Source organism: Collinsella sp. TM10-22, from assembly GCF_003466125.1.
Lineage (GTDB): Bacteria > Actinomycetota > Coriobacteriia > Coriobacteriales > Coriobacteriaceae > Collinsella.
This window is the reverse complement of record NZ_QSOC01000009.1, coordinates 1-51,454: the sequence shown is the minus strand read 5'-3', so window position 1 is coordinate 51,454 and position 51,454 is coordinate 1. Positions and strand designations below refer to the sequence as shown.

Annotated in this window: 41 protein-coding genes and 1 tRNA gene; 29 read left to right on the top strand and 13 right to left on the bottom strand. The window is 57.6% G+C overall.

From position 1 onward, the window contains the following. The first annotated feature begins 148 nt into the window (after positions 1-148). The 9 genes from acpS to DXD94_RS08925 all read left to right on the top strand — a co-directional run bounded on the left by acpS (position 149) and on the right by DXD94_RS08925 (position 12,580). On the top strand, positions 149-688 hold the full coding sequence (acpS, locus tag DXD94_RS08965; protein WP_055252164.1) for a holo-ACP synthase: 540 nt from the start codon (positions 149-151) through the stop codon (positions 686-688). After that, entirely contained in the window at positions 689-2,305 is a 1,617-nt protein-coding gene (locus DXD94_RS08960) for an NAD(P)H-hydrate dehydratase (protein ID WP_117763845.1), read from the top strand. Positions 2,306-2,307: 2 nt separating this feature from the next. Beyond that, the gene (gene alr, locus DXD94_RS08955; RefSeq protein WP_117763844.1) at positions 2,308-3,453 is read left to right on the top strand and encodes an alanine racemase; all 1,146 of its coding nucleotides are present in this window, start codon (positions 2,308-2,310) and stop codon (positions 3,451-3,453) included. Between the two features lie 8 nt (positions 3,454-3,461). Beyond that, the gene (locus DXD94_RS08950; RefSeq protein ID WP_117763843.1) at positions 3,462-4,082 is read left to right on the top strand and encodes a uracil-DNA glycosylase; all 621 of its coding nucleotides are present in this window, start codon (positions 3,462-3,464) and stop codon (positions 4,080-4,082) included. Between the two features lie 12 nt (positions 4,083-4,094). Continuing rightward, positions 4,095-4,601, top strand: a complete 507-nt coding sequence (gene tsaE / locus DXD94_RS08945; protein WP_089573670.1) for a tRNA (adenosine(37)-N6)-threonylcarbamoyltransferase complex ATPase subunit type 1 TsaE — start codon at positions 4,095-4,097, stop codon at positions 4,599-4,601. Further along, entirely contained in the window at positions 4,588-6,972 is a 2,385-nt protein-coding gene (gene tsaD / locus DXD94_RS08940; RefSeq protein WP_117763842.1) for a tRNA (adenosine(37)-N6)-threonylcarbamoyltransferase complex transferase subunit TsaD, read from the top strand. The genes tsaE and tsaD overlap by 14 nt, the downstream gene beginning before the upstream one ends. 607 nt (positions 6,973-7,579) lie before the next feature. Beyond that, the gene (locus DXD94_RS08935; RefSeq protein WP_117763841.1) at positions 7,580-9,469 is read left to right on the top strand and encodes a carbon starvation protein A; all 1,890 of its coding nucleotides are present in this window, start codon (positions 7,580-7,582) and stop codon (positions 9,467-9,469) included. 228 nt (positions 9,470-9,697) lie between these two features. Then, positions 9,698-10,156: an IS200/IS605 family transposase gene (gene tnpA, locus DXD94_RS08930; protein WP_117763840.1), complete on the top strand. Its 459-nt coding sequence runs from the start codon at positions 9,698-9,700 to the stop codon at positions 10,154-10,156. A 243-nt stretch (positions 10,157-10,399) separates the two neighbouring features. Further along, entirely contained in the window at positions 10,400-12,580 is a 2,181-nt protein-coding gene (locus DXD94_RS08925; RefSeq protein ID WP_117763839.1) for a hypothetical protein, read from the top strand. A gap of 579 nt (positions 12,581-13,159) precedes the next feature. Here the strand turns inward: DXD94_RS08925 and DXD94_RS08920 are convergent. From DXD94_RS08920 to DXD94_RS08905, 4 genes are all read right to left on the bottom strand, one after another. Further along, positions 13,160-13,234: transfer RNA gene (locus DXD94_RS08920), tRNA-Gln, on the bottom strand. Between the two features lie 38 nt (positions 13,235-13,272). Further along, positions 13,273-14,178 carry a peptidoglycan-binding protein gene (locus tag DXD94_RS08915; protein WP_187361857.1) on the bottom strand — a complete coding sequence of 302 codons (906 nt, stop codon included), beginning with the start codon at positions 14,176-14,178 and terminating at the stop codon, positions 13,273-13,275. Between the two features lie 139 nt (positions 14,179-14,317). After that, entirely contained in the window at positions 14,318-15,331 is a 1,014-nt protein-coding gene (locus DXD94_RS08910; protein WP_089573618.1) for a polyprenyl synthetase family protein, read from the bottom strand. Between the two features lie 127 nt (positions 15,332-15,458). Then, complete coding sequence (locus DXD94_RS08905) at positions 15,459-17,909, bottom strand: PTS transporter subunit EIIC (RefSeq protein WP_117763838.1); 2,451 nt, start codon at positions 17,907-17,909, stop codon at positions 15,459-15,461. A gap of 224 nt (positions 17,910-18,133) precedes the next feature. Here DXD94_RS08905 and DXD94_RS08900 point away from each other — a divergent pair, with 224 nt between their 5' ends. From DXD94_RS08900 to DXD94_RS08880, 5 genes are all read left to right on the top strand, one after another. Next, the gene (locus tag DXD94_RS08900; protein ID WP_055252172.1) at positions 18,134-18,853 is read left to right on the top strand and encodes a GntR family transcriptional regulator; all 720 of its coding nucleotides are present in this window, start codon (positions 18,134-18,136) and stop codon (positions 18,851-18,853) included. 306 nt (positions 18,854-19,159) lie between these two features. Next, positions 19,160-20,476: an ABC transporter substrate-binding protein gene (locus DXD94_RS08895; protein ID WP_055252173.1), complete on the top strand. Its 1,317-nt coding sequence runs from the start codon at positions 19,160-19,162 to the stop codon at positions 20,474-20,476. Positions 20,477-20,563: 87 nt separating this feature from the next. Beyond that, positions 20,564-21,418, top strand: a complete 855-nt coding sequence (locus DXD94_RS08890) for a carbohydrate ABC transporter permease (RefSeq protein WP_055252174.1) — start codon at positions 20,564-20,566, stop codon at positions 21,416-21,418. Continuing rightward, a complete protein-coding gene (locus DXD94_RS08885; protein WP_055252175.1) occupies positions 21,418-22,257 on the top strand; it encodes a carbohydrate ABC transporter permease in 840 nt (279 codons plus the stop codon). Before DXD94_RS08890 ends, DXD94_RS08885 begins: the two co-directional genes overlap by 1 nt. A gap of 68 nt (positions 22,258-22,325) precedes the next feature. After that, the gene (locus DXD94_RS08880) at positions 22,326-23,525 is read left to right on the top strand and encodes an ABC transporter ATP-binding protein (RefSeq protein WP_055252176.1); all 1,200 of its coding nucleotides are present in this window, start codon (positions 22,326-22,328) and stop codon (positions 23,523-23,525) included. A gap of 536 nt (positions 23,526-24,061) precedes the next feature. On the opposite strand, the gene glgP is transcribed toward DXD94_RS08880, so the two are convergent. Beyond that, on the bottom strand, positions 24,062-26,329 hold the full coding sequence (gene glgP / locus DXD94_RS08875) for a glycogen/starch/alpha-glucan family phosphorylase (RefSeq protein ID WP_233503101.1): 2,268 nt from the start codon (positions 26,327-26,329) through the stop codon (positions 24,062-24,064). A 128-nt stretch (positions 26,330-26,457) separates the two neighbouring features. Further along, positions 26,458-28,035, bottom strand: coding sequence for a 4-alpha-glucanotransferase (gene malQ / locus DXD94_RS08870; RefSeq protein WP_255415026.1), 1,578 nt, complete (start codon positions 28,033-28,035; stop codon positions 26,458-26,460). Between the two features lie 769 nt (positions 28,036-28,804). Here malQ and DXD94_RS08860 point away from each other — a divergent pair. Next, complete coding sequence (locus DXD94_RS08860; RefSeq protein WP_117564843.1) at positions 28,805-29,035, top strand: hypothetical protein; 231 nt, start codon at positions 28,805-28,807, stop codon at positions 29,033-29,035. A 319-nt stretch (positions 29,036-29,354) separates the two neighbouring features. Here DXD94_RS08860 and DXD94_RS08855 read toward each other — a convergent pair whose 3' ends face one another. The 3 genes from DXD94_RS08855 to DXD94_RS09595 are packed head-to-tail and all read right to left on the bottom strand — an operon-like array spanning position 29,355 to position 30,805. Beyond that, entirely contained in the window at positions 29,355-29,537 is a 183-nt protein-coding gene (locus DXD94_RS08855; protein ID WP_117564844.1) for a hypothetical protein, read from the bottom strand. Positions 29,538-29,549: 12 nt separating this feature from the next. Continuing rightward, positions 29,550-30,596, bottom strand: coding sequence for a radical SAM/SPASM domain-containing protein (locus tag DXD94_RS08850; RefSeq protein ID WP_117743778.1), 1,047 nt, complete (start codon positions 30,594-30,596; stop codon positions 29,550-29,552). Then, positions 30,596-30,805, bottom strand: coding sequence for a hypothetical protein (locus DXD94_RS09595; protein WP_147324162.1), 210 nt, complete (start codon positions 30,803-30,805; stop codon positions 30,596-30,598). The genes DXD94_RS08850 and DXD94_RS09595 overlap by 1 nt, the downstream gene beginning before the upstream one ends. Positions 30,806-30,888: 83 nt before the next feature. On the opposite strand from DXD94_RS09595, the gene DXD94_RS09985 reads away from it, so the two are divergent. The 10 genes from DXD94_RS09985 to DXD94_RS08800 all read left to right on the top strand — a co-directional run bounded on the left by DXD94_RS09985 (position 30,889) and on the right by DXD94_RS08800 (position 40,150). Next, the gene (locus DXD94_RS09985; protein ID WP_117564846.1) at positions 30,889-31,248 is read left to right on the top strand and encodes a DUF3784 domain-containing protein; all 360 of its coding nucleotides are present in this window, start codon (positions 30,889-30,891) and stop codon (positions 31,246-31,248) included. A gap of 94 nt (positions 31,249-31,342) precedes the next feature. Continuing rightward, positions 31,343-32,452, top strand: coding sequence for an ABC transporter ATP-binding protein (locus DXD94_RS08840; protein ID WP_158553182.1), 1,110 nt, complete (start codon positions 31,343-31,345; stop codon positions 32,450-32,452). 2 nt (positions 32,453-32,454) lie between these two features. Beyond that, positions 32,455-32,946: an ATP-binding cassette domain-containing protein gene (locus DXD94_RS09750; protein WP_233505134.1), complete on the top strand. Its 492-nt coding sequence runs from the start codon at positions 32,455-32,457 to the stop codon at positions 32,944-32,946. A 120-nt stretch (positions 32,947-33,066) separates the two neighbouring features. After that, entirely contained in the window at positions 33,067-33,603 is a 537-nt protein-coding gene (locus tag DXD94_RS08830) for a hypothetical protein (RefSeq protein ID WP_147347143.1), read from the top strand. An 8-nt stretch (positions 33,604-33,611) separates the two neighbouring features. Beyond that, positions 33,612-33,941, top strand: coding sequence for a helix-turn-helix transcriptional regulator (locus tag DXD94_RS08825; RefSeq protein ID WP_158548972.1), 330 nt, complete (start codon positions 33,612-33,614; stop codon positions 33,939-33,941). Between the two features lie 702 nt (positions 33,942-34,643). Then, positions 34,644-35,564: an ABC transporter ATP-binding protein gene (locus tag DXD94_RS08820; RefSeq protein ID WP_035137759.1), complete on the top strand. Its 921-nt coding sequence runs from the start codon at positions 34,644-34,646 to the stop codon at positions 35,562-35,564. Further along, positions 35,564-36,382, top strand: a complete 819-nt coding sequence (locus DXD94_RS08815; protein WP_117564851.1) for a hypothetical protein — start codon at positions 35,564-35,566, stop codon at positions 36,380-36,382. Before DXD94_RS08820 ends, DXD94_RS08815 begins: the two co-directional genes overlap by 1 nt. Continuing rightward, positions 36,379-37,167: a hypothetical protein gene (locus DXD94_RS08810; protein WP_035137757.1), complete on the top strand. Its 789-nt coding sequence runs from the start codon at positions 36,379-36,381 to the stop codon at positions 37,165-37,167. Before DXD94_RS08815 ends, DXD94_RS08810 begins: the two co-directional genes overlap by 4 nt. A gap of 66 nt (positions 37,168-37,233) precedes the next feature. Continuing rightward, entirely contained in the window at positions 37,234-38,532 is a 1,299-nt protein-coding gene (locus DXD94_RS08805) for a radical SAM/SPASM domain-containing protein (protein ID WP_117638255.1), read from the top strand. Then, complete coding sequence (locus DXD94_RS08800) at positions 38,516-40,150, top strand: ABC transporter ATP-binding protein (RefSeq protein ID WP_084591801.1); 1,635 nt, start codon at positions 38,516-38,518, stop codon at positions 40,148-40,150. Before DXD94_RS08805 ends, DXD94_RS08800 begins: the two co-directional genes overlap by 17 nt. A gap of 900 nt (positions 40,151-41,050) precedes the next feature. Here the strand turns inward: DXD94_RS08800 and DXD94_RS08785 are convergent. Together DXD94_RS08785 and DXD94_RS08780 are read right to left on the bottom strand one after the other, a co-directional pair. Further along, positions 41,051-41,569 (bottom strand): hypothetical protein, encoded by a 519-nt coding sequence (locus DXD94_RS08785; RefSeq protein ID WP_124786586.1) that lies wholly within the window; start codon positions 41,567-41,569, stop codon positions 41,051-41,053. Between the two features lie 142 nt (positions 41,570-41,711). Further along, positions 41,712-43,010, bottom strand: a complete 1,299-nt coding sequence (locus DXD94_RS08780; RefSeq protein WP_035137751.1) for an ATP-binding protein — start codon at positions 43,008-43,010, stop codon at positions 41,712-41,714. Positions 43,011-43,304: 294 nt separating this feature from the next. Between DXD94_RS08780 and DXD94_RS08770 the strand changes: the two genes are divergently transcribed. Next, positions 43,305-43,616, top strand: a complete 312-nt coding sequence (locus tag DXD94_RS08770; protein ID WP_117564855.1) for a hypothetical protein — start codon at positions 43,305-43,307, stop codon at positions 43,614-43,616. A gap of 88 nt (positions 43,617-43,704) precedes the next feature. On the opposite strand, the gene galE is transcribed toward DXD94_RS08770, so the two are convergent. Continuing rightward, the gene (galE, locus tag DXD94_RS08765; protein ID WP_117564856.1) at positions 43,705-44,766 is read right to left on the bottom strand and encodes a UDP-glucose 4-epimerase GalE; all 1,062 of its coding nucleotides are present in this window, start codon (positions 44,764-44,766) and stop codon (positions 43,705-43,707) included. A gap of 266 nt (positions 44,767-45,032) precedes the next feature. On the opposite strand from galE, the gene DXD94_RS08760 reads away from it, so the two are divergent. Next, positions 45,033-46,238, top strand: coding sequence for a hypothetical protein (locus tag DXD94_RS08760; RefSeq protein WP_117763834.1), 1,206 nt, complete (start codon positions 45,033-45,035; stop codon positions 46,236-46,238). Positions 46,239-46,460: 222 nt separating this feature from the next. Here DXD94_RS08760 and murB read toward each other — a convergent pair whose 3' ends face one another. Continuing rightward, complete coding sequence (gene murB / locus DXD94_RS08755) at positions 46,461-47,423, bottom strand: UDP-N-acetylmuramate dehydrogenase (protein WP_117763833.1); 963 nt, start codon at positions 47,421-47,423, stop codon at positions 46,461-46,463. A gap of 183 nt (positions 47,424-47,606) precedes the next feature. Here murB and DXD94_RS08750 point away from each other — a divergent pair, with 183 nt between their 5' ends. Together DXD94_RS08750 and DXD94_RS08745 are read left to right on the top strand one after the other, a co-directional pair. Continuing rightward, positions 47,607-48,635, top strand: coding sequence for a LacI family DNA-binding transcriptional regulator (locus tag DXD94_RS08750; protein ID WP_055252182.1), 1,029 nt, complete (start codon positions 47,607-47,609; stop codon positions 48,633-48,635). Positions 48,636-48,839: 204 nt separating this feature from the next. Further along, positions 48,840-51,368: a phosphoketolase gene (locus tag DXD94_RS08745; RefSeq protein ID WP_117735687.1), complete on the top strand. Its 2,529-nt coding sequence runs from the start codon at positions 48,840-48,842 to the stop codon at positions 51,366-51,368. Positions 51,369-51,454 lie beyond the last annotated feature (86 nt).

Below are 51,454 nucleotides of genomic sequence, written 5' to 3'. Positions count from 1 at the left end.
GATGAAGAAGGGGGAGGCCTCGCGGCCTCCCCCTTTTTTGCGTTTACGGGCTTTTGTCTCACATAGTAGCTATGTTTTATAACCCTCGTTTGTCGCATCTTCTGTGAACGGGCTACAATAACTTAGTCTGTGCGATATGGAGGTGAACATGGCTGAAGCTGGTATCGGCGTTGATATCGTCGAGATTTCCCGCATGAAATCAATTCTTGAAAAGACGCCGTCGTTTGCTCGGCGTGTGTTTACCGAAGAAGAGCGTGCGTATTGCGATGCATCATCGCGTCCCGCTGCTCACTATGCCAGCCGCTTTGCTTCGCGCGAAGCGGTACTTAAAGCTCTTGGCACGGGTTTTAGTCAAGGCGTGGGTCGCAAGGATGTTTCGGTAACGCGTGATAAACTCGGCAAACCGAAGGCTCTGCTTTCTGGTCGTGCTCTCGAAATCGCCCAGGATTTGGGTGTTGTCGAGGTCGCCCTTTCTATTACCCTTACGGGTGACTTGGCTGTCGCTAATGCCATTGCAATCACCGAGGATGCTCGACCTAAGCCTAAGGAAGAAAAGGTGAGCAACAAGAAACGCGTTGCGCAGACATTTAAAGAGGCTCGCTCTGTATTAGATGAGCTCGAGCAGCTGCAGAATTCAGCATTGACGGAGCACCTGGGCGATGCTTCGCAAGATACGCTAGGAGCATAGATGAAACCGGTTTTGAGTACCGAAGAAGTCGTTCGTCTCGAGGACATCATCGAACGCGAAGGGACTTCGAAGGCCGAGCTTATGGAGCTAGCGGGTGAGTTTGCCGCCAACGAGGTCTTGAAGCTCAATCCCGATCGGGTTCTCGTTCTGGTCGGTTTTGGTAATAATGGCGGCGACGGTTGGGTTGCCGCCGATATCCTGAGCCACAAGGGTGTGGACGTGGATATCGTTTCTCCGGTTGAGCCGGATGAGATTCCTGCTGCTCTGGCACGTCATGTTGCTCGTCGAACTGCCTGCCGCGATGTGCACGTTTGCGTCGGTCCCTCGCGTGACGAACTCGAGGTTTTGATCGATAAGGCCGATGTTGTTGTCGATGCCATTTTTGGTACCGGTTTCCACGGGAATCTGCGTGCGCCGTTCTCCATTTGGATTCCTACGGTCAATGAATGCGCCGATTGTGTCGTATCCATTGATGTCCCCTCGGGCCTGAATGCCGAGACGGGCGTTGTTGATGACGACTGCATTCGTGCCGAGCGCACGGTGACGATGATTGCGCCCAAGATTGGTCTGTATAGCGCTGATGGCCCTGAGTATGCTGGCGATTTGATCTGCGGCAATCTTTACGACCGTCTTGACGAGGTCATCGATGATGTCGACCACGCCGCCGAGATTGTCGAGCCCGGTGACTTAGTTGATTACTTTGCTCCGCTACCATCGAATATCGATAAGTATTCCCGTGGCTCTGTGCTTATTGTCGCCGGATCTGCGCAATATCCTGGTGCTGCCATTATGGCGGCCAAGTCTGCAGCTCGCGCGGGTGCTGGTTACGTGGCAGTCGCGGCTCCTGACGCCTGTGCCAATCTTATTCGCATGGCACTTCCTTCGATTCCCGTCTTTGCTATTCCGTCTGATTCCCGCGGCTCCTTTGGCGCCGCTGCGCGCATGACGGTGTGCGAGATCGCAAAGAAGTACTGCTGCGTGCTGTGCGGTCCCGGTATGACGACATCTGCCGGCGCTATGCAGGTGGTTTCGGGCTTGCTCGAGCTTGATGTACCGCTAATTTTGGACGCCGATGCACTCAACTGCCTTGCTAAGATTGCCATTGACGGTATTGATAGTAACCCCGAGATGTATCGCCGTGAGCAGCCGTTGGTTATGACACCGCACTATCGTGAGCTTTCGCGTCTGGTTGCCGGTGACGAGGTGAACGACCTTGGTACCGCGATTGCGGCCGCGCAGAAGGTTGTTTGGGCTGCAGGCTCCGACAATCTGGTGGTCATTGCCAAGGGGCCGACGACGGCTATCTGTGGTGTTGAGCGCGTGCTGCTGCCACTTTCGGGTCCGGCTTCTCTGGCAACTGCCGGTTCGGGTGATGTTCTGGCGGGTATTTTGGCCGGCACGCTTGCCACCATGCGCGACGAGATGGATCGTTGGGAGTTGCTGTATTCGTACGCCGTCGCACTTCACAGCTACGCCGGTTTTGCCGCGGCGACGGAGTATGGTGAGAAGAGCGTTATCGCAACCGATCTTATCGACTTGATCGGTCCTGCCATGGAGCTGGCGGCAAAGGACGCGCTCGAAGATCTGGGAATCATGGACGAAGGGTCGGATGACTAATCATGAATAAAGCCGATTTGACGCGCTGGTCCTGGGTCGAGATCGACCGCGGGGCGCTCCGTCGCAACACGAGGGCCTATAAGAACTTGTTGAATCCGCGTCAGCGCCTGTGCTGCGTGGTCAAGGCCGATGCTTATGGTCATGGAGCTGTTGAGTGCGCCAAGATCATGTATTCGGCCGGTGCCGACATGTTTGCCGTGGCGACGGTTAACGAGGGCGTTGAGCTCCGACAGGGCGGGATTGCGAAACCCATCCTCATCCTAAGCGAGCCTCCTATCGAGGCCATTCCGACGTTGCTCGAGTTCGATATCATGCCCTCGGTCTATACGTCCGACTTTGCTCTTGCGTATGGCGAATACGCCGTCGCGGCGGGCAAGGTGGGCAAGTACCATCTTGCCATCGAGACGGGCATGAATCGTATCGGCGTTCACTACACACAGGTGCTCGACTTTGTACGCGGTATCAGTTTCCATCGCGGTATTCAGTGCGACGGCGTATTTACGCACTTCGCCACGGCCGATGAACCTTCGGGCTGGGACTACAAACTGCAGTGTCAGCGCTTTACCGAGGCCGTTCAGGCCATTAAGGATGCGGGCTTTGAGTGCGGTATCGTGCACTGCGCCAACACGCCGTCCTCGATGCTCGACCCCTCGATGCATTTTGATATGATTCGCGCCGGCGTCGGCTTGTATGGCATGCAGCCGTGCGAGCTGAGTGGCCGCGTGATGCAGCTCGATCCCGTCATGAGCGTCCACGCGCGCGTGACGCGCGTGGCGCATCCCGCGATGGGCGAGGGCGTGGGCTACGGCTTTACCTACCGCGTCCCGCGCACGCGCGTTCAGATCTGCACCCTTCCGATCGGTTATGCCGATGGCCTTTCGCGTACGCTTTCCAATCGTATGGACGTGCTGTATCGCGGCGAGCGCGTGCATCAGGTTGGCAATATCTGCATGGACCAGTTTATGGTCGCCATTCAGTCCAACCCGGCACACGAGATTCCCGAGGCCGAGTATGGTGACGAGATGATCATTGTCGGCCGCGATGGAGATGCCGAGATTACCATGGACGAGATGGCCCGACTGCGCGGAACGATTAACTACGAGGTCGCGTGCGGCTTTGGCATGCGTCTCGACAAGGTCTACGTGTAGGAGCCGCTATGGGCGTCATGCACATCCCCGGCCATACCCATCAGACACCACGTGAGGTCGCACTCGAGGAAATTGAGGCCGTTCTGGGCGATTGTCACCTCTGCCAGCTCTACCAGTCGCGTCACAATATCGTGTTTGGCGTTGGAAACCCCCGCGCTCGCGTGATGTTTATTGGCGAGGCGCCGGGCCGCAATGAGGATTTGCAGGGCGAGCCCTTTGTGGGGGCGGCAGGCGAGGACCTCAACGGCATTTTGTCGCTGGCGGGGCTCAAACGCGAAGACGTCTACATTGCCAACGTGCTTAAGTGCCGCCCGCCGGGAAACCGCAATCCGCGCCCCGAGGAAGTGCTGGCTTGCTCGCCATTTTTGCGTGAGCAGATTCGAAGCATCTGGCCCGATATTATTGTGACGCTCGGCAACCCCGCGACGCACTTTGTGCTAAAGACCGAGATTGGCATTACTAAGCTGCGCGGCAGGTTCCACCAGATGGGGCATTTTGTGGTAATGCCCACGTTCCATCCGGCAGCAGCGCTGCGCAATCCGGCGTGGCAGGAGCTGCTGGAGGAAGACTTTAAGATGCTGGGCGACTATCTGGAGCGACATTCCGCGCCAGAGGACGCCTCGGAATAATAAGGAGCATATATGTCCCTGGAGCGCCTGGGGGTAGGTACTTACAAAACGACTTGCGCTGCCGATACGGAGTACTTTGGCGAGCTAATTGCACCGTGCCTTGAGGACGGCGATGTGCTCATCCTGACCGGTGGCCTGGGAGTGGGCAAAACTCACTTTACCAAGGGCGTCTCGCGCGGGCTGGGCGATGGGCATATGGTTACGAGCCCTACGTTCGCCCTCATGGCCGTTCACGATCAAGGTCGTATTCCGCTGTTTCACTTTGATCTATACCGCCTGGAGCATGCCTACGAGCTCGAGGATACGGGCATTTTCGATGTGCTGGGCTATGAGGGTGCTTGCCTGCTGGAATGGGGCGAACAATTCCAGGACGAGCTGACGGATGAGTATCTTTCGGTGACGCTCAGGCGTGATGAGGGCGACAGCGACGTGCGAACGATAACGCTTGAGGCGCACGGTGACCGCGCAATGGAGCTTTCCCATTTGATTGATAAGGCTGTACAAGATGAGCTTGCATAACGACAACGCGCTGGTGGTGGCGCTCGATACCTCGACTGACATGCTTGCCTGCGCGGCAAGCTGGATTGATGGGCAGACGGGTGAGACGAAGCTCGTGAGTGGCGACCACATGTGTCGCCGTCACGCCAACGTTGAGCTCGTGAATACCGTTGATGGCGTGCTGGCTCAAGCCGGTCTGGATCGCAGCGATGTTGGTTGCTATGTGGTCGGCCGCGGCCCGGGGTCCTTTACGGGTGTGCGCATCGGCATCTCCACTGCCAAGGGCCTCGCGCGTGGTGCCAATGTTCCGCTGCTGGGCGTGTCGACGCTCGACGCTTGCGCTTGGACGGCGTGGAAGGCTGGCGTGCGCGGCAAGCTTGGTATCTTGGCCGATGCTATGCGCGGTGAGGTATATCCGGCGCTGTATATGCTGGTCGATGAGGGTCCCGAGCGTCAATTTGAGCGCGAACACGTGGTCAAGGCCGCCGTGGCGCTCGATGAGTGGCGCCAAGCAGCGGACTGGGGCCAGGTTCAGCTGACCGGTGACGGTCTAGTGCGCTATGGCAAGCTGCTGGGTGAGGACGAGGCCGCCCGCTGCGTGGAGCGCGACCTGTGGTGGCCTTCGGGCGAGGGCTTGCTGCTCGCGCACGCTGCGGGTGACGGCGATCCGGCCCGCGTCCTGCCGATTTACACGCGCCTTTCGGATGCCGAGGAAAACGAGCGCAAGCGTCTTGGTCTTGCCGAGAGTGCGCAGAGCGAAATTACGGGTGTTGCCGATGAGCTCGCCGGTCGTCATCTGCAGTTCCGTCCCATGGGCGCGGCGGATGCCGAGGGCGCAAGCGCGCTGGAGGCTGCCTGCTTTGAAGGTGCCGGACACGAGGCATGGACGCCGGGCATGTTCCTGTCCGAACTGGGCGAGGACGTCGCTGCGCCGCGTAGTTGGTGGGTGGCACACGACGACGGCAAGCTGCTGGGCCTTGCCGGCGGTATGGTCGTGGACGGTGATGTGCAGATTCTGGATGTCGCCGTCGACCCGGCACATCGCCGTGAGGGCATTGCCCGCAAGCTGCTGTCGCATGTGAGCTATGATGCCCAGATGCTCGGCTGCACTACGGCTTCGCTCGAGGTCGAGGACGGTAACGAGGGAGCGACCGCGCTTTATAACGCTCTGGGCTTTACCGAGGCTGGCCGTCGCCGCGGCTACTATGGTGCCGGCAAGGACGCCATCGTCATGACGGCTCCGCTGCCCCTGGTGCTTCCGGTCGATAATGCTTCGCCCGAGCCGACGGCGGCAGAGCAGCGCGTATGGCCGCTGCCTGCGCCTGGGCGCTCCGAGGGGGAGCGTGCCGAAATTGAGCGCCGCCGCCTAGTGCTCGCTATCGAGAGCTCCTGCGACGAGACGGCCGTGGCGATTATCGATGCGGATGGCAATATGCTGGCCAACCAGGTGTCGACACAGATTGATTTTCACGCCCGCTTTGGCGGCGTGGTGCCCGAGATCGCCTCGCGCAAACACGTTGAGGTGATTGTGAGTGTCGTGGATGCGGCGCTCGAGGATGCCGCAGCATCGCTTGGTCTTGAGGGTGGAGCCATCGCGCCGAGCGAACTCGCCGCTGTTGGCGTGACGCAGGGTCCGGGCCTGGTGGGTGCTCTGGTAGTGGGCGTCGCCTTCGCCAAGGGCTTTGCCTATGCCGCCGGCAAGCCGCTCGTGTGCGTCAACCATCTGGAGGGCCATCTGTTCGCCAACCTGCTGGCGCAGCCCGATCTCAGGCCGCCGTTTATCTTCACGCTCGTCTCGGGCGGTCATACCATGCTCGTGCACGTGAAGGCATGGGGCGACTATGAAGTGCTTGGCGAGACGCTCGACGACGCCGTGGGCGAAGCCTTCGACAAGGTGGCAAAGGCACTGGGTCTTGGCTATCCCGGAGGCCCTATCATCTCCAAGCTTGCCGAGACGGGCAACCCCAAGGCGATCGATTTCCCCCGTGCGCTTAACAGCAGGGGGGACTATCGCTTCTCGCTTTCGGGCCTCAAGACGGCGGTGACGCTCTACATCGAGCAGGAGACCAAGGCCGGGCGCACGATTCACCTGCCCGATCTGGCGGCTTCGTTTGAGGCAGCCGTCTTTGACGTTCAGTACAAGAAGGCCAAAAACGCCCTGCATGCCACCGGATGCAAGGAATACTGCATCGGCGGCGGCGTCTCGGCTAATCCGCATCTGCGCGAGATGATGATCAAGAAGCTTGGACGTCAGGGGATTCGCGTAACGGTGCCGCCTCTCTCGGCATGCACCGATAACGCCGCCATGATCGCGGAGGTCGCTCGCCGTAAATTCGACCGAGGAGAAATCTCGCCGTTCGACGTCGACGCCGATCCGAACATGACGCTGTAGTCGTGCTCGTGCGGTCCCCGGCGCTGCCCGGGCGCCAGCGGCCACATATGAACTTTCCTGCTCGGACAGTCCTGCTCACGACGGAGGCCACATTAAGTGGCCTCCTGTTCGTGCGGAACTCGCGATAAAGTTCATATGTGGCCGCTGGCGCCCGGGCAGTGCCGGGGACCTTTCTGTCCCGATGCGGCGTGGGGGTTCGTTTGGCGTCGACAGCGTCCGGCTCCCGCGGCTCTCAGGGGTATTTCTCATGCAAAAACTTTTGTCGGGTAAAGTCCGAGGTCAGTGGCGTTCTATACCGTAAATTTCAAAAAAGTTGAAAATTCATTACATTTGTACGTTGACTTTAGGTAACTAAAGTTTCATACTGCTTTTCATCCACTGGGGGATGTGAACACGCACGGAACGTTCACATCATGATCGAAGAGGATTTCTTAGACATGTTCACGCATCAGCTAAACATTATCAGCGTAGTAATTATCTGATGCGGGTTAGCACATACAGCTAGCCCGTACGATAACGGGCGGCTGATGAAGATGAGGGCCGTCGAGCGCAACCGACGGCCCTCATTTTTTATGTCTAGGAAGTTCTTTTTAGAGGAGGAAATGTAATGAACGGAGTTTTGCTCATGGTTGTGGCCGCGGCGGTGCTCGCCTGTGGCTATCTGGGCTACGGCCGCTGGCTGGCCAACAAGTGGGGCGTTGACAAAGAGGCCCTCACGCCGGCCAAGCGCATGAAGGACGGCAAGAGCTTCTCGCCCGTCTCCGCCTTTACCGCGTTCTCGCACCAGTTCAGCTCGATCTGCGGTGCTGGCCCTGTCACGGGTACGATCGTCGCCATGGCCTTTGGCTGGCTGCCCGTCGTGCTCTGGGTCCTCGTCGGCGGCATCTTCTTTGGCGCCGTCCACGACTTTGGTGCTCTGTACGCTTCGATGAAGAACAACGGCAAGTCCCTGGCCCAGCTCATCGAGAAGTACATCGGCAAGACCGGCCGTCGCCTGTTCCTGCTGTTCTGCTGGCTGTTCTGCATCATCGTCATCGCCGCCTTCACCGACATGGTCTGCAAGACGTTCATGTTCACCCCGGCCGTTGACGCTTCTGGCGCCGCTACCGGTGCCATCGACTTCACCAAGTCCTATGCCGCTGGCTGCGCTGGCACCATCTCCATCCTGTTCACCTTCGTCGCTATCGCCTTTGGTTGGGCCCAGAAGAAGTTCAACCTCACCGGTGCTACCGAGTTCGTCACCGGCGTGGTCCTCATGGTTCTCATGTTCGCCGTCGGTATGCAGTTCCCGGTCTACCTGGATAAGTTCCAGTGGTTCGCCGTCGTCATGGTCTACCTGGTCTTCGCTGGCGCTATGCCCATCCAGATGCTCAAGACCCCGCGTGACTACCTCACTTCCATCATGATGATCGTCATGATCGCCTGCGCTGTCCTCGGCATCGTCGTCTTGGGCGTTAACGGCCAGGCCACTATCACCGCTCCGGTCTTCACCGGCTTCTCCACTGCCTCCGGCATGATGTTCCCGGTCCTGTTTGTCTCCGTCGCTTGTGGTGCTCTCTCCGGTTTCCACAGCCTCGTTTCTTCCGGCACCTCTTCTAAGCAGGTCGAGAAGGAGCAGGACGCCGTCAAGGTCGGTTATGGCGCCATGATCGTCGAGTCCTTCGTCGGCATCCTTGCCATCATCGTCGCCGGCATCATGTTCTCCGATATGAACACCGCCGGTACTGGCGCCCTCAACGCCGGTGTCGCTTCCACCCCGTTCCAGATCTTCGCCGCTGGCATCTCCCGCGGTATGCAGGCCTTCGGTGTTGACGGTACGCTCGCTACCGTCTTCATGACCATGAACGTTTCCGCTCTGGCCCTGACCTCGCTCGACGCCGTCGCCCGCATCGCCCGCACCTCGTTCTCCGAGTTCTTTGCCCAGACCAACGACGCCCTGGCCATCGAGTCCAAGGCCGGCTACATGAAGGTTCTCGGCAACCCCTGGTTCGCCACGGTCGTCACCCTGCTTCCCGGTCTCGCCCTTGCCTTTGGTGGCTATGCCAACATCTGGCCGCTCTTTGGTGCTTCCAACCAGCTGCTCGGCGGTATGACCATGATCACCCTCGCCGTGTTCTGCAAGTGCACCGGCCGCAAGGGCTGGATGCTCTACGTGCCCGTCGCCTTCCTGCTCTGCTGCACCTTCACCTCGCTGGTCCAGAGCGCCATGGGCTGCATGACCGCCGTCCAGGCCTACGGTTTCTTCGGCACCATCCCGGCTACCGCCACCACGGCCGCCGTTTCCGTCGCCGCCACCAAGGGCCTGCAGCTCGTTTTCGCCGTCCTGCTGATGGTCCTGGGCCTCATCGTCGCCGTCAACTGCCTCAAGGAGTTCTTCGGCAAGGAGGCCGGCTCCATGCCTGATGAGGAGCCCGAGTGGTCCGAGATGGGCAAGGCCGAGTACGGTCGCGCCACTGCCGCTGAAGCTCCTGCCGACGCCGAGGCCGCCAAGGCCTAGTCGGTCGGACGGGTTGAATCTCCCATCTATTTGACTCGGAAAGACCGGGTCCGCAATTAAGCGGACCCGGTCTTTTTTCTTCAAGACTTTAGTCTGCTGGCCGCGCAGCGGCCAGCTTTAAACCACCCGCTACGCGGGTGGAGACAAACGGCTTTACAAAGCCACCCCTCCGACCGATATTGACGATTGTTCAGGCCGTCAAGAATTCGAGTCGAAGGGGTGGTCGCCATGGCCCAGAAGGCCTACAGCCTTTCCCACACGAAGTGGATGTGCAAGTACCACATCGTGTTCACGCCGAAGTATAGGCGCAAAGTGATCTACAACCAAATCAGGAGCGACATAGGGGAGATCCTCAGGAAGCTGTGCGAGTACAAGGGGATCGAGATAATCGAGGGGCACCTGATGCCCGACCACGCGCACGTGCTGCTGGCGATCCCGCCGAAGTACAGCGTCGCGAGCGTCATGGGCTACCTGAAGGGGAAGAGCTCGCTGATGGTATTCGACAGGCACGCCAACCTCAAGTACAAGTTCGGCAACAGGAAGTTCTGGGCGGAGGGCTACTACGTGTCCACCGTCGGCCCGGACGAGGCGACGATCGCCAAGTACATCAGGGAGCAGGAGTCCCACGACATCGCGCTGGACAAGCTGAGCGTGAAGGAGTACGAGGACCCCTTCAAGAGGGGGTGATGCTGCCGGTTCGACCGGCGCGCCACGGGTCAAGATGCACTAGGCCTGGACGAAGTCCGGGCCCGCGCCTTTAGACGCGAGCCCGGGGCCCGTGGGTTATACCCTAAGAGCAAACCACCCTTTTTAAGGGTGGTTCTGATTGTGAGAACAGGTGGTGCAAGGGCGTTCTCGCAGATGTTTTGCGTGGATAGGCTCGTGCGTTGTACCATAAGGACGTATATGTGTGCATATGAAAGGGGCCCCGTGGCCAAGACGGTATATTCCGATAATCAAAACAATGTCGATGCTCTGGCTGAGCGTCTGAGCAGCCAGACGTCGCTTTCTGCCGAGCGCGCCAAGCTGGTTGCCTACGACCTGCTCTGCCGCAAGGCGCTCAAGATTAAGTCGAGCGCGCTGGCGCAGATTTTCCGCTCCGTCGATAAGGAATGCGACACCAAGGCGATGCGCGATGAGCTTATCGCGGCAAATATCGTGACCAAGATCGAGGGCAGCGGCATTAACGGGCGCCCGGCGTTCTATACCATCAATGTCGAGATCCGCGATGCCCAGGAGCAGCCTGCCGAGTCCGTCGAAGATTTTGTCGTCGAGGATTCCGCTGACGTGCCTGCTGTGGAAGAAGCTGTTCCGCGTGAGCATGTTGATACCGATGAGTTGCTCGATGAGAACGTCGTGCGTGCCTTTACGGCCAAGGCAGGACGCGGCGGTTTTGGCGGGGGTGGCAAGCGCGATGCGCAGCGTCGCGCCCAGCAGGAGCGCTTCCGTCGCGCCGTTGCTCAAAAGGGTGAGACGGATGCCGAGGCTGTTGAGGAAAAGTCCGTTGGGATGCAGGAGCCGACTCGCACTCAAGAGCATGCTGAGATCCAGGAGCCCAAGCGTCGCCGCGGTGCGCATTTTAGGGCCGAGCAGCAGGATGTTGCGCTCGAGGCCGAAGAGACTGCCGAGGTTGCGGACGATTCCGAGAAGCCGGCCAAGAAGGCCTCAGACTCGTGTCGTCCCGGTCGCGGCTTTGCAGGTCGCGCGTATCCCGTAAAGCGCCAGGAGAAGGTTAATCAGGTTCCGGAGGTGCGGGCCGAGAAGGCCGTGAAGCCTGCCGAGGCGGAAGTTCGTGAACAGAAGCCTGTTGATGAGCAGGTTGCGTCCGATACGGAGATCCAGGGCCAGCAGTCTACTGATGGGCAGACGGAGCAGGGCGCGTCGAGCAAGCCTCGCCGCCGTCGCCATCGTGGAGGCCGCAGTTCCCATGCCGAGACTGCAACCGAGAAGATCACGCCGCAGGACGAGGATGTGAAGGCCGAGGTTTCTGCGGGGCAGCCAAAGCGCCGGCCAGCGAAGGAGAGCAAGTCCGATCGTCCGCAGAAGCAGGCGTCTATGCCGAAGCGCGAGTGCAATTCCCAAGGCGATTCTAAACGCAAGTCTCAGAAGAAGCCGGAGTCTGCCGCAGTAGATACTGCTGCCCAGCAGCCCGAGTCGGCCGCCCGCGGCGAGGTCTCGGCGTTTGCCCTTGCCCGCGTTTTGGGCAGGCAGCTGCTCAAAGTTGTCCCTACGCCTATGGCGCTCTCTAAGATCAAGGACCAGCAGACTCAAATCGTTAAGGTCGAGGGCAAGGACGGCAAAAAGGCTCCGCAGCGCGCTCAGCACAACGAGATGTCCAACCGCAAGATTGCCGAGGAGATTGCGATCATCCAGGCTTGGATCGAGCAGAACCGAGGTGCCGATACGCCGGTTGCCTCGCGCCGCCAGCGTGCCTACCAGATCTTTAACGACGAGAAGGCCTTTGACGGTAAGCACGGTGAGCGCCTGATTAAGCGCATGGCCGAAAAGGGCATCAGCATGCAGGCGATTAAGGTTGCCCCCAACCGCCCCGTGCACTTTACGGGTTTCTTTACGCTGGGCGCCGACAAGCCGTTCATTATGGTCGAGAACCTGGACACCTACGACGAGATCGTCAAGCTCCTGCGTGGCCGCAAGCACGCCAAGCTCTTTGGCATCAAGGTGGGCGGCGTGATTTTTGGCGGCGGATGCAAGGCGAGCGTCTCGCATGCCCTGGACGATTATCTGGCCGAGATCGGCTATCGCTTTAACTACGTCTACTACGTGGGCGATATCGATCGCGAGGGCGCGCGCATCGTCGAGCAGACTCGCAATGCCAATGTGGTTGAGATTCGCCTGCATGCCGGCATGTACCGCGCCATGCTCGCCGAGCATAAGCGTCGCGTGAAGGCCGGCGGCGAGTGCGAGCCCGCGGCTGCCAACCAGGGCGTGCCGCAGAACCTGGCGGCCACGATCAAAGACCTGCCCATGGTTACGCGCGTGCAGTTCCGCAACGTGCTGCGCGAAGGCGGGCGCATTCCGCAGGAGATCCTGATGACCGCTGACTATCGGGATGGCGACTCGGGAAGCTTCGACCGCATGCTGAACAATTAGTTCCGCCGGCCCCGGGAGAGCGGGGACACCGACTTAGGTTTCCTGCTCTACAGTCCTGCTCACGACGGAGGCCACATTAAGTGGCCTCCTGTTCGTGCGGAACTCGCGATAAACCTAAGTCGGTGTCCCCGCTCTCCCGGGGCCGGCGGCTACTTGGTTGTCGCAGACGGCTCGCTTTTCGGAACTGGGCTGATATTTTCTAGATGTAAGGCGCTCTTGGTTCTAATGGGCTTGGGGCGCCTGTATTTTGAGGGTGGATTTTTGGGACATGCCTGAAAATCTACCTTTTGCAACTTCTCGTTCTGTAGGAGAAGCTGTGACCGGCACTTTGGGAGCGTCCCTAAGTGCCGGTTTGGCTGGAAAGTCGAGATGCGGGGAGCCCGTTGCTGGTATGGGACGGAGGGATTCCGCGTCCGCCTTTTCGGCGGCCGCGTCCCGCTGCGTCGCTTCGCTCCTTGCGTGCTGCGCTGGAAAACGCTTCGCGTTTCCTCAGCTCCGCACCCTTGCGGGTTCGAATTCCTCCGCTTGCCCACAAGAAAGCGCCCTGGGCCGTTATGGGCTTAGGGCGCTCAGTTTTAATGGCTGGGACGGAGGGATTCGAACCCCCAACAGCCGGCACCAAAAACCGGAGTTCTACCGTTGAACTACGTCCCAATGTGTGGTGTTGCCCAAAAGCAACTCGTCTAGTTTACCTAATCTGCGAGGGCATCGCAAACGCCGTCGAGTAGGCGTACGGCGAGCGTCTGCGCGTCGCTGGCCGTGAAGGTGCCGTTGTAGCGCGTCATGCCCGTGAGCTCAATGCGAATGCGAGCCGGCTTCTGCTGCGCGGCGACATTGGCGGTGCGGATGCGCTGGGCCAGGTTGTGGCACTCGGCGAGGGCAATCGTGGCGCGTGGCGCGGCGTCGGCGGGCAGCTCGTCGCTTGCGATCTCGAGCACCAGGTCAACGTCGGTTGGGACCTCGGAGTCGCAGAGCATCATGCCGCTGTTGTCGGTCGTTGCCGTGGCGATGTTCCACATGCGCGAAGCAACGCTGCGTGCGATGGGGTCCTCGCCGATAACGGCAATCTGAAAGCGCTCGAGCACGTTGGCGGCGCGAGCAAAACCGATGCGGGACTCGGCTTCGGTGACCGAGGGCTTGCCCTCCCACACATGGTGCAGGCGGTTGATGTAGGCGTAGGTGTCCTGGAAGGCCATGCCGTCGGCAAACAGGCCGACATTTTCCTGGAACTGCTGCAGGGCGGCCTCGGTATGCGGACCAAAGTAGCCGTCGTCTTCGCCACAGGCAAAGCCCAAAACGTTGAGAGCGCGCTGCAGGGCCTGCACATCGGCGCCATGGAAATTGGGCATGCGCAGATACAGGGTGCGGTCGCCCAGCTTATACGAGGCGTCGACCAGGGCGCTCCAACAGGGGATATCGACGGCATGACCGGCAGCAAGGCCGCTGTCGAGCCTGAAGGTGCTGACGGCCTGCTCGGTGGTGGTGCCAAAGCGCTTGTCGACAACCTCGGCGTCATCGATTGTATAGCCGAGCTGCAGAAGGCGGGACTGGACGTCCTCGACGGCTGCTCCCTGCATGCCTGTGGTAATAGGTTCCATGAACGAACCCCTTTCGGCGTACCATTCGTACTATTTTGAGCGTGTGTCGGATAGACAACGCGAGACAATTTATAAACATGCACTCAATAGTGTAGCAACTTGTACCCAAACTCGCTGCCCACAGGTTTTATGACCCCCACTAGTTAAGACGCTCCACAAAGAAATCTGCCATTGAGAGGAAGAGCTCGCGCGCATGCGGGTCGAGCTCGACGCCTTCGATAGCGGCCTTGGCCTTAGCGGTCAGGTCGAGCGCATAGGTGTGGGCGTAATCGATGGAGCCGGTCTCCTGGAAGATCTCCACGGCGCGTGCGAGCTGCGCAGGGTCCTCGGTGCCCGAGGAAAGGATTGCCTCGATCTCGTCGTGATAGCGCTCGTCTGACAGGGCATGCACGGCAACGAGGGTGCGCTTGCCCTCGGTGATATCGGTGCGGAAGTCCTTGTTGGCGGCCTCCTTGGTGCCGATCAAGTTGAGCAGGTCGTCTTGAATCTGGAAGGCAAGGCCCGTGTGCAGCCCAAAGGCGCGCAGTGCCTCAATCTGCTCTTCGCTGCCGCCGCCGATAATGGCTCCGGCGGCAAGCGGCGTCGCTCCGCTGTAGTACGCGGTCTTGTGCGTCGCCATGTCCAGATAATCGTCGACCGAAATGTCAAAGCGCCCGTCGCGGACCCAGCCCAGGTCGAGCGCCTGGCCCTCGATGGTACGGACGATCATTTCGGTAAGCTCGTGGAGCACGCGAAGCTTCACGTCTGCGTTGAGTGTGGGGTCGTCGAGAACCGTCTTGGTGACCATGGTGAGCGCCAGGTCACCGCAGTTGATGGCAAGACCGGTGCCCTCGGTAAGGTGCATGCAGGGCTTGCCGCGACGAATCTGCCCGTTGTCGGCGATGTCGTCGTGGATGAGTGCGCCCGACTGAAAGTGCTCGATGGCCGCCGCTGCGCTGCGGGCGCTCTCAAAGCTGCCGCCTACCGCAGTGGCGGCGAGCATGCAGATGAGCGGGCGGTGGCGCTTGCCAGCGTTTGCCGTAAATGCCGAGAGCGGGGTATACAGGTAGCGCTCGATATCGGCGGAAGTCGCCTGTCCGTCAAAGAACGTGGCCAGATAGTCGTTAATCTGGTCAAAGTGCTGGGCTAAAAAGCTGGTAAACGGACTGGACACGGGTTCTCGCATTCTTTGATAGGTTGCATCGTTGCATTATGCAGACAACATATTGCCACATTAGGGCGTCGAGCGCGGCGGTTGAAGACGATTGGTCCATGCGGCCGCAAGTGCGGTAGGGGCTTGGCTAGATAAGCCCAAAGTGTTCGAGCGCGGTGACGACGCCGTCGTGGTCGATGCTGTCGGTGACATAGTCGGCCTTTTCCTTGAGGAAGTCCGGCGCATTGCCCATGGCGATACCGACATCGACGGCGTTCATCAGTGAGACGTCATTGCTGGCGTCGCCGATGCCGTATACGGTTCCGTGGTGGGGATCGAGGGCGTCGAGTACGGACTGGATACCCTCGCGCTTGGTGCATTCGCGAGGCGAAATCTCGGTCACTTCGAGCTCGAGCTCGTTAAAGCAGAGCAGCGGCTCAAACGCTTGATCCTGAGCGATGCGGCTGGCAAGCGACGTGGACATTAAGATCTTGTAGGCGCTGTAATGTTGCAGCTGCGTAATTGCATCGCCCACGGTGCGGGCGTATCCCGGGGCGTCGGGCGCATCGGCACTCATGCGAACGACGCCATTGAGTCCCTCAAAACGAATCACTTCGTCCGATTGCTCAAGAATGGGAGCAAGGCGCTGCAGCATGCCGGGCGTCATCGCCAAATCGCGAATCACGTGTCCCTCAAGTTCGACATAGCCACCCGCGAGGCAGACGATGCCGGTCCAGGGCAGCTCGAGCAGCTTTGGATGGATGCAGCTCAGCGTGCGCCCTGTGCAGATAAACGCCATATTGCCCTTGGCGACAAAATCACGGATGGCTTGCGAGACCGCTTCATTGGGATAGGGGGAGAGGTCTCGCTCGCTCTCGGGAAGCTCTTGTGCCACTCGAGGGTCTTGCCAGGCGAGTGTTCCGTCGATATCGAAGAAGCAGATATCGCCGCGCTTATGGGCTGCGCTGGCGGAAGGGGAGGCCGAGGTGGTGGGCACAAATCCCGGCTCGAGGCCCATGATCTGGTCAAAATGCTCTTTAACGCGGGGAACGGAGATGCCAATAATCACCTGGGCGGTCTTGCCCGTAATGATGAGGCCCTTGGCGCCCGCCGCGACGAAGGCTGCGTTGTCTGCGACAACGGAAGGTTCTGCGACCTCAACGCGCAGACGCGTGGCGCAATTGGTCGCTCCTACAATATTGCTAACGCCACCCAAGAGCGCAACGACTTGCTCAGCAAGCAGATGATCTTGGGATGATTGGTTGTCGGTGCCGTTTTGGGCCGCGCCTTCTTTGGCAGAGCTTTTTCCCGTCAGACGTGCGAGCGCCGCATCGCTGGCGATATGATCCTCGCGGCCTGGGGTTTTTAGGTCGAAAGCCAGAATGAGGCCCCGGAAGACCAGAAAAAAGACAGCGCTAAACATCAGACCGATACCGAGCGCCAAAAGGTAGGAGCCGGCATGCATCCGCATGAGTGGGATGAAGTTGAAGGCCGTCATTTCCATGAGACCGCCCGAGAAGATGCCGACGATGCCAAAGAAGTTCATGGTCATGGCAAGGCAGGAGGATAGGACGGCGTAGAGCAAAAAGAGTCCGGGATAGGTGAACATAAAGAGAAACTCGAGCGGCTCGGTGACGCCGCAGACCACCGAGGCGACGATGGCGGGCAAAAGGATGACCTTAAGGCCGGCGCGGCGTTCGGGTTTGGCGGTGAAATAGAATGCTGCCGCGATGGCGGGAAGGCCAAAGAGCTTGCCCCAGCCGGTGGCGGTAAAACCTGCCCAGGGCGCAAGTTCATTTAAAGGGCGCGTGCTATGGGAGAGAATGGGGAGCAGGTTGGTCCACGTGGCGTAAATACCGTCGTGAATGACCAGATTGTCGTAATAGATGGGCATATAGAGCAGATGGTGCAGCCCCATGGGCTCGAGCGCTCGCTCCAAAAACACAAAGATGCCCACGCCGAAGGGGCCGACGCCCGCAAGTGCGTGGCGCAGCGTTTCGGTCACAGCGTATGCGAAGGGCACGATGGCGGCCGAGATGGCGGCAAGGGCAAACACGGCAAAAAAGCTGATGAGGTAGACCAGCGAGGAACCCGAGAAGGTGCCGAGCCAATCGGGAACCTTGGCATCGTAGAAGCGGTCATGGATCGCGACGACGGTTGCCGACACCGCCAGCGGGCCGATAATGCCGGTGTCGAGCGTCTTGATGCCGTCGATGACGGTGATGCCGCTAGCGGAGGTCAAAAACGACGGGTACTTAAGCCCAAGGTTGTCTCCGCTCAGCTTAATGATCTCGCTCAAAAAGAAACAGTAGGCAAAATAGGCTACGAGCGCCTCGAGGCAGCAGCGTGCCGGTTGCTTTTGGGCAAGGCCGATAGGCAGCGCTACGGCAAAAAGGAGTGGAAGGCGCTTAAAGACCGTCCACGAGCCGCGCTGGATGATGGTCCAGAAAACGTACCAGGGGGTTCCGTATACGGCGAGGTCGCCGACGATATCCACGGTCGTTGCGAGGGCGGAGATGCCGACCATGAGGCCTGATATAGAAAACAGCATGGCGGGCGCGAACATGGCTCCGCCAAAACGTTGGATTTTCTGCAGCATAATATGCCTTTCGGATGCAACATGCTGTGCGAGCAAGAACGTTTAAACAATGAACTCATTGTAGAGGACTGGCTGCTTGCCGCATTGACGGTTTTGATTCGGTCCGATTTGGGTTTCGGGGGAACCGTCGACGGTAAATAATCCGTGCTTTACCGATAATCGGTTTAAACAACTTTAAGAAATGCTATCGTGCCTAGCCATACATATTCATTAGAGGTGAAATCATGCCAAAAGCGATTTACGAAGGAATCTACCGCGAGATCCGTTCGCGCATCATCAACGGGACCTATGCGTTTCAGGAGATGCTGCCAACCGAAGCCGAGCTGACCGCGGAGTTTGGCTGCACGCGCAATACCGTTCGACGCGCCTTGAGCATGCTGGCCGACCAGATGTTTGTGCAGCCTATACACGGTAAGGGCGTGCGCGTTATTTGGCTTAAGGGCGAAACCGACATGCTGGGCGCACTCGAAGAGGTTGAGTCGTTTGGCGAGTTCGCAAAACGCAACAATGCCGTCGCATCGACCGAGGTCAAGTCTTTTGAACATTTGATTTGCACTGAGCAACTCTCACGTCGCCTGGGCTTTAAGGTGGGCGAGGAGCTGATTCGCGTCGTGCGTGTCCGAAGCCTCAACGGCAGCGCGCGCCAAGTGGACCATGGCTACTTTTTGGCGTCGATCGCCAAGGGCCTGACCCCCGAGATCGCGGCGGATTCTATCTACGGCTATCTGGAGCACAAGCGCGGCGTCAAAGTGATGGCGAGCCGTCGTACGGTGAGTGTCGAGCTCGCCAACGATGAAGACTGCAGCTATCTGGACCTCGGCAAGTACAACTGCGTCGCCGTCATGGAGAGCCAGTCGTACACCTCGGACGGCATCTTGTTCGAGGTCACGCATGCCCGCACACACCCCGAGATCTTCCATTACCGCGTCAATTCCAAGCGATAGCCGGCTAGCTCGCAGCCTGACGAGACTCATGCCCTCAAAGCGAAAACGCCCGGTCAAACCGACGATGCATCGGCTTGATCGGGCGTTTTCTCTGCATTCGATAACAAATAATTGTTTATACAAAACTTGTCAAGTATCAAGTCGAAATTACCGTTCACCGAAGTTTTTCTACCGCTCTAGTAATACTTGTTCAAACAACTAGCCAAATAGCGTATTGTACAAGTCAGCAAAAGGGGCAAAGTCCCCGAGCCAATCTCCGAAGGCGGCGGCAAAGGGTGCCGCCACGGTGTGAAAGGGTGGATTGTAATGAAGAACGAAATGAGCAGAAGGCAGTTCCTGGGCTTTGCTGGTTCCGCGGCTGCGGTTCTTGGTCTGGGCCTCGTGGGCTGCGGTGGTTCTGCCGGCTCTGGCTCCTCTGCTTCTGGTGACGCTGCCGAGGTCTACTTCCTCCAGTTCAAGCCCGAGGTCGACAAGGAGTGGAAGGAGATCGCCAAGGCGTACAAGAAGGAGAAGGGCGTCGAGGTCAAGATCGTGACCGCCGCCTCCAACACCTACGAGGAGAAGCTCAAGTCCGAGATGTCCAAGAGCTCCGCTCCGACGCTGTTCCAGGTCAACGGCCCCACCGGCCTTAAGAACTGGAAGGACTACTGCGCCGATCTTTCCGACACCAAGCTCCGCGGCGAGCTCATCGACGACTCCCTGGCGCTGCAGTCCGACGGCAAGGATCTGGGTATCGACTGGGTTCAGGAGAGCTACGGCATCATTTACAACAAGGAGCTCCTCGAGAAGGCCGGCTACAAGGCCGAGGACATCAACTCCTTCGACAAGCTGAAGGCTTGCGCCGATGACATCCAGGCCCGCAAGGACGAGCTCGGCGTTGACGGTGCCTTCACTTCCGCCGGTATGGATGACTCCTCCAGCTGGCGCTACACCACGCACCTCGCCAACCTCCCGCTCTACTACGAGTTCGAGAAGGAGCACAATCAGGAGGACGACGAGATCAAGGGCGAGTATCTCGACAACTTTAAGCAGATCTTCGACCTGTACATCACCGACTCCACCTGCGATCCTTCGCAGCTCGCCTCCAAGACCGGTGACGACGCCACCAACGAGTTCGCAACCGGCAAGGCCGTCTTCTATCAGAACGGCTCTTGGGCCTACGCCGACCTCACCAAGGCCGGTATGACCGACGACCAGCTCGGCATGCTGCCGATCTACATCGGCGTCGACGGCGAGGAGAACCAGGGCCTGTGCTCCGGCGGCGAGAACTACTGGTGCGTCAGCTCCCAGGCTTCCGAGGATGCCCAGAAGGCCACCGAGGACTTCATGTATTGGTGCGTCACTTCTGACACCGCCACCAGCATCATCGCTGACAAGATGGGTCTGACCGCCCCGTTCAAGAGCGCTAAGGAGACCACCAACGTCTTCTCTCAGCAGGCCGTTGCTATGGCCAAGGACGGCAAGAAGACCGTCGCTTGGGACTTCGTTTACATCCCCTCCGAGGAGTGGAAGAAGAACCTCAAGCAGGCTCTCATCGCTTATGCTGCCGACAACACCAAGTGGGACGGCGTCAAGAACGCCTTCGTCGATGGCTGGAAGACCGAGAAGGCTGCTTCCGAGTAAGCAGTTGCTGCCCAAGCTATCTGATTAGCGACAGGGGGCGGGCAGACGTAGGTTTGCCCGCCCCCTGCATATTGAAAGGACCCTTCTATGGGCAAAGCACTCAAGCGCTGGTGGCCGCTCTTTATGCTGCCCACGTGCCTGGCGTTTATGATCGGGTTCGTGATTCCCTTTATCCAGGGTTTCTATCTCTCGTTCTGCCAGTTTATTACCATCAATAACGCGCACTTTGTCGGTATCGAGAACTACGTGCGCGCGCTGTCCGATCCGCAGTTCTCCACGTCGTTCTTCTTTACCGTGGCGTTTGCTTTCCTGTCGACGGTGCTCATCAACGTGATCGCGCTGGCCATTGCGCAGGCGCTCACTCGCAAGGCGCTCAAGGGCACCAACATCTTCCGTACGATTTTCTTTATGCCTAACCTGATTGGCGGCATTGTACTGGGTTACATTTGGCAGATTCTGATCAACTGCCTGCTCTCCAACGTGGGTGCCCAGCTTATCGCCCTCAACTCCGCCGCTGGCTTCTGGGGCCTTATCATCCTGACCCTGTGGCAACAGGTCGGCTACATGATGATCATCTACATCGCCGGTCTGCAGTCCATTCCGTCTGACTACATCGAGGCCGCCAAGGTCGATGGCGCTACGGCATGGCAGACGTTTTGGAAGGTTAAGATCCCCAACCTGATGCCGACCATCACCATCTGCCTGTTCCTGTCCATCACCAACGGCTTTAAGCTGTTCGACCAGAACCTCGCCCTTACCGGTGGCGCCCCGGCGCACTCCACCGAGATGCTCGCCCTGAACATCTACAACACGTTCTATTCGCGTGCTGGCATCGCATGGCAGGGCATCGGTCAGGCCAAGGCAGTTATCTTCTGCATCCTGGTTGTCGCTATTTCTATGATCCAGCTTAAGGCCACGAGGTCCAAGGAGGTGCAGCAGTAATGAAACGCGATAAGGCTATCAACCGCGCGCTCTCGATCTTCTTTACGATCCTGTCGCTCGCATGGATCTACCCCGTGTTCATGATTGCGCTCAATTCCTTTAAGAAAGCGACCGCAATCAGCACCACCACGGCGTTCGATCTGCTCACGCCCGAGACGTTCAACGGCCTCGCAAACTACGTGCACGCTCTGAACGAGCAGGGCTTTGCCTCGGCGTTTATGTACTCGCTTATCATCACGGTCACGTCGGTCGTGCTGATTCTGGTGTGCTGCTCCATGTGCGCTTGGTACGTGGTGCGCGTCAACAGCAAGATCTCGAACTTCTTCTATTACCTGTTCGTCTTCTCGATGGTCGTACCGTTCCAGATGCTCATGTTCACGCTGTCCAACCTCGCGGACCGCATCGGCTTTAACACGCCGTTTAACATCTGCTTCATCTACCTCGGTTTTGGCGCGGGCCTCGCGGTCTTTATGTTCGCCGGCTTCGTCAAGAACATCCCGCTCGAGATTGAGGAAGCGGCCATGATTGACGGCTGCAACCCGGTCCAGGTGTTCTTTAAGATCGTTCTCCCCATCATGAAGCCCACCTATCTTTCGGTCGGCATCCTCGAGACCATGTGGGTCTGGAACGACTACCTGCTGCCCTACCTTACGCTCGACTCCACCAAGTACAAGACCATTCCTATTTTGATCCAGTACTTCCGCGGCGGCTATGGCCACGTCGAGCTCGGCCCCATGATGGCCTGCATCATGATGGTCGTTGTCCCCATCGTCATCATGTACATCTTCTGCCAGAAGTACATCATCGACGGTGTGGTGGCAGGTGCCGTCAAGGGCTGATGCCGTAACTGTTTTGCAAGTTTTGGCGGCGCCCCTCAGCGCGGCGCCGCGTATCGAAAGGTAGAGACATGGCCGAGATCGTTCTCAAACATGTTCAGAAGGTGTATCCCAACAACGAGTCAAAAAAGAAGGGCTTCTTTGGCAAAAAGAAGAAGACCGAGGAGAAGAAGCACAACCTCAAGGTTACCGAGGACGGTGTGCTCGCTGTAGAGGACTTCAACCTCACCGTTCACGACCAGGAGTTCATCGTCCTCGTTGGCCCCTCTGGCTGCGGTAAGTCCACGACGATGCGCATGGTCGCCGGCCTAGAGGACATCACCTCCGGCGACGTGCTCATCGACGGCAAGCGCGTCAACGACGTGGCGCCCAAGGACCGCGACATCGCCATGGTGTTCCAGAGCTACGCTCTGTACCCCAATATGACGGTGTACGAGAACATGGCGTTTACGCTTGAGCTCAAGAAGGTCCCCAAGGACGAGATCGACCGTAAGGTTCGCTCCGCTGCTGAGATCCTGGGTATTACCGAGTACCTCGACCGTAAGCCCAAGGCGCTCTCTGGCGGCCAGCGCCAGCGCGTCGCCATCGGCCGCGCCATCGTGCGTGACCCCAAGGTCTTCCTGATGGACGAGCCGCTGTCCAACCTGGATGCCAAGCTTCGTAACCAGATGCGCGCCGAGCTCATTAAGCTGCGTCACGAGATCAAGGGCACCTTCATCTACGTTACCCACGACCAGACCGAGGCTATGACCCTCGGCGACCGCATCGTGGTCATGAAGGACGGCGTCGTCCAGCAGATCGCCACGCCGCAGGAGGTCTTCAACCATCCCGCGAACATCTTCGTCGCCGGCTTCATCGGCGTGCCGCAGATGAACTTCTTCGATGCCCAGCTGGTGCGCTCGGGCAACGGCTTTACTGTCAAGACCGAGGATATGAACGTGGCGCTCGCCCCGGAGACTTGCGCTCAGCTTGCCCTCAACTGGGACGGCGGCGACGTGAAGGAGATTACGGCCGGCGTGCGCCCCGAGCAGATTCTGCTTGCCGACAAGGACGAGGAGGGTGCGCTCCAGGGCACCGTCGAGGTGACCGAGCTCATGGGCTCGACCGAGCATGTCCACGTGACTGCTCCCGACGGCCAGTTTGTCCTGATCATTCCCGTCGTCGACCTCGAGGCCAAGGGCGCGCTCAAGGCGGGCGACCCCATCTGGTTCAAGTTCGAGAAGAACGCGACCCACCTCTTCGATAAGGTCTCTGGCAAGAACCTTATCTAGGCCCGGTGCAACCAGGCCCTTCCTTTGGGCGACTGCGGCTTTGCCATCCTTTTGCCGCGGTCACATATAAGGCTCCCCTCCCGTCCACTGGGCGAGAGGGGAGCCTTTCTTTGTGTTGGGACTGTCTGACCGGTCGTTTGTCTCGATCTGTAACGGATAGGGCCGATTTCGGACGTTAGATGTTACAGATCGAGACGGTTCCGCTGAGCTAACCATTTCATCTAAATCTGTAACACCAAAGGCGAATTTCACCTGCTAGATGTTACAGATTGAGATATTGCTGCGGGACGATTCCGTTTGTCTCGATCTGTAACAGGAAGAACCAATTTTAGGTGCCAGATGTTACAGATTGAGATGAACTCAGATGGACGGTTTTGATTGTCTCGTTCTGTAACGGGCGGTGCCAATTCTGCTGGCTAGTTGTTACAGATCGAGATTGTTAGGCAGAGTCGGGTCACAGGGTAACGTGCGGGCACAAAAAACGGAGCCGTGTTGCCACGACTCCGTTTCTCAAGAGGATGGGTAAGGGGAATGAGCTAGCTCAGGTGCCAGATCTCGTCGTTGTACTGGGAGATCGTACGGTCGGACGAGAAGGTGCCGGCGTTGGCGATATTGATGAGCGCCTTGCGCATCCAAGCGTCCTGGTCCTCGTAGTCGGCCAGCACGCGCTCCTTGGTCTGGATGTACTCCTCAATGTCGAGTAGGGCCATGAACCAGTCCTTGCCCTTGATGTCGTCGTGCAGACGCTGCAGGCGCTCCGCGTTGCCGGTCGCCATAAAGGCGGGGTTGGTGATGAAGTCCACCAGCAGTTTGATGCCGGGCTTGCGGTAGAGTGCGCCGGCATCGTAGGTGCCGTCGGCGTAGAGCTGCTCGACCTGCTTGGACGAGGCGCCAAAGGTGTAGATGTTCTCGTCGCCCACGAGCTCGGCAATCTCCACGTTGGCACCGTCGAGCGTGCACAGGGTTAGGGCGCCGTTGAGCATGAACTTCATGTTGGAGGTGCCGCTTGCCTCCTTGGAGGCCAGGCTGATCTGCTCGGAGATGTCAGCGGCGGGGATCACGCGCTCGGCGGCGGTGACGTTATAGTTCTCGATCATGACAACCTGCAGGTAGGGCGCCACGTCGGGGTCGTTTGCAATCCACTGCGACAGCGTCAGGATCAGGTGAATGATGTCCTGGGCGATGGTGTAGGCAGGTGCCGCCTTGCCGCCAAAGATGATGGTGACGGGGTGAGCGGGCTTGTTGCCGTTCTTGATGTCGAGATACTTCCAGATGATGTAGAGCGCGAGCATCTGCTGGCGCTTATACTCGTGGATGCGCTTGACCTGAACATCGATGATGGCGTTGGAGGGAATGGTCACGCCCTGCTCGAGCGCCATGAACTGGCGCATGATGCTCTTGGCCTCGACTTTGGTGGCAGCCAGGCGCTCAAGAACGTCCTTGTCGTCGGCGAATTCGGCGAGCTTGCTCAGATCGCCGGTGCTGCGCCAATCGGTGCCGATCACATCGTCGAGCAGGCTGGCGAGCGCGGGGTTGGCACCATGGATCCAGCGGCGGAAGGTGATGCCGTTGGTCTTGTTGGAGAACTTCTCGGGATAGATCTCGTAGAACGGATGAAGCTCGGTGTCCTCAAGTATCTTGGTGTGGAGGGCGGCTACGCCGTTGATGGAGAAGCCAAAGTGGATGTCCATGTGGGCCATGTGGACGGTGTTGTATTCGTCGATGATGGCGACGCGCGGGTCATCGTGCTCGGCCTTCGCGATCTCATCGAGCTTGACGATAATGTCGGCGATGGCAGGGGAGACCTTCTGCAGGCTGGCGAGCGGCCACTTCTCGAGGGCCTCGGCAAGAATCGTGTGGTTAGTGTAGGCGACCATGGAGCGTACGATGGTCACGGCCTCGTCAAACTCGATGCCATGCTCGGTGGTGAGCAAGCGAACGAGCTCGGGAATGACCATGGTGGGATGCGTATCGTTGATCTGGACCACGGCGTAGTCGGCCAGATCGTGCAGGTTACTGCCGCGCTCGACAGCCTCGTCGATCAGGAGCTGGGCAGCGTTGCTCACCATGAAGTACTCCTGGTAGATGCGAAGCAGACGGCCCTGCTCGTCGGAATCATCCGGATAGAGGAACAGGGTGAGGTTCTTGGCGATCTCGGTCTTATCGAAGTCGATGGAGCTGCCGGGGACCAGGCCATCGTCGACACTTGCCAGGTCAAACAGGCGCAGGCGGTTCTTGGTGGGCTGGCCGTAACCAGGCACATCGATGTTGACGAGCTTGGAGGTAACGGCAAAATCGCCAAACTCAACGGTGTAGGAGCGGTCGTCATCGACCAGGATGTCCTGCTCGCCAAGCCACTCATCGGGGACGGCCTTCTGCTGCTTGTCGACAAAGCGCTGGCGGAACAGGCCGTAATGGTAGTTGAGGCCCACGCCGTCGCCGGTCAAGCCCAGCGTGGCGATGGAATCCAGGAAGCATGCGGCCAGACGGCCCAAGCCACCGTTGCCGAGCGACGGCTCAACCTCAAACTCTTCGATTTTGTTGAGGTCGTGGCCTGCGGCGGTGAGCTGGTCCTTAACCTCGTCGTAGATGCCGAGGTCGATCATGTTGTTGATGAGCAGCTTGCCAATCAAAAACTCGGCAGAGATGTAGTAGAGCTTTTTCTTGCCATTGTTGAGCGGGCAGGCGGAAGAGCGCTCCTGCACGAGCTTGACCAGCAGCTTGTAAATGCGACGGTCGTCGAGCTGCTCGAGCGAGGTGCCAAAAGACTGCTCGGCGAGTTCCATGAGGTTTATTTGGGGCATGTTTCCTCCTGTGATGGGTTGTTTCATGTCTGCAATTCATAAGAAGCCCGCGCGAGGGGATTGGGGTGGCCTCGCGCGGGAAAAGCAAGCGCGTCCGCACGGTGGGGAGGGGTCGGGCGCGGTAGCTCCTATTGAGGAAGCTCGATTTCAGCTTCCGACGGGATGCGGAAGTAGGTTTCGGTCCAGTCGGTGAGTTTGTGCTCGAGCTCGCGGGTGATGGCGCCGTCGAGCATGCGCCAAGTCCAGTTGCCGCCCAGCGTGGAAGGGGTGTTGATGCGCGCCTCATTGCCCAAGTTGAGCAGGTCCTGCATGGTGTAGATGCACGTGTCGCTTACGCTGGCGGCGATGGTGCGATTGAGTGCATCTGCCATGGGTTCGCCGGCCTGCTGATGGGCGTACAGGGCTGCCTGCTCGCGCTGACGCGGGGTGGCCGTTCCCTCAAACCAACCACGCGCCGTTTCGTTGTCGTGGGTGCCCACGTAGGCGACGGTGTTGGCAATGTAGTTGTGCGGCAGGTAGTACGAGTTGGTGCCCTCAAAGGCAAACTGCAGGATCTTCATGCCAGGGAAGCCCAAGTTGTCGCGCATGTCGATGACACCGGGAGTGAGGAAGCCCAAGTCCTCGGCGATGATGGGCAGCGTGCCGAGCTTTTCCTCGAGCGCTTTGAAGAGCTTGAGGCCGGGACCCTGCGTCCACGAACCGTGGGACGAATCGGGCGAGGAGAACGGCACCTCCCAATAGGCCTCGAAGCCGCGGAAGTGATCCAGGCGGATGACGTCGTACATGTCGAGGGCAGCGCGAATGCGGCCCTCCCACCAGGAGAAGCCGTCGGACTCCATGGCGTCCCAGTCGTAGATGGGGTTGCCCCAGTACTGGCCGGTGGCCGAGAACTGGTCGGGCGGCGTGCCGGCGACGCTCACGGGATTGCCGGCGGCGTCGATCTTAAAGAGCTCAGGTGTCGCCCACATCTCGACGGAGTCGCGCGAGACATAAATGGGCAGGTCGCCGATGATGAGAATGTCGCGCTCGTTGGCATAGGCCTTGAGGCGGCTCCACTGGCGATCGAAGAAGTACTGCGTCATCTGGTGGTAGAGCATGCGCGCCGGATGGTCGGCGCAGACCTTGGCGGAAGACTCGCCGCGGGTACGGAGCTCCGCGGGCCACTCCCAAAACGCCTTGAGACCGCACTCCTCTTTGACGGTCATGAACTCACAGTAGGGGATGAGCCAGTCCTCGTTGGCCTGGATAAAGTCATCAAAATCGGCCGGCTTGTCGGCAGCAAAGCGCTCAGCGGCTCGGTCGAGAATCTGACGGCGGCCGCCAAAGATAGCACCGTAGTCGACATTGCTGGGATCGGAGCCCAGGTACACGCCGTCGATATCGTGCTGCTCCAGATAGCCGGCCTCGATAAGCTCGGCAAAGTCGATAAAGTTGGGGTTGCCCGCACGGGCCGAGAACGACTGATAGGGCGAGTCGCCATAGCTCGTCGTCGTAAGGGGCAGAATCTGCCAGTAATGTTGTTTGCACGAGGCAAGAAAATCGACGAAGTCGTAGGCATTCCAGCCAAAGCCGCCGATGCCGTAAGGCCCGGGCAATGACGAAACGGGCATCAGAACACCGCTTGCACGCTCCATGGATGCACTCACCGTCCTTTTGAATAAGGGGCTGCGCCGTAGATGGATAGACGGCTCGTCCCGAGTTTCCATTTCTATTGTCCCTATTGTAGAACATGTTGTTTAAACATGTATATAGAGAATGAAAAAGTTGCCGAATTTCGGTGAATGGTAGTGCGCCATAAAGACGATATGAGCAGAACAATGTGAGCCCCTGCTTCGTATCGTCTTTTGATTCGTGGGCCAAGGCTGACAATGGTCGTCGTCATTAAAATCCGGCAGCCAGCCAGGTTGCCACAATGCGAGACTGGCTCACAATGCCACATGTTGCCTCTATTGGCCTTGAGGTGCACGCCCGCAGCATCAAAGGATGCGCCTTCAATCCGTTCACGGGCGAGATCGGCGGGAAGCCCTTTCTCCTACGACCCCGCCTCCGTCGCCGACTCGATCCTTTCTATCGAGTCGCCCGGGGCAGTCTACGAGTCCGGCGTCACCGGCTTTCCCTTCTGCAGGGAGCCGCGCTGCCTCGGCGTGGACTGCGTCATCGGCGCGGTCTCCAAGATGCAGAGGCCCGCGGCCGACAAGCGACGCAAGACCGACAAGCGCGACGCCGAGTTTTCGGCCAAGCAGCTCGCACTGCACGAAATCGTCGAGGTCCACGTCCCCGACTGCGAGTGCGAGGGCGCCAGGGACCTCTCCCAGGCCCCCGCCGATGCCCGGGAGAGGTTACCGTGTTACCGTCAAGCAGCGCCTCTCCAAGTACCTGCCCAGGAATGGGCAGTGCCACCCCGGCGGAGACGACCAGAGAAGGAGGCTCGGGACGTGGACCAGGGCGCACTGGGCCTGGATCGAAGCCGCGGAGATGGCCGACCCCACGGCCCAGCAGACCCTCGACTGCTATAAGGAGCGCGTCAAGCGGGCGGTAGACGAGAAGAAGGACCTGGAATCCAAGGTGGAGTCCCAGTCGGAACAGCCCCGATGGAAGCCGACGATGGACGTGCTCAGCTGCATGAAGGGCATCGACGTCGTCATCTCCGCTGTTAGTGTTAGTGTATTTTTCACCGTTCAGTTTAATGCTACCACTGACAGTTGAAACGCCTGTGGAAGGGATAGCCTTGTTGGACGGGGACTATTCGTGATAGTATCGCGCCGCAACATCGAGGCGCGAATCGCCCATGTGGTGGCAGTGCGAGTTTCGTGAGGTGTGGTGTGGACGGGACGCAGCGTTTTATGGGTCTGGCCGGTCCGACTGGTGTGCAGTTCTGTCGGGCCGGCCGAGATTGGTGAAGAGATCGCGTTGTTGAATGAGCGAATTTTACAAGCAGCTCTTCAAGGCGCTCTGGGCGTTGGCTAGGGCTGCGCAGTCAATCGCATGCAGCGATAGGCGAGGTGATTGCTCGATGGGTTGGCGACTAGTTTTGTGCCGTACTTGCCCCGGTGCCGTCGTTATCTGCCGAGTACCAGAATGCGTAGGCCGCAACGACGGCATCGTAGACGGCTGCAACTACGTTATCCACGACGGCTGCGAAGTTGACTACAACGGGAATGGGGCCGGTTTTGGAATCCATCTTCTCTACTTCTGGGGTCTCGTACATGGGAACATCTCCTTAGAGTTGGGACAGGACGCTCAGGTCGCCTAGATCGTCATCGATTAGGTCGATATAGAGGTCGCCGTCCATATTGATGTCTGCAATCAACGATGAGATCTCTTCCATCTCGTCAATCGAGTGCATGCGATTGGCCAACGCGGTAATAACGGGTTTATCCCAAACGGTTGCCATTCCGGCATCGTAGTATTCCTGAAGACTGTGTTTGCGAACGTTTCCAATGATGAGAGGTATATAGGGGGATACGACGATATCGCCATTGGCGTGGATGGCCACTTGGTCAAATTGCATCTGCAGCTGGGGGAATCTGACCAAGTGGTCGATGGGGTCGCCCCACTCAAACATGAAGTAGCCTCGATAGCCTGGATCGTATCGAAGGTCGTTGATCGTGTTGACCAACCGACGGTATTGATTATTTGAAGGGCGAATTGTGCGGTTTTTTCGGGCTCTGCCGAGGAGCATAAGTGGCTGAACTCGAAGGTCAATTCGGTCGGTCCTGCTCGACGATTTCAGCTTGTCCCGGAGCATCGTGCAAACTGGTTTGAAATCGTCGACATTAAATGATGTTGGACAAAAGGCAATCGAAAGGTGCAGCGAAGTTTCGTTCAGCGTGATATCGATGGCGTCTAGTACCCGGTCGTATAGCCCCGGGAACCCCCGCATATGTTCATGAGAATCACGTAGGCCATCGAGGCTAAACTGTATGCCGTTTAAACCGGTATGTTCGAGCTCATGCCAAGTAATTGAGCTTGCGAGCAGTCCGTTTGACACGAGGTTGCATTTGACGCCAGATGTGCTGAGCCGCCGCAAAGATTCGACGACAAGATTCTTGCGCAGAAGGGTCTCGCCTCCGCAGAAGCAGAAGCTAAAGGGGTGCATTTGACAAATCGAGTCGACGAGTTCGAGGACTTCGCTATCGGATAATTCGTTTGCGAGGACGTCGTTTTCTCCACTGTTGTTGAAGCAGTGTAGACAACGAAGGTTGCATTTGTTTGTAATGTCGAGCGCAACGCTGTGAGGCGCTCCGATTATTGCTGTCATGCTCATTATTGCTCCTTATCGAGCGGACGAACAAATAGCTTGACGTCGCCCGAGTCGAGTTCGTCGGGCAGGGTGCCGACTAAGAAGAAGCCAAGGTGCTGGCTGGAACGGTCAAGTTGCTCGGCAATTGGGGTGGAATTAGGCGCATCTATTCTGAGCGTGCGGTAGGCTTTGGGAGCGGAAGATTCGTAGTATTCTGCAAGACGGTCGAGCACGCTGGCAAGCAGCGTAGGGCTGCAATTGTAAGACGTTTTGTTGTTTGACGATTAGGCTGTTATTGAAGGAGTGGACTTGAGTGATGGCGATGTCGGACGTTATAGTTCCAATGGTGGGGTCATGCCTGCTGCTGGTGTTCGGAATAATGATGTATCGAGGCAAGCTCACGGGATTGCTTGCTGGAATGTCATCGCTATCGGGAGGGCGTTTAGAGGAGGAAAAGCGGACGGCCGAGTCTCTAGGCACAAACCGAGCGGTGGGGGCGGTTATAGTTTTCTCCGCAATATGTCTCCTTTTTTCGTCCCTTTTTCCGGACAAAAGGGCGATTTTCGGTCTGATGGTGGCTGCCGTAATAATCGCCGCACTTGCCTATGTAAATAGGGAGTCTATTCGTATGTATATCAAGGCGAAACGGAATCCTGGGCATCGCAACCCGCGATAGTGTTTTGCGAGGATTAACAATAAGGAGTGTATGGGAGCGATTAAGCGGCGAACTAATTCAGTTTTGGATAAAAGGTCGCTTGATGGGGGCTGGCATGTTTAAGAAGACGGTTAACGAGTTATTTCGCTGTAAAGGGTCGCGGCTTTTCGTGATTCTCATGTCGGTGAATTATGCTCTCTCGTGCGTCATGCCCGCCTTAAACGGTGGGTTTGTAGATTTTCTCGTGACGAATAGGGATCCATCTCGCGTCGTATGGTTTGCAGCCTTTGTTGCCAGCATAGGGATATCGGCATCCTTCATGTCGTATGCGATGGGCGTGAACGTATCGCGCGTCATTTTGGAGATGACTACGAGACTGATGGGGGCCACGTGTGAGTCGTTTGAACGAGGGCCCTTGGAAAAGGGGGAGCAGGCGGATTCATCCTATACAACGCAGAGGGTGTATGCGGATTCGAATGCGGTGTCATCGTTTGTCGTGAACAACTTCCTGACAATCGGGCTTAACATCATTCTGATTGTGTTTATTTTCATCATTCTGTTTTCAATTAACCCGGTGTTTCTGGCGTTAAGTACATGTTCGCTTGGGGCATACTTCATTTTATTTAGGGTGTTGAAAAAGCCGCTGTACAACAGTTCGCTTGCGAACAAAGAGGGGTTGAGCAAGCTGTTCGCATCCGTGAGCGGCGAGCTGTCGCAGTTGTTTGACATTAAGTGCGATGGGGCATATGACCAGAGTGCCCGTACGCTCAAGGGGGTATTCGAGGGGTACTACCCGATTTACATGAAAGCAAGTAGGGTCTCGAATCTGGCCACCTCGAGCGACGGCCTGATCTCATCTGTGTTCCGGGGAGCGTTGCTTGTGATCTCCGGAATGGAAATATTAAGCGGAAGAATGAGCATTGGCGAGTTCACAATGGTGAACTCGTATTACTCGATGGCGTTCGGATGCTTCAAATATTATTTGAATTATTTCAAATCATATCAGGACGCGAGGGCCTCGTTCGACCGATTGGAGGCTCTGTCGGAAGGCGCCGAGGACCGCGGCACCATCTCGGTTGGGCACGTGGAGAGCATATCGTTGTCCAACATCGCGTACCGATATGCGGGAAAGCCCTACTTGTACCGCGATCTCTCCGTGGAGGTCGAGAGGGGGAAACCTATACCATTACCGGGCCGAACAGATGCGGCAAAAGCACGTTTCTGAAGGTGCTTCTTGGACTATATTCTGCTGGGGGGCATCGGACTTTGGGGTCGGTGCCATATGAAGAGCTCGATATGGAGACGATCCGACATGACCTGTTTGCGGTGTGCCCGCAAAAGCTCTTTATTCCGAATGAAACGGTGGAACACTATCTTGAGAGGGCATCGATTCGGGGAACGGGCGAGCATCTCTGCGAGCTTGTGCCGAGTTTCTGCCGAACCGTCGAATCGTTAAAAGGTAAGAATTGTAGGGACCTTTCTGGTGGAGAGTATCGGAAGCTAAGGATAATCTCAGCACTTTGCAGGCAACCGGAAGTGCTTGTGTTTGACGAGCCGACGAATGATTTAGACGAAGAAAGCCGTCGGGAGTTCACGGAGTATGTCTCTCGAAACCCCTTTAATCAGCTAATTCTTGTTGTAAGCCACGATCAGGATTTGATTTTGGCATGCGATAAGAAACTGGATTTAAATTTCGACTCGAAAGATGGGCAATGCTGATGAGAAACGCTTGGAGTTCGGGATTGCGCGGCGTGAAGCGACCCTCTTCTTATCGAGTTCGTTACAATGTAGGAAAAACAGTAAGTAAGAAGACCTCTGATTGCTTTAGGAGGAGCTGTGGTGAATAGCGCCCAGAAGATCGATAAGTCCATCCAGAAGATGATGACTCTCGGAAGAAGGCTTGGGATTCTGTTTACGGCGCTGTTTATAGCGGTGTGTTGCTGTTCGGTGGTGGTGGTTATTTCCATTGGGCTTATGGCTGCTCAAGGAAACCTATATGATCCATCAAAGACGGTTTCCGTAGTGGTTCCTTTGATGTATCTTCTGATTTCCGGAGGGGCCACATGGACCCTGCGGGGAATCAGCATGGACATGGCTCATGGCGAATCGCCCTTTACCCTTTCGCATGCTCGAAGAATCTCGATTATCGGGTGGCTGTTGGTTGCAGCAGCAATAGGTGACCTCTTGTTTTCTCCGGGGTTTCTTTCGATAGTGATTGGCCCCTTCGACTTGCTGGGGAACGCCTATTCGATGTTTGAAAACCTGGCCCTGCCCATAGATATTGGTGCTGTGCTGGGGGCCGTTTGCTGCTTCTCGATTTCTGCGATATGGCGCTACGGAGCTCTGCTTCAAGACCAGACCGAGGATTTGGTGTGAGGGGCGGCATGGACTATCTGATTATTGAGCTTGAAAGCTTATTGCTTCGACGCGGAAAGACGAGTACGGATATCATTCGGGCGACCGGGCACACACCGGCAAGTATCTCAAAAATACGAAATGGCAAGGTGAAGGCAATTAGGTTAAAGACATTGCTGGATATTTGCGTAGAGCTTGATTGCCAGCCTGGCGATCTTATTAAGCGCGTCAACGAAAGAGAACTTGAGGAACTGGCGACGCGGCGCGCCCGCAACGCGCTGAGCAGGGCGACCGCGACGGATGATGACCCGGTCCTGGAGTCAGATCATGTTTACGTGGTCGATCTTAGAGACGACTGAGGCTGGAGAATAAAAAAGTATTGAGCAGGTGCAGCCCGTGAAAACAACGGTTTTCACGGGCTGTTCATTCAACGTCCTGCAGTGGCCTGTATTTCTCGCCGCGTCACTGGGGAACGAGAGAGTCATTTCCTGTGCTGGATGCAGGGGGGTGCTTACCTTGTGTAATATATAAATAAGCTTATATTGAAATATGATACATATTGAATTAGAATAACATTATCAATTCGGTATGCAAGGAAAGGAGGGAGAGATGGATTGGATTAACGAGCCGGAGGAAGGCGTTGCACCCGCGTGCGGCAACTGCTTCTTCTACGCGCACGGGGGATGCACGAAGAGGTGCCCCAATCAGTCCTGCACGTTCCGTTTCTAGGGGGCAGAGATGAACTGGCTTTCTACCGCGAAAGGAGGGGAATGAAATGGAATGGATTACCGAGCCGTCAGCCGGGGCTGAGCCCATGTGCAACAATTGCTTCTTTTACGCGCACGGCAGCTGCAGCACCAAGTGTTCTTCACAGGAGTGCACTATCCGCTTTTAGCGGATAGTGCACGCCGTACGGCGTGCACAGACTGTTCAAAGATATTTTGGCCAGCAGCGCCTGAGGGGCGATGTGGCATTGCAATATGGGGGGGCGAACCGACGTTACCTATAACCCCGCACAATTGCCATGTCGTCCCTTTTTATTGACGGGGAGGATGTCGTCCATGCGGGAAGTCCCAGTTGAATTGCGTGCCATATCCAAGAGATATGGCGGGTTTGAAGCGGTTAAATCAGTCTCGTTCTCTTTAATGGAAGGCGAGCTGTGTGCACTCATTGGGGAGAATGGTGCCGGCAAGAGCACGTTAATTCGATTGATCACGGGGCTTTCGGAGCCATCGTCAGGAACGATCTCGATGTTTGGGCAAACCGGGAGACGTGAAATACGGAGCTGCAGGGAAAGGCTGGGTTATATGCCCGACCTCAATGCTTCGTATCCTAATCTGACCGCGCGAGACAACTTGGTCGTTCGCTGTATTGAGTGGGGGCTTCCCACCGATCGTTCCATCGACGGTGTGTTATCAACCGTCGGTTTGGGGGAGGCCGGCGGGAAGAAAGTGAAGAACTTCTCAATGGGAATGAGGAGGCGTCTCGATCTGGCCATAGCGTTGCTGGGCGATCCGGAGCTGTTGATCCTGGACGAGCCGACAAACGGCCTGGATCCGATGGGGATAGTCGAAGTAAGAAAAATCCTTACGCATCTTAACAAAGATCAAGGTAAAACGATTCTCGTATCCAGCCACAATCTTGAGGAGATGCACAAGCTGGCAACTGATTACCTCTTCATAAGTCATGGTCGCCTCATTCGAAGGATGACCGCACCTCAGCTGGAAAAGTCATGCCGCGGTGGTTTCGTGTTGCATGTGGACGATCTGGAGCGAACGAGATCGGTTCTCGGAGATGAGACCTCACATTCTTTTCTGCCGGACGGCAGCGTCCTTATGCGCTATGAGGAGAAAAAGGAAGGGCGGGGCATTGCAATCGAAGCGCTCTCGACCGCAGGTGTGAGGGTTGCGGAGGCGTATTCTCATAGGAAGAGCCTTGAGGAGTTTTATTCGGAGCTCATCGGTCGAGAGAGCGAGCTGTGATGAAACGCGAGTTCATCTCAGCTTTTCGGAGCGAGGTATGGTTGCTCGCCAGGCACCCGGCGACCGCTCTGATGATTGCGCTTGCGGCTGTGCTGTATGTGGTTGCGGCTGCGACTTCGTCTGAGGTGCTGATCATGGTCGCCGGTGATGACCCGTATACGCTTGGAGGGGCTATAGGTTTTATTGGAAACCTAGTGGATGCAGGGGACGTTTTGGGCTCTGTTGCCCGGACGTCTTTTGCGTCTACAGTGGTCTGGATTCCGGTGACGATTCTCTACGCGGTTTACGCTACGTCGAGAGACTTTGAATCCGTGGCTTACGCCGTATCGAGATCGCGAGGGGTGTCGCAGGCGGCGATTGTGATCACGAAGCTGTTGGTGAACTGCACTCTGGTCGGTGCCGTGTATCTTCTTTCTACGACTGCGCTGTATTTAACCAAGATGGCCCAATGGGACGTTGGGGCCTCGTGCTCAGGGTTTGCCCAATTTGTATCGATTGCGCTGATGATCGCGCTGCTGCTCATTTCGATGTACGCCGCTACCTTCGCCCTGTATTTGCTCACGAGGAGTGTGGTGGCGAGCAGCGTCGTTGCAATAGCGGTTTCGACATTTGTGATGGTGTGGTTCCCAAGTACATACGGAAGCGGTCAGCCCAGCTTGCTGCTCATGCTCTCGCCCGTGTATTACCTGATGAACCTGTGTTCCCTGAGTATGCAGAATGTTGGGGTAATTCAGGTTTTGCTGTATGCGGGCGGCACTGTGCTTGTGTCGGTTGGAGTTGCGCTCGTCTCGCTATTTGTAAGGACGGCGGTTCGATGAATCTTGGGATGTCGGTCAGGGCGGAACTGTTCCGCGCAAGGAGAATGAAACTCGCCGTGATAATAGCGCTGATGTATTTGGGCATCGCGGGGATTTATGTGTTTGCCGGGTCCGGCGCATGGGTCTCCGCAGGGGGAGAGGGCCAGTTCTTTGGCTTTTCCGCCGATCCGGGCTATCTTTTCTCGATAGGGGTTGGGCCAACGGGTATCTCTTCCTGGCTAAGTGTCGTCTCCATGGCGCATACGGTGTTCTTCCCAATCGTCTCTGTTGTTGTGGCGGGGACGCTATTCGGTGATGCGACGAGCGTGTCGGCAAGGGGAGTTTCGATTGCTCGGGGCTTCCGCAGCTGGCAGCTGTTTGCGGCAAAGACATTGGCTTGCGAAGTGTATACGCTGTGCCCCTACATCGTGTTTACTCTCGGTGTCGCTGCGGTCTTTGCCGTGTGCTCCGGAAGCGGTCTAGACAGCCTTACGGTTGGTAATGTGACCTCGGCACTCCTGTCGAATATCGTTATAGACGCCGCTTATACGCTGATGGTTGCGGTTGCATATGAGGTGTTCAGGATCAGATCTCTTGTGTCGGGAGCCTTGCTGGTCGCAACGTTCGCGGGCCTTGTTATCGCGATGAGTTTCCCAACCGTTTTACCCCCGGTTCACATGGCTTATTGGATGAGGGCGTGCGGGGCTGCCGGCGGGACGGTCCTGATGGCTGCATGCGGCCATGCGGTCATCGTGTCGCTCGCATGTCTATTGCTGCTTTCGTGCAGTTTTTATCGAAGAAGGTAGTGCGCTGGCGTATGCGCAGCGTCTGAGGGTCGATATGGATTTGATTGGAAATGGAGATGGTGCGAAGTGAAACTGTCGCAATTTAATGTGGTGCATGAACATAACGGAAGTCTTCTTATCATGAATGCGCGAACCGGCGGCATCCTGTCGTTAAATCCGGAATACGCGCAGAAATTCAAAAGGATTCAAGAAGGGGACGTTCGAGATGCCGATGATCTTGTCGCGGAGCTGATAAGGGGAGGCATCCTAGTCAATGAGGAGAGGGACGAGCTTGGGGAGATCAGGTTGCAAAGTCGCGCCGCGCGCTTTGCGAATACTGCTCTGTCCCTTACCATTGCGCCAACGATGGCTTGCAACTTTTGCTGTCCCTACTGCTATGAAAAGGGACAGGCGTACACGACGATGGGCGAGGAGGTTTTGACACAGCTCTCCAAGTTCGTGAAAGATTACTATCCTGGTATCGCAAGTCTCTCAGTTGGATGGTACGGCGGCGAGCCTCTGCTCGGAATGAAGATGATCGAACGGATTACGTCGGATCTGAAAGATGTCGTGGGGCCAACGTGTGAATATTCCGCATCGATAGTGACAAATGGCTATCTGCTGACGCCTGATGTTGCAAGGAGGCTCGCGGCATGTGGTGTGACGAGCGCGCAAGTGACTATAGATGGATCGAAGTCGGATCACGATTCGAGAAGGATTCTTCACGACGGAAGCCCTACATACGAACGTATTCTCAAGAACGTCAAAGAGTGTGCCGACATCATCGATATTTCGATAAGGAGCAACGTCGACAAGACCAACATCGAGGCCGCTCAAGAGCTATTGGATTATCTCGAGCTAAATGGCCTGATGAATAAGGTTCACTTCTATTTAGCCCCTGTTGACGATATCAATCAGGTATGTGCGAACGACAGCCACTGCTTTACTGTAAAAGAGTTCTCGTATGAGGAGACTGAGTTTTATAAAAGGGCAATTGCGCGGGGCTTCAAAGTTCAACCTTTTGGTGGGACGAATTTCGGGATATGTTGCGCCGTTGGAATCAACTCGTACGTGGTTGATCCCGTCGGAGATTTGTATAAGTGCTGGGATGACATTGGAATGAAGGAGCGGAGGGTCGGAACTATTTTCGAGCCGCCAATGTTGAGCAAGAACATGATTAACTGGATGGCATATGAGCCGGATGACCCGGAATGCCAAGAGTGCTTTGCTTTTCCCATGTGCATGGGAGGGTGCCCCAACCACGCCTTAAACGGTGAGGGGAAACGTTGCGTTTCCTTCCGGTATGATGCCGAGCAAAAAATGCTGCTCTCCCAGATGATGAATACGGCAAAACGGGGTGCGGGGCAAAATGAGGCTGATGCTTAATCTCTGTAGAAAATATATACTGGGCGGTCGATTCTACGCCTATCTTGTCGTAACAGTTTTGGTCGGGCTGCTTGCGCTTGCGGGTCCCTTTCTTACCGGCATAGTGGTAAACCGATTGGCGATGCCGGCCAGCGCCGATCTTGCCGCCGTTCTCGTTTGTTGCCTTATTTTGGTTGCGGTCCAAGCGGTTCGAGCGGGACTAGTGTATTGCTCAGAGATGCTGTACATCAACCTTCAGTCGCATGCGGGGTTCGGCTTAAATGCGGATACGCTTGAGCACGTGAAGCACCTTCCCCAGGCATTCTTCGAGGGCTTCAACGCGTCGTATTATAACCAGCAAATCAATCACGACGCTAATGACCTTGTCATCTTCGTAATCAACTCGGTTGTGGGGGTTTCAAGCAACGTTATCACCCTTTTGTCCGCCCTGTTTGTTCTCGGTAGCCTGAATATCAAGTTGAGTGTGGTCTGCCTTGTTCTTGCGGCAGCGAGTGCCGCTTTTTATGCGGTTTCACGCGCAAGGCTGTTTGAGAGAAGTTTTGACGTACAAGAGCAGAGCGCGAGGTTTTTTTCCTGTCTACAAGATCAGTTGGAGAAAGTTGATTTCATCCGCAAACATGCTTTGTTCGATAGGTCCCGCGCTGTACTGGTCGAAGCTTTTAATGGGCTCTATCCAACGATGAGAGCAAATCAGGAAGTAGGGTCTAGATTTACCTTTGGCAACGCGTTGGTCGCTTCCGCCGCTCAAGGATGTCTTCTTGCTGTGGGCGCGGTTGAAGTGATGGGCGGGAGACTGTTGCCTGGTTTTCTCGTGACTGCTGTTGGATATTATTCGAACTTAAGCTCAGCGGTACAGTATTTGTTGGGCTGGGGAAGGGATTACCAGACTAATCGCGTATGCTATGAGCGGCTGAAAAGAATTTGGGATGTCCCGGTGGAAGCGAATGGCAAATTGGCGCTTGGTCCGATTGAGGAAATCCGTCTAGAGAACATCAAGCTACGTTATCCAGGGGCGGAAAGGGTCGCGTTAAGCATTGAGGGGCTCGCGTTTTCCAGGGGTCGGCTATATGGAATCTCGGGGCCGAATGGTTCGGGGAAGAGCTCGCTGCTGTCAGTGATATTGGGGCTATATCCAGATGACACAGAAGGGGCCGTTCGCTACAACGGGGTGTCACAGCGTTGCATCGATCGATATGCATTGCGGCGGTGTCGAGTCAGCATTACGGAGCAAGAACCCCCTATCGTTGAGGGGACGATTCTCGATAATCTTACGCTGCTTTCTGATGATTACGAGATGGATAAGCTGAACCGGATGCTTGTCATATTGGGGCTAGACGAAATGGTTGCTTCTGTGGAGAACGGGGCAACGGCGATGCTTGACGGCGGGAAAGGAGGGGTGTCCGGCGGCGAGAAGCAAAAGATTGCAATTGTGAGACAGCTGTTGAAATCGCCGGACGTTATGCTTTTTGATGAACCGACCTCAGCACTTGATGCGAAGAGTCGAGGCGCGCTGATCAAATTGCTTCATGAAATTAAGAGAGACCATATTGTAATCGTTGTCACTCATGACGAGGAGATGCTTGCCGCCTGTGACGAGGTCATTTCGACGGCTGGATGATTATCGGATTGTGGCGTTGAAGACCAAGAAACTTGAAATGGCGTGGGCTCTGGGTAGGTCTCCACGGGTACGCCGTCGGTGCTGTACTCGACCGCCCGGCAAGAAGGTTTTATAGCGTGTTTCCCCAGAGAGGTCCCTTTGTCCGGTAGTGGCGAGGGGAGCCTCTCTTTTGCTCACCTCTTGCGGCGGAGGGGGACACCATGCGCCTATGCAGGACAAACTGCGCGTTCTTGTCGAATGATGGGCTATGTGTAGAGATGATGGTCTCGGGTAGAGGCCGTGTCGCGCTCGGCTGCGATGAGCCAGGCAATTCAATCTTCATCCGGGAGGGCCTTGGCAAGACAAGCAGGGCGAAGACCTTGGCGACGTTCGGGAGCCGTGTGGCGCCCGGCTCCACGCTCATCCACGACATGGAGCCGGGCGCCACACGGCTCCCGTCAACAATCTGTCACTGAAGAGCCAGCACTACAACGCGAAGCTGCTCAAGGGCGTTCCCGACGGCCAGAACCCGCTGGGGCCCGTGAACCGGATGCGCTACTTCATGCAGTGCTTCCTGAGGGCTCATCCCGGCTCCAACCGGGACGACATGCGGGGCTGTGGCTATGAGTCCGCCCGAGGACAAGCTTGAGAAGGTCGCGATGGTGCTCGATCGGGCAATGCGATACCCGAAAACGCTCAGGTTCAGGCAGTTCTATGCAAGAAAGCCCAGTTCAGATGAGTTCGACGAGCAATATTTATCAACACAGTGCAAGGGGGGGGGATTATATTTGTATTTCATCCGTGTTGAGCTTCACACGGTGCGCGACTCATCGCAAACTGGTGGGCGCAGCGGAAAGAAAACCGACTGCAGACGAACGATCGATATCGGGAGCAAATAGCCACCGGATGCTTTTCGGTCTCCTACGCGTCGACCTCCGCGATTTCTTCTGCGTCTCGCCAAGTTGAAAGGAGCGATGTCGAAAACTCCTTTTCGGTTAGCGTCAAGACATCCTTCACGCAAAAACCTTTCAATTTGTCAGGAAGCCCAAAACGCGCTTTTTTCCTAATCGAGCTGGCAACCCGCTTCAACGCGGTCTTGTTCTTGTCCTCGTTGTATACCAAAACAAAGACGCAGTGCTCGCGAAACCATCTCGTCCTCTTTCCCCACAGGTCCGAGCAGATCAAAACGCTGTCCTTGCACTTCTCGATGAGGGCGTCCCTTTGGCCAAGATTGATACCAAGCTCTTCGTCATCCTTGGGATTGAGCCTCTTCCCCAGCGTCTCCTTCAGACTGCCGTTTTTAAATTCGACTAGATATAACGTTTCCCGATCGCAATACAGCGCATCGGCGGAGCGCGGGAGTTGCATCCACCTATTGACCTTCTTGCAGTAGCATTCTTTAACAGAGTCAAAATTGACAACAGGCAAATCGTCATCCACAAGAGAGACGCTCCCGTCTCTGGATGTTTTGGAGATGGTCGACGTGCAGTCCCTTAGGATACAGGTCCTGCAACGGGAGCAACCATCGCTGCCATCTGGCACCACGGGAGAGTTCGGATGAGGGCAGGAGGCGCACAGGTCGCTACTCAAGGCCGTACTCCTCCCTCTCAAGCGTATCAAAAGGAGCCGCCAGCTTCTCGTAGGCGACCTCAGTCGAGCCGGTTATTTCGGCAAAGCGAGAGCGTCCATCAGCGCAGGTCTCCGCAAGATAATATGAGCACAATCCATCAACAGCGTGCTTCTTAGAATACACTTCGATCGCATTCAAGAAATATGGACTATGGGTGCTCATTAAGACGTGCATCCCGAGCTCTTTCTGGAGCAGCACGATTATCTCGGCGAAGGCCAGCTGCCATGCAGGATGAAGATGAATCTCGGGTTCATCGAGGATAATAGTCCCTCCGGCATCTAGCGCGCCGGACTTCAAGAGCACCTTCATGATGGCGAACGTCTTCAAGCCAGCAGAAAGGTTCCCAGGCTCCAACCCCCGAGCGAAGCCCTCTTCGAGATACGTAAGGTGACCGCGACTTTCGCTCCTCTCGAAATACCCCGGACATAAGGAGGAGACCTTGTCCATGAGAACCTTCAGGTGCCGCTCCTTCGCGATCTCGTCGAACAGCGAGGACTCGCTGTCATCGTTACGGATGGTCGCCTGAATCAAATCTTGCCGCAGCTCCTCCTGGTGTCCAAGGAGGGGCCTGAACCGAAAAGCGGGGCCGTAGGGCCCTCCGAGAGAATCGATCAGGAACGGGTCGTCCAGATAATGCGCCCTGAATCGCAAAACCCTCCTATCGTGCACCTCCGCCACCTCGTCACCTGCAACCGAGAAAACCGTAGATGCGTCCTTTATCTGGAGTTCGACCTTCCCGGGCTCTTCGCCGAAAACCGAATTGATCTGGCCGTTGAACTCGCTTTGGAACCTGTTTGTCGCAATCGCACGAAATACCTCATCATCGGAGATATCCATGATCTCGATAATCTGATCGGCAACTCCTGCTACGCCATTCGTGAAATCGGATTCGATCTCACGGGAGATCTCCTCCCCGTAATACTCCTTTATCTCATCAATAAGCTCGTCCCTCGTGCACTCGCCCGAAAAAACCCTGTCGATGAAACCATTCATTCTTCCAGCAGTTCGCCTGTGGCGAGACGTGGAGTCGAGAGGGCCTCCCACATATGCCTTCCTGATGGCGCGTTCAACACTATTGCGCCTCATGCGGTCGATTTTGTTCTCCGAATCGGACATGCTGTTGAAGGCCGCATAAAGCGCTTTTCCAACCGTGCTTTTCCCCGTCCCGTTCTCCCCGGCGATCACGGCAATGCCATTAATCTCGATATCGGCCTCAGCGACCCTGCCGATGTTTTTCACCTTGATTTTCAATGCATATCACCAGCTCTAAACTCGCGAGACTCAATAGCTCGATTATCGCACAGGGAGATCGACTTCTCGAGGACTCCCTAAATGGAACGCGCGGGGAGGACATGGCTCGCCGCCGTCCGCTTTGCGTTCGCGCGGGGAAGGGTGACGACCAGGGGCCTCTCCGGGCTCATCAAGAGGAGCGCCGGATCCTCCTCGTCCATTTGAACTGTATTGTATCCCAGGACACTTGACTTAGAGGAATGGCGTTGAGCGGCGATAATCGTTTCAGCGCCAAAAAGAAAGGAGTGTTCAGTCATGGCAGATAGGCTCTCCTGCACAGCGGGGCACCGCACCGAGGCCGCAGACTTCGCCGTCGCGTCGGGGAAGCCCATCGCCCAAGTGGCCGCCGACCTCGGCATCAATGAGAAGATCCTGGGAAGATGGGTGACGGTCAGAAAGAAGGAACTGGCCAACCACCCGGTCGCGGCGGCCGCGGCCAAGACCGAGACCGCCGAGATGAGGGCCGCCCGCAAGTGCATGCGCGAGCTCGAGCTCGAGAACGAGTTCCTAAAAAGCCCCGACCTCACATTGGAGGCCGGGGCCAGTAGATTTTTGGGACATGTCTAGAAATCTACCCATGCGGGAAGCGGCATGTGCCGAGCATGTCGCGTGCTAGGTTTTGAGGCATGCCACAAAACCTAGCACGGGGGAGTGGCTACTCGGCGTCGGCGAAGCCGTTGGGGTTGTGGCTCTGCCAGTTCCAGCTATCGCGGCACATGTCCGCGATATCGTACTGGGCCTTCCAACCCATCATGCGCTCGGCCTTGGAGGCATCGCACCAGTTGGCGGCGATGTCGCCGGCGCGGCGCTCGCGAATCACGTAGGGCAGCTCCTTGCCGCACGCCTTGGAGAAGGCAGCAACGACCTCGAGCACCGAGGTGCCGGTGCCGGTGCCCAGGTTAAAGATCTCGACGCCGGTCTTGCCGTTCATCCAGTTAAGGGCGGCAACGTGACCAGAGGCCAGGTCGCAAACGTGGATATAGTCGCGCACGCCCGTGCCGTCGGGAGTGGGGTAGTCATTGCCAAAGACCTGAACGGCCTCGAGCTTGCCCACGGCAACCTGCGCGACATAGGGCACCAGGTTGTTGGGGATACCCTTGGGGTCCTCGCCGATCAGGCCCGACGGATGGGCGCCGATGGGGTTGAAGTAGCGGAGCAGCACGACGTCCCACTCGGGGTCGGCGGTGTGAACGTCCATAAGGATCTGCTCGATCATCCACTTGGTCCAACCATAGGGGTTGGTCGCGGGCTTCTTGGGGTCCTCTTCGGTGACGGGCGGGTTGTCCGGGTCGCCGTAGACGGTCGAGGAACTCGAGAAGATGATGGACTTGCAGCCATGATTGCGCATGACGTCGATGAGCACCAGGGTGTTCTCGATGTTGTTGTGGTAGTACTCGACGGGCTTGCTCACCGACTCACCGACGGCCTTAAAGCCGGCGAAGTGGATGACGCGGTCGATCTGGTGGGTATCGAAGATCTTGTTCATCGCATCGCGGTCGAGCACGTTGGCCTCGTAGAAGGTGAGGTTCTTGGCGGCCTCGTCGCCCACGATGGTCTTGACGCGGTCGATGGCAACGGCGCTGGAGTTGGAGAGGTCATCGACGACGACAACCTGGTAGCCACCTTCGAGCAGCTGAACGACGGTGTGCGAGCCGATAAAGCCGGCGCCACCGGTAACGAGGACGCAGGTGTCTTTGGGGTCGAGTGCTTTGGACATGTAGTCTCCTATCGAATCAGGAACACTTCTTCAGGGGAGTATAGCGCAGACAGTTGTTCCAAAAACGTACGCGGCAGGAAAAGCAGAGGATTATGTTAACGTACTCATACAAGAGCTTGCGTACGCATAACCTGATCTTTGGCATTTGCTTACGAGCCGTCGACCTTGCAGTTTCCTGCCGTTCGTGGAAATCGTTGGGACGCGCCATATGTACGCTAATATGTATGAGTTGAGCGACATATAAATAAGCATGTAACGGAGTACATATGTCACCAAACAGCGATCCCATCCTTTCCCAGGAGCTCTCGCGCCGCACTGTCCTCAAGGCCCTGTTCGGCGCCGCTTCTGCGGCAGTTCTTTTTGGCTTGCCCACTCGCGCCCATGCGGCGGAGGCTTCCAAAGAAACCACCGATAAACTGAATGCCGCCCAGGCCCAGCTCGACGAGGTTCAGGCCCAGCTCGACAGCATCGCAAATGAATACGCGGCGCTGGCCAGCAAGAATGCCCAGACCCTCAACGATATCGAGGGCGTACAGGGCCAGATCGACGACACGCAGGCGCAGATTGACGAGAAGAAGGCCGAGCTCAAAAAGAAACGCGGCGATCTTTCCGATCGCGTTGCCGCCGGCTACAAGTCCGGCGGCACGAACATCCTGTCGCTGCTGCTGGCCTCAGGCTCGTTTGAGGAACTCGTCGCCAACGCGCATTACGTTGAGAAGATTAACAAGAGCGACCGCGATGCCATCGAGGATATCCAGACGATTCAGGCTGAGCTCGACGCACAGAAGACCGAGCTCGAAGCACAAAAGGCCGACTTGGAGAAGCTCAAGGACCAGCAGACGGCTCAGATGCAGGATATGCAGGCCAAGCAGCAAGAAGTCCAGACCGTGCTGAACGGTCTTTCCGACGACGTCAAGGAGCTCATGGCTCAGCGCGATTCCGAGATCCTCGCTGCCGCCCAGGCCGAGGAGGCTGCCAGGAAGGCCGCCGCCGCTGCCGCCGCCGCGAACAAGAACAATTCCTACTCGGGCGGTTCGAGCTCGGGTGGCGGATCGTATGCTCCCGGAACTCCGCAGCAGAATGCCGGATCGGGCAAGCAGCAGGCCGTCGTCAACGCGTGCTACTCCACGCCTTCCCCGGGTCAGAACTGGTGCGCAGCGTGGGTTACCAACGTCTTCCGCAACGCCGGCGTTGGCTACTTTGGCGGTAACGCGTGCGATATGTTTAACGCCTGGTGCTATAGCTCTGACCGCTCGGCGCTGCAGGTGGGCATGATCGTTGCCGATTCCTCGCACAGCGGCACGGGTGCTCCGGGTCTTATCTACGGTCATGTGGGTATCTACGTTGGCGGCGGCATCGTTATGAGCAACGAGGGTGCCATTACGTCTAAGTCGCTTGACTCGTTTATTAGCTTCTATGGCACTGGCTCTGGCGTGCGCTGGGGCTGGCTTGGCGGCGTGGTGCTGTCGTAAGGCAAGTTGGGCCGCGTGCCCGCCCGCAATATATTTGATTGCCTGCTCGGGCAGTCCTGCGCAAGACGAAGGCCACATTAAGTGGCCTTCTTTGCGTGCGGAACTCGCGATCAATCAAATATATTGCGGGCGGGCACGCGGCCCTCTCGGGTTCGGGGCGCAACACGCCGGACTGGTTGTCTGAATTAAAGAAAGCGAAGGCCCCTTTCGAGGCCTTCTTTGTTAGAGGAATTCGCCTACTCGGTGAACTTCGGGTTCTAGGTCTACTCCGAATTGGTCTTTGACTTTGGCTTGGATGTCGCGGATGAGTTCGTCGACGTCGGCTGCGGTGGCGTGGTCGGCGTTGACGATGAAGCCGCAGTGCTTCTCGCTTACCTGCGCACCGCCGACGGCATGGCCGCGCAGGCCGGCGTCCATGATGAGCTTGCCGGCAAAGTAGCCCTCGGGGCGCTTGAAGGTGGAGCCGGCGCTCGGCATGTCGAGCGGCTGCTTGTCCTCGCGGCGCTGGCGGTATTCGTCCATGTCGGCCTTGATCATCGCGGCGTTGCCCGGGGCGAGATTGAAGGTGGCCGAAAGAACGATGAAGCCGTCGTCGGCAATGCGGCTCTTGCGATAGCCCAGGTTGAGCTCATCGACATCGAACTCGATGATGTTGCCGCTGCCGCGGGTGCCGTCGTCGAGCATGCGGGCGGGCTTGTAGACACGCACAGACTCCAGCACATCGGCCATGCAGGCACCATAGGCACCGGCGTTCATGTAGCAGGCGCCGCCGACCGATCCGGGGATGCCCGAGATGGGCTCCATGCCGGTGAGGCAGGCCTCGGCTGCTGCCGCGGCGACATCGGAAAGCAGGGCGCCGGCTGCCGCCGTGACGTGCGTGCCGTCGACCGTAATGTCGGAGAGGCCCTCGCCCAGCGCCACGACGACGCCGCGGATGCCCTTGTCTCCGACGAGCAGGTCCGAGCCGTTGCCTACGATGGTGAGCGGCAGATCACAGCGATAGCAGGTGTCAAGCGTGGCGACGAGGCCCTGCTCGGTATCGGGCGTGACAAAGACATCGGCCGGGCCACCGATCTTAAACGTGGTGTGCTCGCGCATGGGCTCGCTCATCAACACGTTGTCCTCGCCGGCAACGCCAGCGAGCGCGCACAGCAGGTCCTCGTTAAAAAAGTCGTTCTCGTGCATACGAATATCCGCCTTTTGGTGGTCGTTCTCATCAATCGATTGCAATATACCCCACCCAGATGTATTTGGTGCGCTGGCGGCGATAAAACTGCCGTCCACCGGATTGATAAAGTGTTTATCATCGAGGTAGAGGGGCAGTCGCTATACTTTCAAGAGATTGCGCGTAAACCCGGAAGGAGCGAGATGGCCAACAAAGTCACCCTCAAGCAGATTGCCCAAGAGGTGGGGCTTTCCCCTTCGTCGGTCTCGCTTGTTCTCAATAATCGGCCCTGTCGCATCTCGGAAGAAAACCGCAAACTCATCAAGGAGGTTGCGGCGCGCAACCACTATGTTCCCAACCAGATCGCGCGCAGCCTGGTCATGCGCGAGTCGCGCACCCTGGGCCTTATCGTCCCCAACATCGAGAGCCGCTTTTTCGCCTCGCTCGCCGGCAGCTTGGAAAAGCGCTGCCGCGAGGACGGCTACGCGCTTTTTATTACCAGCTCGGGCGGAAGCGCCGATGACGATCTGGAGCTGCTGCGCCAGCTGGTGACGCGCGGCGTTGATGGCGTCTTCCTGGTGGTAGGTGACGAGTTCTCCGACGACCGCGCCCTGCGCGAAGAAGTCAGCCACCTGCCCATCCCGGCCGTAATGGTCGACCGTGCCATTGAGGGGCTCGAGTGCGACAAGGTGATGTTCGACCACGAGATGGGCGGCTATATGGCCACCCGCTATCTGATCGAGCAAGGCCACCGCCGTATTGCCTGCTTGGTTAACGCGCGTCGCTCTAATACGGGTCGCAAACGACTTGCCGGCTATGAACGCGCGCTGCGCGAGGTTGGCCTGCCCATCGACGCGCGCTTGGAGTTCGAGAGCGAGTACTACATTCCGAGTGCCTACGAGGCCTCGGAGGCGGTGCTCGCAACCGATGCCACCGCCGTGTTCGCAAGTTCGGACAACATCGCCCTCGGTTTGCTCAAGCGCTTGCACGAGATGGGGAAGAGCATCCCGGGCGATATCTCGGTGGTGAGCTATGACAACTCGGCTGCCGACGTTCTCTTTGAGCCGGCGCTGACCGCGATCGAGCAGGATCCGGGCGTGCTTGCCGAGCATGCCTTTGGTTGCATGTCCAAACGTCTTGCCGGCAAGGGCGGCAGGCGTGCCGAAGAAGTGGTTCTGGAGCCTGCTCTCATTGTGAAGGGCAGCGTTCTAGAACTTACTAAATACAACTAAACATGTTTATCAATTCGAGAAGATCGAATGTGGAGCATCTGTGACAGGCAATGCCGCAGGTGAATGTTGCGTTTTGCCAATTGGTGTGTTTGATAGAGATGATAAAACGTTTTTTCACCATGATAAAACGTTTTAGCAAATATACTAGTCCCAACGAATGGTTGCCGTATCGGAGGGTGACCGCGCAGCGAAGGGACATAAACAATGGCTAAAACACTGGGGACGCCGTGGCAAAAGCTGGGGCACGAGGTGCCGGCTTCCGAGCTCGAGGGTGTCGATCTGTATTGGCGCGCTTCGAACTACCTGTCCGTCGGTCAGATCTACCTTCGCTCCAACCCGCTGATGCGCGCTGACTTTGTCGACGATAAGACTGGCGAGGCGCGCGACTTCGGTCGTCCGGACGTCAAGCATCGCCTGGTTGGTCACTGGGGCACCACGCCCGGCATCAACTTCCTGTTCGGCCACGTCAACCGCCTTATTGCCGATCACAACCAGAACGCCATTTTCTTGATGGGCCCGGGTCACGGTGGCCCCGCCGGCACCGCCCAGTCGCTGCTCGACGGTACTTACCGCGAGATCCGCCCCGACATCACCAATGACGAGGCCGGCCTGCAGAAGTTCTTCCGCCAGTTCTCCTATCCCGGCGGCATCCCGAGCCACTTTGCGCCCGAGACGCCCGGCTCCATCCACGAGGGCGGCGAGCTCGGCTACACGCTCAGCCACGCTTACGGTGCCGTCATGGACAACCCGAGCCTGCTGGCCGTGGCCGTGGTGGGCGACGGCGAGTCCGAGACCGGCCCGCTCGCGACTTCTTGGCAGTCCAACAAGCTCGTGAACCCGGCAACCGACGGTATCGTCCTGCCGATCCTGCACCTCAACGGCTACAAGATCGCCAACCCCACCATCCTCGCCCGCGTGTCCGACGAAGAGCTCACCAAGTTCTTTGAGGGTATGGGCTATAAGCCGCACTTCTTTATCGCCGGCTTTGACGACGAGAGCCACGCAAGCATCCATGAGCGCTTTGCCGCCCTGTTTGAGCAGGTCTTTGACGAGATTTGTGACATCAAGGCCACCGCGCAGGCCCAGGCTGCCGCGGGCGAGACCGTGGTCCGCCCGGCCTACCCCATGATTGTGTTCCGTACGCCCAAGGGCTGGACCTGCCCCAAGCAGATCGACGGCAAGAAGACCGAGGACTCCTGGCGCGCCCATCAGGTGCCGCTGGCAAGCGCCAAGGACACTCACGAGCACTTCCGCGTGCTGCGCGAGTGGCTGCGCTCCTACAAGCCCGAGGAGCTCTTTACGCCCGAGGGCCAGGTGCGCCCCGAGGTAACGGCCTTTATGCCGACCGGCGAGCTGCGTATTGGCGCCAACCCCAACGCGAACGGCGGCAAGGTGCGTCGCGAGCTCGAGCTGCCCGATATCCACGCCCACGAGATTCCCGTCGCCGAGAAGGGCCATGGTTGGGGCTCCACCGAGGCTGCCCGCGTCTTTGGTGAGTACACTGCCGACGTTCTGGCCAAGAACATGGACGACTTCCGCATCTTCGGTCCCGACGAGACCGCGTCCAACCGCCTGCAGGCCGCTTATAAGGTGACCAAGAAGCAGTGGGATGCCGGCTTCTACGAGGACGAGGCCAACGACGAGCTGCTCGCTGGCTCCGGCAAGGTTGTCGAGCAGCTGTCCGAGCACCAGTGCGAGGGCTTCCTCGAGGCCTATGTGCTCACCGGCCGCTCCGGCGTGTGGAGCTCCTACGAGAGCTTTGTCCATGTGGTCGACTCCATGGTCAACCAGCACTGCAAGTGGCTCGAGGCTACCAAGCGCGAGATTCCGTGGCGTGCCCCCATCAGCGGCCTCAACATTTTGCTGTCGAGCCATGTTTGGCGTCAGGACCACAACGGCTTCTCGCACCAGGATCCTGGCTTTATCGACCTGCTGCTCAACAAGGCCAACGACACGCATATCGTGAACGCTTACTATCCGGCCGACGCTAACATGGCTCTCGCCGTGGCCGAGCGCGTCTACCAGTCCACCGACTGCGTCAACGCCATCTTCTGCGGCAAGCAGCCCGCCCCGACCTTCCAGACGGTCGACGAGGCAAAGGCCGAGCTCGCCGAGGGCGTCGCAAATTGGGAGTGGGCATCGACCGCCGACTCGCTCGGCGAGGCCGACGTCGTGGTCGCCACGTGTGGCGACGTGCCGACGCTCGAGGCTCTGGCTGCAACCGATATGCTGCGCGAGCTGGGCATTAAGGTATGGTTCGTCAACGTGGTCGATCTGCTCAAGATTCAGAACGTCTGCGAGAACGACCAGGCTATAAGCGACGAGCGCTGGGCTGAGCTGTTTGGCTGCGGCGAGAAGCCCGTGCTCTTCGCGTTCCACGCCTATGCCGGCACGATTCGCCGCCTGATCTGGAACCGCCCCGGACACGACGCGTTCCGCGTCCACGGCTACGAGGAGAAGGGCTCCACGACCACGCCGTTCGACATGCTGCGCCTGAACAACATGGATCGTTGGGCCCTGGCCGCCGACGTGCTGCGCATGGTCGACGCCGATAAGTTTGCCGAGCAGATTGATGAGTGGGAGGCCTTCCGCACCGAGGCCTTTGAGTTCGCGTGCGACGAGGGCTTCGATCACCCGGCCTTTACCGACTGGGTCTGGCCCGACGCCGCTGCCGCAACCGCAGCCGACGGCGTGCTCTCCGCAACGCAGCTAACTGCCGGCGACAACGAATAGCATCCGGGACGGTCTCGCGCTGGGGCCGCCTCCGGGCGGGCGCCTTCCTCTGAGAAGTGGGCTTCGCGAACTTCTCAGAGGAAGGC

What these genes read in the sequence shown, in the direction of transcription:
- acpS (WP_055252164.1), top strand. Translation starts at nt 149, where the DNA reads ATGGCTGAAGCTGGTATCGGCGTTGATATCGTCGAGATTTCCCGCATG.
- DXD94_RS08960 (WP_117763845.1), top strand. Translation starts at nt 689, where the DNA reads ATGAAACCGGTTTTGAGTACCGAAGAAGTCGTTCGTCTCGAGGACATC.
- alr (WP_117763844.1), top strand. Translation starts at nt 2,308, where the DNA reads ATGAATAAAGCCGATTTGACGCGCTGGTCCTGGGTCGAGATCGACCGC.
- DXD94_RS08950 (WP_117763843.1), top strand. Translation starts at nt 3,462, where the DNA reads ATGGGCGTCATGCACATCCCCGGCCATACCCATCAGACACCACGTGAG.
- tsaE (WP_089573670.1), top strand. Translation starts at nt 4,095, where the DNA reads ATGTCCCTGGAGCGCCTGGGGGTAGGTACTTACAAAACGACTTGCGCT.
- tsaD (WP_117763842.1), top strand. Translation starts at nt 4,588, where the DNA reads ATGAGCTTGCATAACGACAACGCGCTGGTGGTGGCGCTCGATACCTCG.
- DXD94_RS08935 (WP_117763841.1), top strand. Translation starts at nt 7,580, where the DNA reads ATGAACGGAGTTTTGCTCATGGTTGTGGCCGCGGCGGTGCTCGCCTGT.
- tnpA (WP_117763840.1), top strand. Translation starts at nt 9,698, where the DNA reads ATGGCCCAGAAGGCCTACAGCCTTTCCCACACGAAGTGGATGTGCAAG.
- DXD94_RS08915 (WP_187361857.1), bottom strand. Translation starts at nt 14,178, where the DNA reads ATGGAACCTATTACCACAGGCATGCAGGGAGCAGCCGTCGAGGACGTC.
- DXD94_RS08905 (WP_117763838.1), bottom strand. Translation starts at nt 17,909, where the DNA reads ATGCTGCAGAAAATCCAACGTTTTGGCGGAGCCATGTTCGCGCCCGCC.
- DXD94_RS08900 (WP_055252172.1), top strand. Translation starts at nt 18,134, where the DNA reads ATGCCAAAAGCGATTTACGAAGGAATCTACCGCGAGATCCGTTCGCGC.
- DXD94_RS08895 (WP_055252173.1), top strand. Translation starts at nt 19,160, where the DNA reads ATGAAGAACGAAATGAGCAGAAGGCAGTTCCTGGGCTTTGCTGGTTCC.
- DXD94_RS08890 (WP_055252174.1), top strand. Translation starts at nt 20,564, where the DNA reads ATGGGCAAAGCACTCAAGCGCTGGTGGCCGCTCTTTATGCTGCCCACG.
- DXD94_RS08885 (WP_055252175.1), top strand. Translation starts at nt 21,418, where the DNA reads ATGAAACGCGATAAGGCTATCAACCGCGCGCTCTCGATCTTCTTTACG.
- DXD94_RS08880 (WP_055252176.1), top strand. Translation starts at nt 22,326, where the DNA reads ATGGCCGAGATCGTTCTCAAACATGTTCAGAAGGTGTATCCCAACAAC.
- glgP (WP_233503101.1), bottom strand. Translation starts at nt 26,329, where the DNA reads ATGCCCCAAATAAACCTCATGGAACTCGCCGAGCAGTCTTTTGGCACC.
- malQ (WP_255415026.1), bottom strand. Translation starts at nt 28,035, where the DNA reads ATGGAAACTCGGGACGAGCCGTCTATCCATCTACGGCGCAGCCCCTTA.
- DXD94_RS08860 (WP_117564843.1), top strand. Translation starts at nt 28,805, where the DNA reads ATGGCCGACCCCACGGCCCAGCAGACCCTCGACTGCTATAAGGAGCGC.
- DXD94_RS08855 (WP_117564844.1), bottom strand. Translation starts at nt 29,537, where the DNA reads ATGTACGAGACCCCAGAAGTAGAGAAGATGGATTCCAAAACCGGCCCC.
- DXD94_RS08850 (WP_117743778.1), bottom strand. Translation starts at nt 30,596, where the DNA reads ATGAGCATGACAGCAATAATCGGAGCGCCTCACAGCGTTGCGCTCGAC.
- DXD94_RS09985 (WP_117564846.1), top strand. Translation starts at nt 30,889, where the DNA reads ATGGCGATGTCGGACGTTATAGTTCCAATGGTGGGGTCATGCCTGCTG.
- DXD94_RS08840 (WP_158553182.1), top strand. Translation starts at nt 31,343, where the DNA reads ATGTTTAAGAAGACGGTTAACGAGTTATTTCGCTGTAAAGGGTCGCGG.
- DXD94_RS08825 (WP_158548972.1), top strand. Translation starts at nt 33,612, where the DNA reads ATGGACTATCTGATTATTGAGCTTGAAAGCTTATTGCTTCGACGCGGA.
- DXD94_RS08820 (WP_035137759.1), top strand. Translation starts at nt 34,644, where the DNA reads ATGCGGGAAGTCCCAGTTGAATTGCGTGCCATATCCAAGAGATATGGC.
- DXD94_RS08815 (WP_117564851.1), top strand. Translation starts at nt 35,564, where the DNA reads ATGAAACGCGAGTTCATCTCAGCTTTTCGGAGCGAGGTATGGTTGCTC.
- DXD94_RS08810 (WP_035137757.1), top strand. Translation starts at nt 36,379, where the DNA reads ATGAATCTTGGGATGTCGGTCAGGGCGGAACTGTTCCGCGCAAGGAGA.
- DXD94_RS08800 (WP_084591801.1), top strand. Translation starts at nt 38,516, where the DNA reads ATGAGGCTGATGCTTAATCTCTGTAGAAAATATATACTGGGCGGTCGA.
- DXD94_RS08770 (WP_117564855.1), top strand. Translation starts at nt 43,305, where the DNA reads ATGGCAGATAGGCTCTCCTGCACAGCGGGGCACCGCACCGAGGCCGCA.
- galE (WP_117564856.1), bottom strand. Translation starts at nt 44,766, where the DNA reads ATGTCCAAAGCACTCGACCCCAAAGACACCTGCGTCCTCGTTACCGGT.
- DXD94_RS08760 (WP_117763834.1), top strand. Translation starts at nt 45,033, where the DNA reads ATGTCACCAAACAGCGATCCCATCCTTTCCCAGGAGCTCTCGCGCCGC.
- murB (WP_117763833.1), bottom strand. Translation starts at nt 47,423, where the DNA reads ATGCACGAGAACGACTTTTTTAACGAGGACCTGCTGTGCGCGCTCGCT.
- DXD94_RS08750 (WP_055252182.1), top strand. Translation starts at nt 47,607, where the DNA reads ATGGCCAACAAAGTCACCCTCAAGCAGATTGCCCAAGAGGTGGGGCTT.
- DXD94_RS08745 (WP_117735687.1), top strand. Translation starts at nt 48,840, where the DNA reads ATGGCTAAAACACTGGGGACGCCGTGGCAAAAGCTGGGGCACGAGGTG.